The sequence below is a fragment of the Arthrobacter sp. J156 genome (assembly GCF_056172865.1).
Genome location: NZ_CM149650.1, coordinates 223658 through 279631 on the forward strand (window position 1 = coordinate 223658; position 55974 = coordinate 279631).

Sequence of the window (55974 nt, forward strand, 5' to 3'; positions counted from 1 at the left end):
GGACCGGATCGCGGAGTAGGGGTCCGCTCAGGGATGACCCGGGTTCGCCCCGGAGTCATCCCGTGGTGTGAGGAACGCAGCGCCCCGATGCCGCACAATGGATAGGGAGCGCGACGCGGCCCGGGACCCGGGCGCCGCGCACCGCACCGGACGGGGCGGTTCGAGGTCGAGAGGGAGTCCAGCACGGTGGATGTCATCAACGAGGCGATCATCCAGGCGTCCAGCGCGTGGTGGATCCTGCCGGTCGTCTACCTCTTCTGCCTCATCGACGGGTTCTTCCCCGTCCTGCCGAGCGAGACCCTGATCGTCGGGCTCGCGAGCGTCGCCGTGGGGACGGGCACCCCGAACCTGCTCCTGCTCGGCCTCGTCGGCGCCCTCGGGGCCATGACGGGGGACCAGATCGCCTACCGGCTCGGCCGCGGGGTGGGCACCACGCGCTTCCGCTGGATGCGCACGCGGCGTGCCCGCAAGGTCTTCGCGTTCGCGCAGCACGAGCTCATGAAACGCGGGGCGCTGCTGATCTTCACGGCCCGCTACATCCCGATCGGCCGGGTCGCGGTGAACTTCACGGCGGGGGCGACGCGCTACTCGCTCACCCGCTTCACGATCCTCGACGTCTTCGGCTGCCTCGTCTGGGGCGCCTACTCCGTGGCCATCGGCGCCGTCGCGGGGAACTGGATCGAGCACAACAAGCTGCTCGGGATCGGCCTGTCGGTCGTCATCGCCGTCGTCCTCGGCTACGTCCTGGACCGGATCGTCTACGCGATCCTCAAGCGCCTGGGCAAGCCGACGGAGGCCCCCGAGTACGAGCTCGTGCACGCCCGCCACGAGCCGGCCGACGCGCTGCGGGACTAGCCGGTTCCGCGCCGACGGCCCGGCCAGTAGGCTGGAGCCGTGACTGACGAGCTGATCCACACCGCGTACTCTCCCGACTTCGACTTCCGCAGCCTGCCCAAGGTCTCGCTGCACGACCACCTGGACGGCGGGCTGCGGCCCGCCACGATCATCGAGCTGGCCGCCGAGGCCGGCCACGAGCTGCCGAGCACCGATCCCACCGCCCTCGGGGAATGGTTCCGCGAGTCCGCCGATTCCGGGTCCCTCGAGCGCTATCTCGAGACCTTCGACCACACCATCGCCGTCATGCAGACCCGCGAGGGCCTGGCCCGCGTCGCGCGCGAGTTCGTCGAGGACCTGGCCGACGACGGCGTGGTCTACGGCGAGGTGCGCTGGGCCCCCGAGCAGCATCTGCGCAACGGGCTCAGCCTGGACGACGCCGTCGAGGCCGTCCAGGAGGGCCTCGAGGCCGGCATCGAGGCCGTGACGGCGAGCGGCCGGCCGATCCAGGTCGGCCAGCTCATCACCGCCATGCGGCACGCCGACCGCGGCACCGAGATCGCCGAGCTCGCGCTGCGCCACCGCAGCCGCGGGGCCGTCGGCTTCGACATCGCCGGCGCCGAGGACGGCTTCCCGCCGGCGCGCTTCGCCGACGCCTTCGAGCTCCTGGCCCGCAACTTCTTCCCCGCCACCGTGCACGCCGGCGAGGCCGCGGGCCTGGACTCCATCGCCGACGCGCTCGTCAACGGCCGCGCCCAGCGGCTCGGGCACGGCGTGCGCGTCGCCGAGGACATCGAGGTGCAGTTCGGCGGCGTCGACGACGACGGCGAGGAGGTCGGCGAGGACACCGGCCTCGTGACCCTCGGCCCGGTCGCCAACTGGGTCCGCGACCGCGGCATCGCGCTCGAGGTGTGCCCGTCGTCGAACCTGCAGACCGGGGCGACGGCGGCGTTCGGCGAGGGCATCGAGTCCCACCCCATCGACCTGCTGTACCAGACGGGCTTCAAGGTCACGGTCAGCCCGGACAACCGGCTCATGAGCGGGACGAGCCTGTCCGACGAGTTCGAGCTGCTCGTGGAGGCGTTCGACTACGACCTCGACGACCTCCTGGAGCTGACGCTGAACGCGGCCGAGGCAGCCTTCCTGCCGCTCGAGGAGAAGGAGGCCCTCGTGGAGTACATCAACGAGGCCTACGAGGAGCTCGGAGCCGGCGAGGACGAGGACGACGATGAATCGGGCTACGACGACTGAGCGCGTCCCCGACGCCGCCGAGGCCGTCCAGCGCCTCCTGGAGGTCGCCGACGCGTTGCGCCGGCACTGCCGCTGGACGGCCCGGCTGACGCACCGTTCGCTCGTGGAGTTCCTCGTCGAGGAGAGCTACGAGCTCCTCGAGAGCATCGAGGACGGGCACCCCGACGAGGCCCTGCGCGGCGAACTGGCCGACGTCCTGTTCCAGGTGGTCCTGCACGCGCGGATCGCCGAGGAGCGCGGGGCGTTCGGCTTCGCGGACGTCGTGGAGGAGCTGACGGAGAAGATGGTGCGCCGTAACCGGCACGTCTTCGCCCCCGACGGCACCCTGCGCGGCAGCTACCCGGATTCGGTCGAGGAGATCATCCGCGGTTGGGACCTCGCGAAGCGGGCCGAGCGGCCGGCGGACGCGGGACCCTTTGATTCGCTCCCGCGGCACCTCCCGGCCCTGGCGCTGGCGGCCAAAGCCCTGGACCGCGCGGAGCGCTGGGGGGCCGTCGCGGATCCGCGCCCTGGCCCGGACGACTTCGTCGCCACGGACCCGGCCGCCACGACCGCCCGGGGCCCGGCGGACGCGCCGGTCCCGGACCGCCCGCCGGCTCCCGCGTCGACGGCGCACCACGGCGCGCCCCGGAGCGAGGACGAGCTGGGGGAGCTGCTGCTGGACATCGTCCGCGCGGCGCGCCGCGACGGACTGGACGCCGAGCGGGCGCTGCGCACCGCCGTCGTCCGCTTCACCGAGGGGGAGCGGGGCACCGGGCCCCGCCCCGGGTTGGAAAGGTAGGGCCATGGGCGCATGGGGGATCGGGCCGTTGGAGAACGACGGCGGACTGGACTGGGTCCGGGAGCTCGCCGACGGCGGCACGGACGTCGAGTCGTTCCGCTCCGGCTTCGAGGGCGAGCTCGAGGACGGCTACATCGAGGCCCACGGAGACGGCGTGCTGGCCCTGCTGCGCGTCGCCCGGCTGCTGGACCGGGCCGACGGCGCCGACGACGGCCTGGAGGACGACGCCGGCGAGGGCCTCGAGACCGACCCGGAGCTGTTGCGCCCCGTCATGACGGGCGAGCTCCGCCTGTGGCTCGTCGAGGCCGCCCAGAAGGTCATCGCGCCCGAGGGCTCGGAGCTGTACGACGCGTGGGCGGAGACGCCCGAGCTCAACGAATGGCTCGGGACCACGCGCGAGGACATCGACCAGGTGCGCAACACCCTCTGATGCGCCGCGCAACGAACTTCACGCCCCGGCCGCGGCCCGCGCTACTCTAGTGGCTGAGGTCACCCGTCCCGCTGGCGCGGCGGGACCCGCGATGTCCCACCCACCACGAAGGAGCACCTTCCCATGGCCCTGATCGATGCCATCCACGCCCGCGAGATCCTCGATTCCCGCGGCAACCCGACCGTCGAGGTCGAGGTCCTGCTCTCCGACGGCTCCCTGGGCCGCGCGGCCGTCCCCTCCGGCGCCTCCACGGGCGAGTACGAGGCGGTCGAGCTCCGCGACGGCGACAAGGACCGCTACCTCGGCAAGGGCGTCCGCAAGGCCATCGAGGCCGTGCTCGAGACCATCCAGCCCGCGCTCACCGGCCTGGACGCCACGGACCAGCGCGCGATCGACCAGACGATGATCGACCTGGACGGCAACGCCAACAAGGGCACCCTGGGCGCCAACGCCATCCTGGGCGTCTCCCTCGCCGTCGCGAGCGCCGCGGCCGAGTCCTCGAACCTGCCGCTCTACAAGTACCTCGGCGGCCCGAACGCCCACGTGCTGCCCGTCCCGCTCATGAACATCCTCAACGGCGGCTCCCACGCGGACTCCGACGTCGACATCCAGGAGTTCATGATCGCCCCGATCGGTGCCGCGACCTTCTCCGAGGGCCTGCGCTGGGGCGTCGAGGTCTACCACGAGCTCAAGTCCGTGCTCAAGGGCCGCGGGCTCTCCACGGGCCTGGGCGACGAGGGCGGCTTCGCCCCGAACCTGCCGAGCAACCGCGCCGCGCTCGAGCTGATCTCCGAGGCCATCACCAACGCCGGCTACACCCCGGGCGAGGACATCGCGATGGCCCTGGACGTCGCCTCCTCCGAGTTCTACGAGAACGGCGCCTACCAGTTCGAGGGCAAGGCCCTCTCCGCCGCCGAGATGAGCGACTACTACGCGCAGCTCGTCGCCGACTTCCCGCTCGTCTCCATCGAGGACCCGCTCGACGAGAACGACTGGGACGGCTGGAAGACCCTCACCGACGCGATCGGCGACAAGGTCCAGCTCGTCGGCGACGACCTGTTCGTCACCAACCCGGAGCGCCTCCAGGACGGGATCGACCGCGGCACCGCGAACTCCCTGCTCGTCAAGGTCAACCAGATCGGCTCGCTGACCGAGACCCTCGACGCCGTGTCCCTGGCCCAGCGCTCCGGCTACACCACGATCACCTCCCACCGCTCCGGCGAGACCGAGGACACCACGATCGCGGACATCGCCGTGGCCACGAACGCCGGCCAGATCAAGACCGGCGCCCCGGCCCGCTCCGAGCGCGTCGCGAAGTACAACCAGCTGCTACGCATCGAGGAGGAGCTCGGCGACGCCGCGCGCTACGCCGGAAAGGGCGCCTTCCCGCGTTTCACCGCGTAGCCGGCACGCGAACCGCGTATGGTCTTGAGGGGAGCCGTCCGGCAGGACGGTTCCCCTCAGCTTTCGACGCGCGAGACCGGTAGGAGACAGATGGCCACCCGACGCCCGAACATGCCGCGCGCCAACCGCGCCACGGGGGAGCGGCAGGGCACCGGCACGAATGCGGCACCGGGCACGGCGCCGGGCCTGGCGCCGGGGGCGGGCGGACGCGGCACCCGCGGATCCGGAGGCCCGGCCGGAGCCCGGCCGTCCTCGGCCAAGGTCATCCCGCTCGGGGCCGTCCCGTCGAGCGAGCCGGACACCGGGCGCCCGTCCGCGCCCGCGCGGAGCAGCCAGGATCCGGCGTCGGAGCCGTCGCTGGCCACCTCGGCGGCCCGCGGCACCTCGCGCGTTGCGGGGGCCTCCCAGCCGGATCAGCCGCGGAAGGCCTCCGCGGCCCGTCCCGCCCGGACCGCACAGCGCGGACCGGCGTCGTCCGCGTCCCCCCGGGACGGGGCGCCCGCCCGCCCCACGCCGCCGTCGGCGCGGAAGCCGGCGCGGAAGGCCAACGCCCCCCGGTCCGAGCGCCGCCTGCGTGAGCGTGCCGAGCTCTCAGGGGCCATCCGCGCGCCCCGCGCCACGTCGAAGGGGCAGGAACCGCGCCCGGCGGGCCGGGAAGCGAAGGCCCAGCCGGCCGCGTCCCCGGTGCCGGCCCGCAGCTTCTCCGGCCGCCTCCTGGCCCTCGCCGTCGTGCTCGTGGCGATCACCATTCTCCTCCTGCCGAGCGTGGCCACCTACGCGGGCCAGCGGGCCGAGATGGCCCAGCTGCGCGAGACGATCGCCGTGCAGGAGGCCGAGCAGGCCGAGCTCAAGGAGCAGATCGCCCGCTGGGACGACCCGGTCTACATCCGCCAGCAGGCGCGGGAACGCATAAACTTGGTCATGCCCGGCGAGCGGAAGTACATGGTGGTCGGCGCCCCCGCGGAAGAGGAGCTCCCGGAGAACGCGAGCCCCGGCGACGTCCGTACGGACCTGCCCTGGGTGGACGCCCTCTGGGACACGGTCAAGCGCTCGGCCACCGACTAGCCGGGTCTCGGAAGAGCCCGGCCACCCAGCCCGCCGCCGCACGCCGCGGTCAGTCGACGAACAGAAGGAGGCCAGGTGCAGCCACCGGCCGGAACGCCCCGCCACGAAAGCCTCGACGAGCACCAGCGCGTACCCACCGGGGCGGATCTCGAGACGCTCAGCCGACAGCTGGGACGCCCGGTCCGCGACGTCGTCGAGATCGGCGCCCGCTGCGTCTGCGGCAATCCGCTCGTCGCCGTCACCGCGCCGCGGCTCTCCTCCGGGATTCCGTTCCCGACGACCTTCTACCTGACCCACCCCGTCATCACCGCCGCCGTCTCCCGCCTCGAGGCCGCCGGCGAGATGAACGCGATGAACGAGCGCCTGGCCTCCGACGCCGCCCTGGCATCCGCCTACCGTGCCGCCCACGAGGACTACCTCGCCGCGCGCGACGCGATCGGCGAGAGGACCGGCACCGGTCCCGTCCCCGAGATCAGCGGCGTGTCCGCGGGCGGCATGCCGGAGCGCGTCAAGTGCCTGCACGTCCTGGCCGGCCACTCGCTGGCCGCCGGCCCGGGCGTCAATCCGCTCGGCGACGAGACCCTGCAACGAATCGGCGCGTGGTGGACCGCGCAGGCGTGCGCCTGCGCGGGGGCCTGGGACACCGAGGCGCCCGCGCCGTCCCGCGACCGCAGCCGGCACGTGAAGACGCAGGAGCGGCAGGACCCCGAGGCCAAGAAGCGCGAGCGCGCCGAGGCGAGGGCGCGGCGCGAGGCGGGGGAGTCCTGATGCGCGTCGCCGCGATCGACTGCGGGACCAACTCCATCCGCCTCCTCGTCGCCGACGTGTACGAGGAGGACGGCGCCACGCGCCTGCGCGACGTCGTGCGGCTCATGCGCGTCGTCCGGCTCGGCCAGGGCGTCGACGCAACGGGCCGGCTGGCGCCCGAGGCGCTCGAGCGGACCTTTGCGGCGCTGGATGAATACGTCGGCGTCATCCGCGACCACGGCGCCGAACGCGTGCGCTTCGTCGCGACCTCCGCCACGCGCGACGCCTCCAACCGCGACGAGTTCGCCGACGGCGTCCGCGCACGGCTCGGTGCCGGGCCCGAGGTGGTCACGGGAGAGGAAGAGGCCGCTCTGAGCTTCGCCGGCGCGGTGTCCGTCTACCCGCCGGCCGACGGCGAACGCGTCCTCGTCGTCGACCTCGGCGGCGGCTCGACGGAGTTCGTCGTGGGCGGCGCCGGCGGGGTCCTCGCGGGACGAAGCACCAACATGGGCTGCGTGCGCTTCACCGAGCGCTTCCTGCCCTCCGACCCGCCGGGCCGCCAGGAGGTCGCCGCCGCCGAGGCCGAGGTCGAGCGCCTCCTCGACGGCGTCGCCGCCGACGTGCCGCTGGGCACGGTGGACCGCGTCATCGGCGTCGCAGGCTCCATCACGACCGTGACGGCCCATGCCCTCGACCTCGACGCGTACCGCTCCGAGCGGATCGACGGCGCGGAACTGCCGCTGGGCGTGGTCGAGGCGGCCGCGGAGGAGCTCATCGCCCTGCCGCGGGACCACCGGGCCTCCCTGCCCTTTATGCACCCGGGCCGGGTCGACGTCATCGGCGCAGGGGCCCTGATCTGGCGCTGCATCCTGCGCCGCCTCGACGCCGAGACGTCCGGCCGCGTGCGCACCGCCATGGCCAGCGAACACGATATCCTTGACGGCATTGCCCTGGGGCTGGCCGGAAGGATCGGCTGAACCCCGGTGCCCACCGTTCCCGACCACCGAGGAGTCCGTCGATGAGGCCACGCGGTTCCGGCGTCATGGGCGCCCTCGCCGCCGTCGTCCTCGCGGCCGGGCTCGCCCTCGGCGGGGCGCCCGCGGCCCTCGCCGACCCGATCCGCGAGCAGCAGTACTGGCTCGAGGACTACGGGATCGAGGCGGCGTGGAAGGACACGAAGGGCGCCGGCGTGAAGGTCGCGGTCATCGACACCGGCGTCGACACGGAGCACCCGGACCTCGTCGGCAACGTGGCGGGCGGGATCGACGTGTCCGGAAGCGGCGAGCCCGACGGCTCCGGGCCCATCGGGGCGAGGCCCGAGCACGGGACCCTCGTCGCCACGATGCTCGCGGGGCACGGGAACAACAAGCTCGAGATCGCCTGGGCGAAGGCCGAGGCGGAGCAGCAGAGCATCGCCTACGAGCGCGCAGTCGCCGACGCCGAGGAACACGACGAGGACCCGCCCGCCGAACCCGAGCCCATCGAGATCCCGGAGCCGGGCCCCGGCCCCGACGGCGTCATCGGCGTGGCCCCGGAGGCCCAACTGCTCACGGTTTCCCTGTGGCTCGGCAGCACCAACCCCGGCGGCGTCAGTGTCGAGGAGCAGGTCCCGAAGGCGCTGCGGTGGGCCGTGGACCAAGGGGCGAAGGTCGTGAACCTCTCCCTCGGATCCACCACGACCGACTGGCCGCGCAGCTGGGACGACGCGTTCCTCTACGCGGAACAGCAGGACGTCGTGGTCGTCGCCGCGGCCGGCAACCGGGCCGGCGGCATGATCCAGGTCGGCGCCCCCGCGACCATTCCCGGCGTCCTGACCGTGGCCGGCGTGGACCGCGACGGCAAGGCGAGCTGGGATTCCTCCACGCAGGGCATCAGCATCGGCGTCTCGGCCCCGGCCGACCCGCTGGTCGGCGGCATGCCCGGCGGCGGCTACGCCGAGTGGACGGGGACCTCCGGGGCCGCGCCGCTCGTCGCCGGCGTCGCCGCGCTGATCCGCTCCAAGCACCCCGAGCTGTCCGCCGGGCAGGTCGTGAACCGGATCCTCGCCACGGCGAAGGACACGGGCGCGCCCGGGGTGGACAACCTCTACGGCTTCGGGCTGCTCGATGCCGACGCCGCGGTCAACGCCGACGTCGCCGACTCCGGGGCCAATCCGCTCGGGACCATCGCCGAGTGGATCCGGGTGCACCGGCGCGGTGCAGGGGATCCCGGCGAATCCTCGACGCCGACGGCCGTCCCCAGCGTGGACTCCACCGTTCCGCCCGCGGCCGCGCCCAGCCCGCGGGAACCCGCCAGACCCGGGGCCGGGCTGCCCCAGGTCCTCGTCCTCGGCGGTGGTGCGCTGCTCGTGGCGATGCTGGCAGCCGCGGCCGTCCACGCGGGCATCACCCGCCGCGCGCTGCGCCGCCGAAAGGCGGCCGAGGTGACGGTCGCGGCCGGCTCGTGGGGCCCCGCGGAGGACGGCCACGACGCCTTCGACGACGTCCCCGAAGGGCGCTAGTGAAGATTTTCACAAAATAGCCGGGCGCGGCTATCATGGAGGCATGCCAAACTCACTCCAGCTTTCTGACCGCCCGCGCATCCTCGTCGTCGGCGGAGGCTATGTCGGCCTGTACGTCGCGATGAAGCTGCAGAAGAAGGTCAAGGCCCACGGCGGCATCGTGACCGTCGTCGACCCGCTGCCGTACATGACCTACCAGCCGTTCCTGCCCGAGGTGGCCGGTGGCCAGATCGAGGCGCGGCACGCCATCGTCTCCCACCGCACGCACCTGCAGGACGCCGAGCTCATCACCGGCCGCGTCACCGCCGTCGACCACGCGAACCGCAAGGCCGTCGTCGTCCCGGCCTCCGGCGAGCCGTTCGAGCTCGAGTACCGCGACGTCGTGATGGCCGCCGGCGCCGTCACCCGCACCTTCCCGATCCCGGGCCTGGCCGAGGCCGGCATCGGCCTGAAGACCATCGAAGAGGCCGTCGCGCTGCGCAACAAGGTCCTCGAGCGCATCGAGACCGCCTCCGTCATGACCGACGAGTCGGCCCGCGCGCGGGCCCTGACGTTCACCGTGGTCGGCGGCGGCTTCGCCGGCATCGAGGCCATCACCGAGATCGAGGACATGGCGCGCGCCGCGGCCCGCAAGAACGGCCGCATCGCCGACGGCGAGCTGCGCTTCGTCCTCGTCGAGGCCATGGGCCGCATCATGCCCGAGGTCACCGCCGAGCAGGCCGAGTGGGTCGTGGAGCACATGCGCTCCCGCGGCATCGAGGTCCTGCTCAACACCTCCCTGGCCAAGGCCGAGGACGGCGTGCTGGAGCTCATCAACATGGCCGACAAGTCCCCGGCCGGGACCTTCGGCGCCGACACCCTCATCTGGACCGCCGGCGTCATGGCCAACCCGATGGTCCGCTCCACGGACTTCACGATCGAGCCGCGCGGCCGCATCAAGACCGGCCAGGACCTGCGCATCGTCGACGAGGACGGCAACCCGATCGAGGGTGCCTGGGCCGCCGGCGACATCTCCGCCGTTCCGGACGTCACGGGCGGCCTGCCGGACGGGACCTGCGTCCCGAACGCCCAGCACGCCGTGCGCCAGGCCAAGCGCCTCGCCAAGAACCTCTACGCGACCCGCTACGGCGTGGGCACCGTGAAGGTCTACAAGCACAAGAACCTCGGCGCCGTCGCCGGATTCGGCTCCTGGAAGGGCGTCGCCAAGGTCATGGGCGTCAAGCTCCGCGGCGTTCCCGCCTGGCTCGCGCACCGTGGATACCACGGCATGGCCATGCCGACGTTCGAGCGCAAGTTCCGCGTCGTCGGCGGCTGGTTCCTGAGCCTCTTCTGGGGCCGCGACACGACGCAGATCTCCGATCTCGAGACTCCGCGCCGCCAGTTCGTCGAGGCCGCCACCCCGGCCCCGAAGCCCGCCGAGAAGAATGACGGGCAGCCGGCCGAGAAGCCTGCCGACAAGCCGGTCGAGGCGAAGGCGGAGCCGGCCGAGGCCAAGTAGGCCGACGCTCCCGCCCGGAGGGCGGCGGAGGGACAACCCTTCCGCCGCCCTCCGGCGTTTCAGGTCGGAATTCCGTGCCGACCCGTCGCGGCCCGGGAACTCGGCGGCCGGTGTCCGTGGCGACGGCCGTCGCTTCACGTCGTCCAGCCGGCCGGGTCCCGGATTCCAGTACGCTGGAGGGGCGCCCCCATGGCCCAACTGGCAGAGGCAGGAGACTTAAAATCTCTGTGTTGTGGGTTCGAATCCCACTGGGGGTACTGAAAAACCGGGTCTGACGAGGTGTTCCGGAAACCGGGTCCGCGGCCCCGTCAGCGGACGTACTCGAAGTGCCACGCCTCGGCGTAGGGGGAGCCCTGCTCGAGGCGCTTGTGGTGCACCCAGCCCCACTGCTTCGAGTACTTCTTGAGCCACGTGTAGTACGCGCCGCCGAAACCGTAGGGCTTGGTCTCGGGGAAATCGATCGCGAGGCCCCAGCCGTGGCTCGACGTGCCGGGTCGGGCGGCGATCATCGGGCCCAGGTCCGTGTAGAGGTACCGCTGCATGCCGAGCGTGCGGTAGGTCAGGTCGACCTCGAGATCCCGTCCGAACTTCTTCTTGAAGGCCGCGTTCATCCGCGTCAGGTCCGCCAGCGCCGGCCCGGCGATGAGGTTCTTCTGCGGATCCCACGGGATCGCCACGAGCGCCGAGCTGGGCAGCTTCCCATTGGCCGAGCGGCGCAGCTGTGCCGCCGTCGTCTTGCCCTTCCACGCCGTCGCGCGGGGCTGCGTGCGTCGGAGGTCGGCGGTCCGCATCCAGCCGAGGGCTCCGGCGGTGCGGACGTAGGCCCAACCCGCCCGCGGCCCGTAGGCCTTCTCCAGCGCGGCATCGCGCCAGACCGGGGTGCCCGCGTAGAGGTCGGCGACCATGACGGCGCCCCCGGGAAGGTGGTAGAGGCGGACGCCGGAGGACCGCGTGAACCACAGGGCGGAGAGCGGCAGCCCGTTGCGCGTGGTCGTGTACTTCTCCTTCGTCTTCGCATGCGTCAGCACGGTGTGGGAGACGTAGGCGGTGCGCTGCTTCCAGGTCAGCCGGAACCAGCCGTTGGAGGCCCGCCCGGTCACCGCGAGCGTCGTGCCCTTCTTCGCGACTCCCAGGACCTTGTGCGACGTCGAGGCGCCGGAGCGGATGTTGACGTTCGCGAGCGTCGCCAGGCGCAGCTTGATGGGAACGACCGCCGCCTGTGCGGGCGCTGCCTGCAGGCCGGTGGCGCCCGCGACGAGGGTGGCGATCCCCGCGGCGAGGACCGTGCGGCGTGCGGCGGGGCCGGAGGTGGGCGGGAACGGGGTCGGCATGGTCGGGTCCTTTGACAAGTCGGGGCGGCGGGGGCGGGGTTCGTCGGGATACAAGCTAGCACCGCCGGTGCGCCATTGTTCTCCACGGTGAAGTCGGTGCTGCGATATCCGTCGCGGGACACCCTCGTCGCCCACGGAAATCGTGGTCGGCAGTTGATCCGAAGCAAATGTGATGGGAGTTACAAGGATGTAACAAAAAGTCCTTATCTTCGCCCCATTTCTGGGCTACCTTCTTCAGTAATCAGGAACCCCTGAGATGCGCATCACAGGGCCGGACCGGCCCTTGATCGAGGAGATTATTTTATGAATGCATCACGCGATGCCCGTTTTGCCCGCGGCGCCAAGCTGCTGGCCGCCGGTGCGGCCATTGCCCTGATGGCCACCGCCTGTGGCGGGTCCAATGGAGCCGGGACCGGAGGCGGCAACGGCGGAGGGGGCGACGGCGAGGCGCTCAAGCTCGGCAGCCTCCTGCCGACCACCGGCGCGCTCGCCTTCCTCGGCCCGCCGGAGATCGCCGGCGTCGACCTGGCCATCAAGGAAATCAACGAGGCCGGAGGGGTCAACGGCCAGGACGTCCAGATCGTCCACCGCGACTCCGGCGACACCACCACCAACATCGCCACCCAGTCCACCACCGACCTGTTGGGCCAGGGGGTCTCCGCGATCATCGGCGCCGCGTCCTCGGGCGTTTCCAAGACCGTCATCAACCAGATCACCGGCGAGGGAACCATCATGTTCTCCCCGGCGAACACCTCCCCGGACTTCACCGACTGGGACGACGACAACCTCTACTGGCGCACCGCCCCGTCCGACGTCATGCAGGGCCGCATCCTCGGCAACTTCATGGTCAGCCAGGGCGCCGCGAACGTCGGCATGATCGTCCTCAACGACGCCTACGGCACCGGTCTTGCCTCCAACATCAAGACCGCCGTCGAGGAAGCCGGCGGCCAGATCGTCGCCGAGCCGATGTTCAACGAGGGCGACTCCCAGTTCTCCGCCCAGGTCGACGACGTCGTGGCGGCCAACCCGGACGCGATCGCGGTGATCTCCTTCGACCAGTCGAAGCAGATCATCCCGCTGCTGATCCAGAAGGGCATCAGCCCGGAGCAGCTGTACTTCGTCGACGGCAACCTCTCCGACTACTCGGCCGACTTCGACCCGGGCACCCTCGAGGGCGCCTGGGGCACCCAGCCGGGTTCGTTCGCCAAGGACGACTTCAAGGCCCGCCTGGCCGAGGTCGACGACTCCCTCGAGGTCTGGAACTACGCCGGCGAGTCCTACGATGCGACCATCCTGATCGCGCTCGCAGCCGTCGCCGGCGGCGGCACGGATGCCCGCACGATCGCCGACAACCTCGTGGCCGTGTCCCGCGACGGTGAGAAGTGCAACGACTTCGCCTCGTGCAAGGCCCTGCTCGACGAGGGCAAGGACATCGACTTCGACGGCATCTCGGGACCGATCTCCTTCTCCGACAAGGGCGACGTCTCCGAGGGCATCATGGGCATCTACCAGTACGACGGGGACAACGTCCCGCAGCCGATCCAGGAAGAAGAGGGCTCGATCTAGAGCCGCCCATCACATCGCCCGCACTGTCGGGAAGGCCCGCCACGGATTCCGTGGCGGGCCTTCCCGCGTCGAGGGCACGGAGCCACCGCGATTCCCCTCACGCCCCGCCGACCCCGGGACGATCCCGCGGGGACATCCTGCGGCCCCGGCACCCGCAGCAGCCCGCTCCCTGCTCGCCAGAGGCCCTCCCTCATCCCCTCCGGCGGCGTCGGGATAGTTGTCGCTCAGCCGGCCTCTTTCCAGCCTTGACACCGACACCGCCGGGGCCGTGGGGCCGGGGCTGTGCGCGCCGGCCGATTCCCGTCCGCCAGGAGCCCTCCCTCATCCCCTCCCGCGGCGTCGGGGTAGTTGCCGGTCAGCCGGCCTCCTTCCAGCCTTGACGCCGGCACCGCCGGGTGGCGTGGAGCCGGGGCCGTGCGGGAGTCGGCCGCGCTCCCGGGCCCCGGCACGCGGAAAGCCCCGGACCATTGGTCCGGGGCCTTCCGAGGGCGTGCGGCGGGCTACTGGTCCGCTTCCGCCACCTTGTCGGCCAGGTCGCCGAGGTAGAGCTTGATGACCTGGGGGTCCTTCATGAGCTCGCGGCCCGTCCCCGTGTACGCGTCGCGTCCCTGGTCCAGCACGTAGGCGCGGTCGCAGATCTGCAGGCAGCGCCGGGCGTTCTGCTCGACCATGATCACGCTCACGCCGGCGCGGTTGATCTCGTGGACGCGCAGGAACGTCTCGTCCTGCTTCACGGGGGAGAGGCCGGCCGAGGGCTCGTCGAGCAGCAGCACCGCGGGATCCATCATCAGGGCCCGCCCCATGGCGACCATCTGCCGCTCGCCGCCGGAGAGCGAACCCGCCCGCTGCGCGCGCCGCTTGCCGAGCTCCGGGAAGAGCGACGTGACGAAGTCGAAGCGGTGGGAGAAGTCCTTCGGGCGCTGGTACATGCCCATCTGGAGGTTCTCCTCGATCGACAGCGACGGGAAGACGTTGTTCGTCTGCGGGACGAACCCGACGCCGCGGGAGACGAGCTTGTTCGCCTTGAGCCCGGTGAGGTCCTGCCCGCGCACCACGACGGTGCCCGAGTGGACCTTGACGAGCCCGAACATGGCCTTGAGGAGCGTCGACTTGCCGGCGCCATTGGGACCGATGATGCCGATCAGCTCGCCCTTGCGGGCCTCGATGCTGCACCCATTCAGGATGTTGACGCCGGGCAGGTATCCGGCGACGAGGTCGGTGACGGTGACGACCGCCTCCGCCTGTTCCGTCGCGGCTTCGTCCCCGGTGGGATTCGTGGTCGTGTTCATGCCTTGTCCTCCTTGCCCTCGGTGCCGGCGTCGTCGTGGCCCGCGGTTCCCTCCACGCCCTCGCCGAGCTCGATCGAGCCGGCGTCGACGTCGCCGAGGATGCCGGCATCCTCGGTTCCGACGACGGATTCCTCGTCCTGCGCCAGCTGCTCCTCGAGCGCCTCGACGCCCGCGTCGGAACCCAGGTCGACGTCGTGGTGCGCGCCCAGGTAGGCGTCGATCACGGCCTGGTCCTTCATGACGATCCCCGGCGGGCCCTCGGCCACGACCTTGCCCTCCGCCATCACGACGACCCAGTCGGCGATGTGGCGGACCATGTGCATGTCGTGCTCGACGAACAGCACGGTCATGCCCTCGGCCTTCAGGTTCTTGATGTGGTCCAGGAGCGACTGGGTCAGGGCCGGGTTCACGCCCGCCATGGGCTCGTCGAGCATCACGAGCTTCGGGTTGGTCATGAGCGAGCGCGCCATCTCGAGGAGCTTGCGCTGGCCGCCCGAGAGCGATGCGGCGTAGTCCTCGCGTTTGGCGTCGAGCTTGAACTTCTCGAGCAGCACGTCGGCGTTCCGTGTGATCTCGTCCTCGCGGCCGCTCCAGATCCAGCGGAACATGGCCTTGAAGAGGCTCTCGCCCGGCTGCTTGTCCGCCCCGAGCCGCATGTTCTCGATGACCGTCAGCTTGCCCATGACCTTGGTGAGCTGGAAGGTGCGCACCATGCCCATGCGCGCCACGCGGTGCGGGGGCACGCCCGAGATCTTGGTCCCGTCGAACTCCCAGTCGCCCGAGTTGGGGGTGTCGAACCCCGTCAGGAGGTTGAAGAGCGTCGTCTTCCCGGCCCCGTTCGGGCCGATCAGCGCCGTGATCTTGTGCCGCGGGATCTCGAGGTAGTCGACGTCGACGGCGTTGAGCGCTCCGAAACTGCGTGTCACGTTCTTCGCGACGACGATGGGATCCCGCTTCTTGCAGCCGGGGCCGGTCTCCCCGGCGGCGATGGGGCGGGTGTCCGTCATGTAGTGGGACGGGTCGGCGACGGCCTGGGCCGTGCTTCCCGCGTCCGGCGCTGGTGTCTGTGCTGCGTGGCTCATGAGAACGCGAGCTCCTTCTTGTTGCCGAGGATGCCCTGGGGCCTGAAGACCATCAGGAGCATGAGCGCCACGCCGACGAGGATGTAGCGCAGCTGGCCGGCCTGGGCCGGGCTGAGGAACGTGACGATGCCGGCCTGGATGAGCCCGACGAGCAGGCCCTGGGTCAGGGACAGGACCACCCAGAAGATCATCGCGCCGATCACGGAGCCGAACACGGTGGCCATGCCGCCGAGCAGCAGCGCCGTCCACAGGAAGAACGTCAGCTCCGTGCCGTAGTTGGCGGGCTGGACGGCCCCTGTCGGCAAGGTGAAGAGGATGCCGGCGAGCGAACCGAAGATGCCGCCGATGACGAGCGCCTGCATCTTGTAGACGAAGACGTTCTTGCCGAGCGAGCGCACGGCGTCCTCGTCCTCCCGGATGCCCTTGAGGATGCGGCCCCACGGGCTGCGCATGAGCAGCCACACGGCCAGGGCGCACAGCAGCACGACGCTCCAGGCGACGACCGTGACCCACAGCGTCCGGTCGTTGAAGCGCAGCGGGCCGAGGTTGTAGGTGCCGGAGGAGAACGGGTTCAGCGCGTAGAAGCCGCGTTCGAAGTTCGCGAGGCCGTTGGCGGATCCGGTCACCCGCGTCAGCGAGTTCGTCGTGACGACGTAGCGGACGATCTCGGCCGCCGCGATCGTGACGATGGCCAGGTAGTCGGCCCGCAGCCTCAGGGTGGGGATGCCGAGCAGGAGCGCGAAGACGACCGAGCAGACGATGGCCGAGAGGACGGCCAGCGGCAACGGCGCGTTGAACGTCAGCGTCGAGATGGCGAAGCCGTAGGCGCCGACCGCCATGAACCCGGCCTGGCCGAAGTTCAGCAGGCCCGAGTAGCCGAAGTGCACGGCCAGGCCGAGCGCGCCCAGGGCGTAGGCGGCGGTGATGGGGCTGACGATCTCGCCGAGCGCGTTTCCGAGGATGAGTGCGAAGTCCATGGTTTCTCCTAACCCACGCGCTCTTTGCGGCCCAGGATGCCCTGGGGCCGGAAGAGGAGGACGGCGATCATGACGAACAGTGCGCCGACGTACTTCAGGTCGGCTTCGAGCCAGATGGTGGAGATCTCCACCATGAGGCCCACGAGGATCGAGCCGACGAGCGCGCCGAACACGGTGCCGAGCCCGCCGAGGGTGACGCCGGCGAAGATCAGCAGCAGGATCTGCTGGCCCATGTTGAAGGAGGCGCCGGGCCGGTAGTAGGCCCACAGGATCCCGCCGAGCGCGGCGAGCATGCCTCCGGCGACCCACACCATGCGGATCACGGCGTCGACGTCGATGCCGGAGGCAGAGGCGAGGGCGGGGTTGTCGGCGACGGCGCGGGTGGCCTTGCCGAAGCGGGTCTTGAGCAGCAGGATGCCCAGCAGGGTGATGACGACGGCCGAGATGATGAGCGAGGTCAGGTTGTTCCGCGTGATGGCCACGGTGCCGAACTCGATCACGGGGCTCTGCGCCCCGGGCAGCTGGCGGGTGGATCCGCCGAAGAAGAACTGGATGACGTAGCGCATCGCGAGGGCGAGGCCGATCGAGACGATCATCATCGGCACGAGGGCGGATCCGCGGCGGCGCAAGGGGCGCCAGAGGCCCCAGTCCTGCGCGTAGCCGAGGGCGCCGCCCAGGAGGACGGCGATGCCGAGCGCGAGCCAGACGGGCATTCCGGTGGCCGCGAGCCCGAACGCGGCGACGGCGCCGAAGGTGACCATCTCGCCGTGGGCGAAGTTGGTCAGCCCGGTCGTGCCGAAGATCAGGGAGAGTCCGACGGCGGCGAGGGCCAGCAGGAGCCCGAAGCTGAGTCCTGCGAGGGCCCGCTCGGCGAGCGTGTCCAGGAAGGTGGCTCCGCCCCCGGCCGCGACCTCGCCGACCTGGAAGATCACGCCGACGTTGGACGTGTTGCCGAAGGTGACGGTGCGGGGGTTCTGCTGTCCTTCGGCCAGCGGCGCCTCCTCGGGGAGGGTACTGGTGTCCAGCTCGACCGTGTACTGGGCCTTGACGGGGACGATGATCTCCCAGCGGCCGTTCTCGTCGGTGATCGACTCCCCGGTGAAGCCGTCGCCCGTGGCGGTGATTCTCACCCCCTGCAGCGGTTCCTGCGCGTGGCGGATGGTTCCGCGGATCGCTAGTTCCTGGGTGCTGGCCTGCGTGGCGGCCGCCGGCACGGATGCGGCGGCTGGCAGGGCGTTCGCCGCGGGGGCCAGGGCAAGCAGCGATGCCAGCATGGCCAGCATCAGTGCGCCCAGGATCCCCCAACGGGTCAGGCTGTGGGCATGACTCACGGTGTGGACCTCCAGTGTGGGGGCGGTTGCCCCCATGGACGGGAATGAACGGTGCGAGGATCCAGTCAGTGTGAGCTGAATCACTAGTGCCCTTATCGTAGTCCCACGAAGTTTCGCCCTAATCAAATTAATGTTTCCCGGAAGGTCGCAATCCGATAACGACGGCGGGGCGTCGCCGCCCGCGGGGATCGTCCGCGCGCCCCCGCGCGTTGAGACCGGTAGGCTAGTGACAAACACCACCGGAGGAGAACCACATGGCACTCGGGGGAAATCCCGTCTTCAACTCGAAGTCGTTCAAGGAGCAGATGCGTCCGCAGGGCGTTTCGGGAGCGGCCGTGGCGCAGCAGTCCACGCTGTCCGCGCAGCAGCTCGAGGAGCTCTACAACCAGCGTTCCGCCGGCCCCGCCGAGACGGGCCGGATGAGCGTCAACGACGTCGTCACCAAGACCCTGATGTGCTTCGGCGTCCTGCTCATCGGCGCCGTCGTCGGCTGGCAGCTGCCCGGGCTGATGCTCCCGGCGGTCCTGATCGGGCTCGTGCTCGGCTTGGTGAACAGCTTCAAGAAGGAGCCGTCGCCGGCCCTGATCCTCCTCTACGCGGGCGTCGAGGGAGTCTTCCTCGGCGGGCTCTCGGGCGTGCTGGAGACGATGTACCCGGGCATCGCGGTCCAGGCCGTGATCGCCACCCTCAGCGTCTTCGCCGTCACGCTCGTGCTCTACCGGTCGGGGAAGTACCGGGCCACCCCGAAGATGACCCGGATGTTCATGATCGCGATGGGCGCCTACCTGGTGTTCTCCCTCGTGAACCTCGGGCTCGTCCTCTTCGGCGTCACCGAGGGCATGTTCGGCCTGCGTCAGGGCTGGCTCGGACTCGCGATCGGCGCCCTCGCCGTCCTGCTGGCCACCTACGCCCTCGTCCTGGACTTCACCTCCATCGAGGAGGGCGTCCGCAACGGGGCGCCCGAGCGCTATTCCTGGACGGGCGCCTTCGGCCTGACCGTGACCATGGTCTGGCTCTACGTGGAGATCATCCGCATCATCGCGATCCTGCGCGGGAACGACTAGCACCACGCGCGACCACGCCCCGCCCGCTCGACGGGCCGCGGGAGACGGAGGCGGCACCCCGGCACGGGGTGCCGCCTCCGTCACGTATTCCCCGCGCGGCACATCATGGCGTTACCGTAAGTGCATGAACGCGCATGCAACGGATGAAGCCACGGCGTCCCACGTCACCGGCCGCCGGTTCGTCATCCGCAACGGCGGGGCGGAAGCCGAGATCGCGTCGCTCGCCGCGGCGCTGCGCGGCTACCGGCGGCAGGGCGTCGAGCTCGCGGAGCCCTTCGGACCCGACGAGCTGCCGCCGATGGGGTCCGGGATCCTGCTGGCGCCGTGGGGCAACCGCATCGAGGACGGACGCTGGACGCTCGACGGCGCGGTCCAACAGCTCGACATCACCGAGCCCTCCCGCGGGCACGCCTCCCATGGGCTGTTGCGCAACACCGGCTACCACGCGCTCGCCCAGGAACCCGGGCAGCTCCTGCTCGGCGCCGAGATCTTCCCCCAGCACGGCTTCCCGTTCCGGATGACGCACACGGTGCGCTACCGGCTCGACGACGACGGCCACCTGCACGTCGAGCAGGATCTGGTCAACCATTCCCGGGCAGTCGCCCCGGCCGCGCTGGGCGCCCACCCGTACCTGCGCATCGGGGACGTCCCGACGGAGCGGCTGCGGCTGACGGTCCCCGCCACGCGCTACCTCCAGGCCGACGAGCGGCTCATCCCGCGTGCCGTCGCCCCCCTCGACGGGGAGCACGACTTCACCCGGGGGCGCGCCCTCGACGGCATCCTGCTCGACTGCGCCTTCACGGGGCTCGAAGCCGACGCCGACGGGCTCGTCCGGCACCGGCTCGAGGCCCCGGACGGCCGGGCCGCGGCGCTGTGGACCGACGATGCATTCCCCTATGTGCATATCTTCGTCACCAACCAGTACCGAGGACGTCCGCTCGCCGTCGCGATCGAGCCGATGACCGCTCCGGCCAACGCCTTCAATTCCGGGGACGGCCTGCGCTGGCTCGCCCCGGGCGGGCGGCTGACCGCCCGGTGGGGGATCGAATCGTGGCTGTAGTCCCGGAACCGGTCCGCGGCGCGGACCAGGGCGTTCCCTACGGCGTCCGGGTCGCCGCGGCCTGGGCCTGGCGCGTGGCCGTCATCCTCGCCACCACGGGCCTCGTCGTGTGGCTGCTCAGCCACGTCTCCCTCCTGGTCATTCCCCTGATGATCGCCGCCCTGCTCGCCGGCCTACTGCTGCCCGCCGTGAAGTGGATGCGCCGCCTGCACGTCCCCAACGGCGTCGCGACGGGCGTGACCGTCGTCGTCTTCCTCGGCGTCGTCACGGGGTCGCTGACCCTCGTGGGCCGCACGATGGCCCAGGGCTTCGCGAGCCTGTGGCAACAGGCCCTCAAGGGCCTGACGCAGATCGAAGGCTGGCTGGCCACGGGTCCCCTGCAATTGAGCACGGAGGAGCTCCAGGGCTTCGTCAACGACGCCCTCGACCAGATCCAGGCCAACAGCAGCCAGATCGTCACCGGCGCCCTGTCGGCCGGTACCACGATCGGACACATCGCCGCCGGAACGCTCCTGGCGGTCTTCGCGTTGATCTTCTTCCTCCTCGAGGGCGAGAGGATCTGGCGCTTCGTGGTCCGCCTCTTCCCCCGTGCGGCCCGTCCGGCCGCCGACGGCGCCGGGCGCCAGGGCTGGCGCAGCCTCGTGAACTACGTGCGCGTGCAGCTCTTCGTCGCCTTCGTGGACGCCGTCGGCATCGGCGTCGGCGCGGCGATCCTCGGCGTCCCCCTCGCCCTGCCGCTCGCCGTGCTCGTGTTCATCGGCTCGTTCGTGCCCATCCTCGGCGCGCTCTTCACGGGCGCGGTCGCCGTGCTCCTGGCCCTCGTCGCCAACGGCTGGGTCAACGCCCTGATCATGCTCGCCGTCGTCCTGGCCGTCCAGCAGGCCGAGTCCCACATCCTCCAGCCGCTCGTGATGGGCAAGGCCGTGAGCCTGCACCCGCTCGCCGTCGTCCTCGCGGTCGCCGGCGGCTCGATGATCGCCGGCATCGCCGGCGCCCTGTTCGCCGTCCCCGTGATGGCCGTCCTGAATTCCGTCGTCCGCTACATCGCCTCCCGCGGCTGGGAGGGCCCGGCCGACGCGGACACGGGACCCCCGGACGAGCCGGCGCGCGCGGCCTCCGTTCCCCGCGCCCCGGCCCCCGCGGACCTCGACGGCGAAACCGTTCCCGACGCCGCCGACGGCCGTCCCTGACCGCAGACCCCAGGAAGACACCATGACCTTGAAGACCACGCTCCCCGTCACCCTCGCCGACGTCGAATCCGCAGCGGCCCTGCTGGAAGGGGTCGTGGCCCGCACGCCGATCGAGCACTCCCGCGCCCTCGGCCTCGTCACGGGCTCCGAGGTGAACCTCAAGTGCGAGAACCTGCAGCGCGCCGGATCCTTCAAGGTCCGCGGTGCCTACGTGCGGATGGCACGGCTGTCGCCCGAGGAGCGGGCGCGCGGCGTCGTCGCGGCATCGGCCGGCAACCACGCCCAGGGCGTCGCGGTGGCCGCGGACCGGCTGGGCATCAAGGCCCGGATCTACATGCCGCTCGGCGTCGCCCTGCCCAAGCTGACGGCCACCAAGGACCACGGCGCGGAGGTGGTCCTGCACGGGCACAACGTCGACGAGGCCCTCGCCGAGGCGAAGCGCTTCGCCGACGCCACGGGCGCGGTGTTCGTGCACCCCTTCGACAACACCGACATCATCTCCGGCCAGGGGACGATCGGCCTCGAGCTGCTCGAGCAGCTGCCCGGGGTCGACACGGTCGTCATGGGCGTCGGGGGCGGCGGGCTCCTCGCGGGCGTTGCGGTGGCCGTGAAGGCGAAGGCGCGCGAGCTCGGCCGCGAGATCAAGGTCATCGGCGTGCAGGCGGAGAACGCCGCCGCGTACCCGCCCTCCCTCGCGGCCGACGCGCTCGTCCCGCTCGAGAAGGTCTCGACGATCGCCGACGGCATCGCCGTGGGCCGCCCGGGGCAGCTGCCGTTCCAGATCATCCGTGAGCTCGTCGACGACGTCGTCACGGTGAGCGAGGACGCCCTGGCCCGGGCGCTGGTCTTCCTGCTCGAGCGCTCCAAGCTCGTCGTCGAGCCGGCCGGGGCCGTCGGCGTCGCCGCGCTGCTGGAGGGCAAGCTCGCCGAGATCGGGGTCGAGTCGAAGAACACGGCCGTGATCCTCTCCGGGGGCAACATCGACCCGCTGCTGATGCTCAAGGTCATCCAGCGGGGCCTGTCCGTGGCCGGGCGGTACCTCACGGTGCGGATGATGCTCGACGACCGTCCCGGCGAGCTCGCCACGATCTCGCGCGTCATCGCCGAGTCGGACGCCAACGTGACCCGCGTGGACCACACACGCGTCGGGGGTTCGTTGAGCATGGGAGACGTCGCGATCACGATCGACATGGAGACCAAGGGGCACATCCACTCCGAGCAGGTGCTCAACAACCTCCGCGCGGAGGGCTTCCAGCCGCTCGTCGTCCACGCCTAGGATCCGGTCGCGCCCGGCCCCCGGGGACGACGACGGCGCCGCTCCTTCCGTCCGGAAGGCGCGGCGCCGTCGTCGTACCGCTTCTGGTCCCCCTCGGGGGGCGGGGTCAGCCCTGGAAGGGCTTGGCGGCGAGGATCTCGACCGCGATCTCCTTGCCGTTCGGGGCGGTGTAGGAGAGCTTGTCGCCGACCTTCTTGCCGTGCACGGCCGCGCCGATGGGGGAGCGCTCGCTGTAGACCTCGAGGTCGGACTCGCCGGCGACCTCGCGGCTGCCGAAGAGGAACGTCGTCTTGTCGCCCGCGATGAGGGCCTCGACGAGCATGCCCGGCTCCACGACGCCGTCGTCAGCCGGGGACTCCCCGACGTGGGCCTTCTGCAGGAGGTCCTTGAGGTACGTGATGCGCGCCTCGGCCTTGCCCTGCTCTTCCTTGGCGGCGTGGTAGCCGCCGTTCTCCTTCAGGTCACCCTCGGAGCGGGCCTGCTCGATGCGGTCCACGATTTCCGCGCGTCCCGGACCCTGCAGATGCTCGAGTTCGGCGGTCAGGCGGTCGAAGGCCTCCTGGGTGAGCCAGACAACTGCTTCATTGTTGGTGGGCACGTACTTCTCCTTGTAGTGATGGACCGGATGGTGTCCGGCCACGGGACATCCCTGCCGGCGGCGATGACGCCTCCAAGCAAAGACCCCGCCTCCATGGTGTTCAGGACCTGCGGCCGCGTCACCATTCCAAGCGGGGTGGATCGTATTAGAGACATTTTAGCCAGTGAGCGGGACAAACCCCAATCACCCCGGGCCGGAGTGTCATCTCCGGCCGCGCGCGGCCCGCGGCTACGGCGTCCAGCAGGCCCCGACGCCGCCCGAGACGCCCTCGTGCTCCGTCCGCAGCTCGACCGTGCGCCGCAGCACCTCGCGGCCGCCGCCCTCGCCGGCGGGGAAGGAGACGGCGGTCCAGCCGACGACGGCGTAGCTCTCGTCCAGCACGCGCGCCGAGCACTCGACGGCCGTCCCGACCGGCTTGTCGACGTCGAACGTCACGGAGGCCGCCGTGGGCGAGGAGATCGAGAAGGAGATGTCCTTGTGGTTCACCTCGGCGGCGTTGAGCAGCGCGACGGCTCCCGCGGCGCCCACGGAGATCGCCAGCGCGGCGGCGATCGCCAGATTGCGGATCCGCGCCGGGACGGTGCGCTTGGGTGCGCCGTAGCGATTGGCTAGGCTGGTCTCCGGCGCGCCGCCGGATCCGCTGGCGGGTGCTGGCTGGTGGGAAGTCATCCCGTCCAGTCTACTGTCCTTTCCCGGGGCCGCCCGCGGGCCCGGGAACCCCGAGGGAGAGCCGACGCCCGTGCAGCTGAACCACCACGACGCCCCGAGGATCCCGGTCCCGCCCTCGCAGGGACTGCGTCTCCTCGCGGTCCACGCCCACCCCGACGACGAGTCGAGCAAGGGGGCCGCCACGATGGCCGCCTACGTGGCCGCCGGCGCAGAGGTCATGGTCGCCACGTGCACCGGGGGCGAGCGTGGGGACATCCTCAACGCCGCCGTCGGCGAACTCGCGCACGCCCACCGGGACCTCGCCGGCGTGCGCCGGACCGAGATGGCCGAGGCCGCCCGCGCCCTCGGGATCCGGCACCGCTGGATCGGCTTCGTCGACTCCGGCCTGCCCGAGGGCGATCCGCTGCCGCCGCTGCCCGCCGGCTGCTTCGCCCTGCAGCCGCTCGAGCGCGCCGCCGCGCCGCTCGTGCGCCTGATCCGCGAGTTCCGTCCGCACGTCGTCACGACCTACGACGAGAACGGCGGCTACCCGCACCCGGACCACATCATGGCCCACCGCGTGGCCGTCGAGGCCTTCCACGCCGCCGGCGACGCCGACCGCTATCCGGAGCAGGGGGAGCCGTGGGCCCCGTCGAAGCTCTACTACGACCGCGCGTTCAGCCCCGAGCGGTTCCGGACCCTCCACCATGGCATGGAGGAGAGCGGCCTCGAGTCCCCGTACGCCGAGCGGGTCTCGGCGTGGGAGCAGGACCCGGACGCCGAGATGTTCGCGTGGGTCAAGCACCACAACACGACGACGCAGATCCTGTGCGCGGAGCAGTTCGGCCGGCGCGACGAGGCCCTCATCGCCCACCGCACCCAGATCGACCCGGAGGGCTTCTTCTTCGCCGTGCCCACCGAGGTCTACGCGAAGTACTGGCCGTGGGAGGACTACACGCTGGCGTCGTCGACGGTCCAGACGCAGCTGCCGGAGTCCGACCTCTTCGCCGGCGTGCGCTGAGCGGCGCCCGCCCTCCCCGTCACCGATAGGATGGAGGCGCCGGCAAGGAGCCGGCGCACCACTGGAAAGAGCTTTTCGTGAACCTGTTGTCCTCCCTGGCCGCCGCCACCGCCACGATGCCGCCCGCACCGACCGGGGACGCCGCGCGGCAGATCGGGCCGGGTTTCGCGGGCTTCCTGGCCACGGCGCTCATGGTCGTGGCCGTCATCTTCCTGATCCGTGACATGGTGCGCAGGATCCGCCGCGTCCGCTACGCGGCCGACGCCGAGTCGAGGCAGCAGGAGCTGGTCGAGCGCGGCCGCGAACTGCAGCCCGACGACGACGCGCTGCCGCGGGCCAACGACGCGGCAGCGGACGGCGGGCCCGCACCCGATGCGTCCAGTGCGCGCGGCGCTTCCGACGCGCGCGAAGGGACCGCCGGCGACGACACCCGGGGCTGATCCGCCGGCCCCACGAGCCAAGCCGCACACCCGCGGCGGCCGAGGAGGGACCATGGCCGGCCACATCGACGCGGAGGCCTCCGCCTACCTGCGCCAGCACGCCCACCAGCCCGTGGACTGGTGGCCCTACGGGGACGCCGCCTTCGAGGAGGCGGCGCGGCGCGACGTCCCGGTCTTCCTCTCCATCGGCTACGCCGCGTGCCACTGGTGCCACGTGATGGCCCGCGAGTCCTTCGACGATCCCGCGACCGCCGCCTACCTGAACGCGCGCTTCGTCCCGGTGAAGGTGGACCGCGAGGAACGGCCCGAGGTCGACGCCGTCTACCTCGCCGCGACCCAGACCCTCTCCGGGCAGGGAGGATGGCCCATGAGCGTGTTCGCGCTGCCGGACGGCCGGGCGTTCCACGCCGGGACCTACTTCCCGCCCGTTCCCCGCCAGGGCCAGCCCTCCTTCGGGCAGGTCCTCGAGGCCGTTGCCGAGGCCTGGCGAGACCGCCGCGAGGGGATCGAGCGCCAGGCCGGCGCCCTCGCGGAGCACCTCGGCGCCCTGGCCGACGCGCAGCGCGGGCTGCTCGCCCCGCCGTCGGGCACCGCCCGGGAAGACCCGGCGGCTACCGCCCCGCCCCCCGGAACGTCGGGCGCCGGAGCCGGTGCGGCGCCGTCGGGCCCCTTCCCCGGACTCCGGGGCGGCGGGCCGCGGGGCCCGGACCTCGCGTCCCTCGCGCTCGATGCCCTCGAGGCCTTGCGGGATCCCGACGGGGGCTTCTCGCCGGCACCCAAGTTCCCGCCGTCGTCCGCCCTGGACTTCCTCCTGCAGGAGGCCGCGGGCGGAACGCACGCCGGGCGGGCCCTCGACCTCGCCGGCACGGTCCTGGAGCCGATGCTCCTCGGCGCGCTGCAGGACCACGTCGGCGGCGGCTTCTCCCGCTACTGCATCGACGGGCCATGGCTCCTGCCGCACTTCGAGAAGATGCTCTACGACAACGCCCAGCTGCTGCGCCATGCCGCCCGCTGGTCCCGGCTGGCCGGCGACGCGCCGCGGCGGGAGCTGGGCCGCCGGGCCGCGACGGGCGCGGCGGAGTGGATGCTCGCCGAGCTCGAGGCCGGCGGACTCCTGGCCTCCTCCCTGGACGCCGATACCGTGCTGGCCGACGGGTCCCACGTCGAGGGCGGAGCGTATCTCTTCAGCCGGTTACAGCTCCGGGACGCCGCCGGCGAGGACTGGTCCCTGCTGGGTCCGATCCTGCGCGGACGTTCCCCCGAACGCCCCCACGGCCCCGACCCGGACCCGGGGGAGCCGGCGACCATCGCCTTCGTCCGTCTGCCGGACGACGCCGAGTGGGCCGCGTGGGACCGCGTGCGGCCGCGGCTGCTCGCCGCCCGGGCCCGGCGTCCCCAGCCCGCCCGCGACGCCAAGGCCGTCGCGTCGTGGAACGGCCTGGCCGTCCAGGCGCTCGCCGAGGCCGGGCTGCTGCTGGGGCGACGCGACTGGGTCGTGGCGGCGGCCGGGATCGGCGGGGCCCTGTGGCGACGGCAGTGGGACGGACGGCGCGTGATGCGGGTCGGCTACCCCGGGGGCGCGCCGGCGCGGATCGACGGGACGCTCGAGGACCACGCGGGCGTCGCGCTCGGATTCCTCGCGCTCGCCGCGGCGGAAGGCGATGCGGTGTGGCTGGAGCGTGCGCGGACCGTCCTCGACGCCGCGGAGCGGGACCTCGTGCCGGACGGAAGCCCCCGCGACGGCTCGGGAGGGGACGGGAGGCTCCTGGCCGCGCGGGGCGGAAGGGCCGCCGTCGAACCCCTCGACGACGCCGTGCCGAGCGGGACCGCCCTGTTCGCCGCCGCCCAGCTGTCCCTCGGGGCGTACGACGCCGATGCCCGCCGCCTCGAGCTGGCCTCCGCCCTGGCCGCGGCGCCGGACAGGCTCGCGGGGCGGGCGCCGCAGGCCGTGGGCACCGCGCTGGCGGTCCGGGCGCGGCTGGGCGCGGGTCCCGCGACTGTTGTCGCCTCCGGCGGGAGCCCCGCCGAACGCGACGCGTGCCTCGCGGCCGCGGTGCTGGCCGGGGCCGCGGCCTGGGCCGGCGGCGCGCCGGGAGGGGGCGTGCCCGTGCTCGCGCGGGACCGTCCCGCCGGTCCGGACGGAGGGCTCCGGGCCTACGCGTGCTTCGGCAGCGTCTGCGAGGCGCCCGTGGCCGGTCCCGGCGCCGCCGGGGAGCTCGCGCGGCTGCTCGCGGCGCGCGCCGCGCGGTGAGGGTGGATCAGCGGGTCCCCAGGACCGCGAACATGATGGCGATGTAGTGGCACGTGAAGCCGCCGACGGTGAACGCGTGGAAGAGCTCGTGGAAGCCGAACCACTCGAGGTGGATGTTGGGGCGCTTGAGCGCGTAGAAGACGGCGCCGGCGATGTACAGCGCGCCTCCCGCGCAGATGAGGACGGCGGCCGGGACGCTCGCGGCGAAGAAGTCGCCGATGAAGAGCAGCGCCGCGAGGCCCAGGGCGATGTAGACGGGGACGTAGAGCCAGCGCGGCGCGTCCGTCCAGACCACCCGGAAGAGGACGCCGAGGAGCGCGCCGCTCCAGACGAGCCACAAGAGCAGCGTCGACTTCGAGGGCGGCAGGAGGGCCCAGGCCAGCGGCGTGTAGGAACCGGCGATGACCAGCATGATGTTGGTGTGGTCCAGGCGCTTCAGGACGCGCTTGACGTTGGGGGACCAGTTGCCGCGGTGGTAGACGGCGGAGACGGTGAACAGGAGCAGGCCCGTCACCGCGTAGACCGTCGAGGCCAGCCGGCCCGCCGGCGAGGGGGCCAGGGCGATCAGGACGATTCCTGCCGCGAGCGCGAGCGGGATCATCCCGGCGTGGATCCACCCCCTGAGCCGGGGCTTGAACTCGTCCATGAGGGAGCCGTCCGGCTGCTGCGTCTGCATGGATCCATTCTATCCCTACTGGTCGGTAACTTATCCGGCGGGCGCCGGGCGCGGTAGCGTTGGAGCGTCGTCGGCCACCGGGCCGGGGCGCGACGCGGGAACGGACCGCCGGATGGAGGATGCCAGGTGAAGCTGCCGACGTTCCTGTACCGGTTGTACGGGAAGTTCATCACGCGCGAGCTGCCGCCGGAGAAGCTCCCCGGACACATCGGGATGATGGTCGACGGCAACCGGCGCTGGGCCAAGCTGGCCGGAGCCCCCACGGCGCACGGCCATCAGGCCGGCGCGGACAACATCGTCTCCTTCCTCGGCTGGTGCGACGAGCTGAAGATCCGCACCGTCACCCTCTACATGCTCTCCACGGACAACATGAGCCGCTCCGGCGAGGAGCTCGACCAGCTGATGGGCATCATCGCCAACCTCCTGGACCGCCTCGGGGAGAACAAGACGCTGCGCGTGCAGCCCGTCGGCGCCCTCGAGCTCCTGCCCGGCTACCTGGCCGAGAAGCTGCGCCGGCTCGGCGAGGACACCGCGGGGGCCACCGGGCTGCACGTCAACGTCGCGGTCGGCTACGGCGGGCGCCGCGAGATCGTGGACGCGATCAAGGAGCTGCTGCGCGACGCCCACGCCCAGGGGCGCAGCGCCGAGGAGGTCGCGGCGACGCTCGAGGTCGAGGACATCTCCCGCTTCCTCTACACGCGCGGCCAGCCGGACCCGGACCTCGTCATCCGCACGTCCGGCGAGCAGCGCCTCTCCGGATTCCTGACGTGGCAGAGCGCCTACAGCGAGTTCTACTTCTGCGAGGCGCTGTGGCCGGACTTCCGCAAGGTCGACTTCCTGCGCGCCCTGCGCGACTTCGCCAACCGGCAACGGCGCTTCGGCTCCTGAGCGCGGCCCCTGCGGGTGCTGCGGGGCGCCGCGGGATACCGGCATCCGGCGGTCCCGCCCGTTCACACGGAATTAACCGAAACGCCGACGCGTCGTGACCTCGAACACCCCGCCACGGGGTTAGTTTGGGGGCATCGGGCGGCAACCCGGCCGTCCGATCGGAAAGGCCGCCTGTTGAGCTTGTCCTCAATCCCAGGAAGGGCCGGAACCGGCCCGTCGGCCGTTCCGGACCACCCGTTCAGAACGTCCTAGGGCACACGCCCTGGTTGGGAGTCATCGTGGCAGCACAGACCGAGTCCGCAGCCCCGCCGGTTCAGACCGCACCGGGAACCGCGACCGCGCACGGGGCGGGCCCCGCACCGGGAAGCCACGCTAACGCCCACGGGCCCGAGCGGCAGAGCGTCGGCGAGAAGTCCTACGTCCTGGACACCTCCGTGCTGATCTCGGATCCCCGCGCGGTCCTGCGCTTCGCCGAGCACGAGGTGATCGTGCCGATCGTCGTCATCTCCGAGCTCGAGAAGAAGCGCCACGATCCTGAGGTCGGCTACTTCGCGCGCAAGGCCCTGCGCCTGCTCGACGAGCTGCGCATCGAGCACGGCGGGCTGGACAAGCCGCTGCCGCTCGGCGAGGACGGCGGGTCCCTGCGGATCGAGCTCAACCACATCTCGACCGAGGTCCTGCCCGTCGGATTCCGGGGCACGGACAACGACTCGCGGATCCTCGCCGTCGCCAAGAACTTCAGCGACGAGGGCCGTGACGTCACGGTCGTCTCCAAGGACCTGCCGATGCGCGTCAAGGCCTCGGCCATGGGGCTGCAGGCGGACGAGTACCGCAACGAGCTCGTCAAGGACTCGGGCTGGACGGGCACGGCGGAGGTCGACGTCGCGGACGACGACGTCGTGGCCCTGTACAACAACGAGGCCGTCCACATCGGTGCCGCGGCCGAGCTTCCCACGAACACGGGACTGGTCATCCTCTCCAACCGCGGCTCCGCGCTGGGCCGCGTCGGCGGCGACGGGCTCGTGCGGCTCGTCAAGGGGGACCGCGACGTGTTCGGCCTGCACGGCCGCTCCGCCGAGCAGCGGCTCGCGATCGACCTGCTGATGGACCAGGACGTCGGGATCGTCTCCCTCGGGGGCCGGGCCGGCACCGGCAAGTCGGCGCTCGCGCTCTGCGCCGGCCTCGAGGCGGTCATGGAGCGGCGCGAGCACAAGAAGGTCGTGGTCTTCCGGCCCCTCTACGCCGTCGGGGGCCAGGAGCTCGGCTACCTGCCCGGCACGGAGAACGAGAAGATGAACCCGTGGGCGCAGGCGGTGTTCGACACCCTGGGCGCGCTCGTGAGCGAGAACGTCATGGAGGAGGTCGTGGACCGCGGGATGCTCGAGGTCCTGCCGCTGACCCACATCCGCGGCCGCTCGCTGCACGACTCGTTCGTGATCGTCGACGAGGCACAGTCGCTCGAGAAGAACGTCCTGCTGACCGTGATGAGCCGCATCGGGCAGAACTCCAAGATCGTCCTCACCCACGACGTCGCCCAGCGTGACAACCTGCGTGTGGGCCGGCACGACGGCGTCGCGGCCGTCGTCGAGACGCTCAAGGGGCATCCGCTCTTCGGGCACATCACGCTCACTCGCTCCGAGCGCTCGCCGATCGCCGCCCTCGTGACGGACATGCTCGAGGACACGGTCCTCTAGCGTGTAGCCTCTAGCGCTCCGCCGCGGCGTCGCCCGGTCCCAGGCCGAGGAACGCCGCGGCGGCCGCGTGCCCTTCGACCTCGAGGCGCCACGGCGGCCGGACGAGCGTCTCCGGGGTGACGGCCGTGAAGCGGACCTCCTGCACGGTGTCGCCCCACAGCTGCCGGCGCGAGCCGTTGGGCCGGTAGCCGAGCGAGCTGGAGACGCCGAGCGACGCCGAGTTCCATGCGGCGGCGTCGGACTCGGCTGCCCCGGCGCCCAAGTGGTCGAACGAGTAGAGCAGCACGGCCGCGCGCATCTCCCGGCCGTAGCCGCGGCCCTGGGCGGAGCGCGTGAGCCACGAGCCGGTCTGGACGGTGCGCAGGCGGGGGATATCGCGGGCGGTCACGTCCTGGACGCCGATCATCCTGGATCCGCACCACACGCCGAAGGGCAGCGTCCACGCCCCGGGCCCAGTTTCCGCCCGCGTCCTCCAGGCGTGCCGGGCCGTGTTGGCCGGCAGCTCGGCGTCGGGGACCGAGGTCCACGGAAAGGAGAACGGGCTGCGGCTCGCCTCGTGGATCCCCGCGAGCGCTGCCTCCACGAGGTGCGGGACGTCGTCGTCCCGCACGGGCCGCAGTTCGAGGCGTGGCGTAGACAGGCGGAGGCCGAACAGGGGCCAGATCGGATCGTCCATCGGCATGGCCGCCACGCTAGCACGACGTCCAAGGGCAGGCGCCGCCCCCGCGGAGGGCGCCGGCGTCCGTCGCGGCCGCGCTTCCGGCTCAGCGGCGCGCGCGTCCTTCGGGAGGCACGATCCAGGGGATGTGGTCCCTGACGTCGGTCAGGTGCATCGACTGCTCCACGAACAGGTCGTCGAGCATGTACTCGTCGACGCCGTGGATATCGATCCGGTGCCCGGCCCCGGCACCGGGCCCGTCGAGGACCTCCGTGGCCACGCACACGCCCGTGGGCACGTCGATCGCGACGCGCGTCCGCCCTGCGCCGATGAGGGGGTGGCCCGCGCAGGCGGGACGGAACGTGCGGTTGGGGGAGACGACGGCCTCGAGGACCGGCCGCCCGTGGTGGAGGGCGTCGTCGAGCCGGTGGATCTCCACGACGTTGGAGAAGGGGATCTCCGTCGGCACCGGGGCGTTGCCGGCAAGTTCGACGGGATCGAGCATGGCGGCCCAGAACGGGTCGCCGAAGACCGGGTCCCCGTACGCGGCCTCCGGGCGCCGGCGGACCAGCCCGTCGTCGTCGTACACGGGATTGGTCAGGCGCGGCGGCAGGAGCCAGGACGTGCGCGTTGCGGCGACGTAGAAGGAGCCGCGCGAGGCGTTGATCCGCGTCGTCGAGAACAGCAGGGTGCCCTCGGGGTCTTGGACGCGGAGGGCGTCCGGCCGGCGCAGCCAGGCGTCGACGCGTGGGACGGGGACGACGCCGGAGCCCGGCCCTGGCGCGGGTGGGCCGGTCGGTGCCGGGCCGGGGGCCGCTGTCCACTCGACGCTGAACCGCAGGGTCTCCCACCGCCACGGCGACGAACGGCAGAGGCGGCGGAACGCCGCGGCCCGGGCGGGGCCGACGCCGGCGGACGGATCTGCGGGAGCTCCCAGGATGCCCATGTCCACAGTCTAGCGCCGCGGCGCCGCCGGCTGCCGGGCGTGCAGTAGCGTGGTTGCCATGATCGATGCCCTCGTCGAGCTGCGTCAGGAGCAGCAGCTGGCGGCCACCTCGCTGGCCCTCGCGTTGTTCCTCTTCGTGGTCAACGGGGCGAGGCTGGCGTGGATCGACGCCCGGACGCACCTGCTGCCCAACCGCATCGTGCTGCCCTGGTATCCGGCGGCGCTGCTGACGCTCGGTGGCGCCGCGGCGTTCGCGGGCGACTGGGGCGCGCTCCTGCGCCTCGTGGCGGCCGGGACGGCCCTGTTCGCGTTCTACCTGGCGCTGCATCTCGTCAAGCGCAGCGGCATGGGCCTGGGCGATGTCAAGCTCGCCGGCGTCCTGGGCCTGTACCTGGGCTACCTCGGGTGGGAGCACTTGGTGCTGGCGACCCTGCTGACGTTCGTGCTGGGCGGCATCGGCGCGCTCGTGCTCATCGCGGCCCGTCGGGCGACGCGCAGCTCGGCGATCCCGTTCGGCCCCTTTATGGTCATCGGGACGGCGCTCGCGCTGCTTGTGGCAGGCTAGGGGCCATGCCCACGCCCGACTTCATCCTCGAACTGCGCGCCCGCATCGGCACGCACCCCCTTTGGCTGCCCGGCGTCAAGGCCGTCGTCCACCGCGGCGACGGGGCCGTGCTGCTGGTCAAGCGCGTGGACAACGGGCGCTGGACCGTGCCCGCCGGCATCCTCGAACCGGGCGAGGAACCGGCCGGTGCCGCCGTGCGCGAGGTCCAGGAGGAGACCGGGGTCCGCTGCGTCGTCGAACGCCTCGCGGGCGTCGGGACGACGGCGCCCGTGACGTACCCCAACGGGGACCGGGCCCAGTACCTGGACGTCGTCTTCGCCTGCCGCTACGTCGGCGGCGAGGCGCGCGTGAACGACGACGAGAACTCGGAGGTCGCCTGGTTCGCCCCCGGCGAGGTGCCCGAACTGCCGCCGCTGCACCGCCGGGCCATCGACTGGGCCCTGTCCGCGGACCCCGCCGCGCGCTTCGTCGGCTGACGGGTCGGCAGCGCGCGGAACGAGGGGCCGTCCGCGCGGTCCGCGGACGGCCCCTCGCCGGTCCGGCGTCCAGCCCTTGGTTCGGCGTGCCGGGACCGGGGCCGGTCTCAGGCCCCCGAGGGCGAGGTCATGGTCGTCACGTCCAGGGCGCGGTCCAGCTGTTCCCGGGTCAGCTCGCCGCGCTCGACGAACCCGAGCGACAACGTCGCCTCGCGGATCGTCAGCCCCTCCGCGACGGCCTTCTTGGCGATCTTCGCGGCGTTCTCGTAGCCGATGTACTTGTTCAAGGGGGTCACGATCGACGGCGAGGCCTCCGCCAGGAAGCGGGCCCGCTCCACGTTCGCCGTGATGCCGTCCACCATCTTGTCCGCCACGACGCGCGAGGTGTTGGCCAGGAGACGCACGGACTCGAGCAGGTTCGCCGCCATGACGGGGATGCCGACGTTGAGCTCGAACGCGCCGTTGGTCGAGGAGAGCGAGACGGTCGTGTCGTTGCCGATGACCTGGGACGCCGCCATGATCGCCGCCTCGCAGATGACCGGATTCACCTTGCCCGGCATGATCGAGGACCCCGGCTGCAGGTCCGGGATCGCGATCTCGCCGAGCCCCGTGTTCGGGCCGGAACCCATCCAGCGCAGGTCGTTGTTGATCTTGATGAAGGAGTAGGCGATGTTGCGCAGCTGCCCCGAGGCCTCGACGAGCCCGTCCCGGTTGGCCTGCGCCTCGAAGTGGTTCCGCGCCTCCGTCAGCGGCAGCCCGGTGTCCTCGGCCAGGAGCGCGATGACGCGCTGCGGGAAGCCCGCCGGCGTGTTGATGCCGGTGCCGACGGCGGTCCCCCCGAGCGGTACCTCGGCGACGCGGGGGAGCGAGGACTCGATCCGCTCGATTCCATAGCGCACCTGGGCCGCGTAGCCGCCGAACTCCTGGCCGAGCGTCACCGGCGTGGCGTCCATGAGGTGCGTGCGGCCGGACTTCACGACCTCGGCGAACTCCGCCTCCTTGCGCTCGAGCGAGGCGGCCAGGTGGTCCAACGCCGGGACCAGGTCGTTGATCAGGGCGTCCGTCACGGCGACGTGGACGGACGTGGGGAAGACGTCGTTGGACGACTGCGACGCGTTGACGTGGTCGTTCGGGTGGATCCGCGTTGCCGAGCCCGACTCCTCGAGCCGGCGGTTCGCAAGGGCCGCGACGACCTCGTTCGTGTTCATGTTGGAGGACGTCCCGGAGCCCGTCTGGAAGACGTCGATCGGGAAGTGGGCGTCGAACTCGCCCGTCGCGACGGCCTCCGCGGCGACGGCGATCGCCTGGGCGCGCTCGTCGTCGAGCACTCCCAGCTCGGCATTGGCGAGCGCGGCGGCGCGCTTGACGCGGGCGAGGGCTTCGATGTGGCGGCGTTCGAGCGTCTTGCCGGAGATCGGGAAGTTCTCGACCGCGCGCTGCGTCTGGGCGCTGTAGAGGGCGTCGACCGGGACCCGGACCTCGCCCATCGTGTCGTGTTCAATGCGGAAATCCTCTGGGGTAGCCATGGGATCACCCTACGCCCGCCGCGGGCGGCTCCGGGAGGTGATCTCGACCACTGGACGCCTCCGCTACGACTCCTCCGGGAGGCGGCCGGCCGCTGCTACGGCCTCGGCGATCGGCGTCGGGCCGTTGTTGAACGGCACGGTGCGCCGGATGGTTCCGGGGGCGGAGAGCACCTCGGCGGCGACGGCGGCGACGTCCTCGCGGGCCACGGAGTCCTGCTCGATCGCGTCGCCGATGGCGATGCGGCCCGACCCCGGTTCGAGCGTCAGCCGGCCGGGGCCCAGGATGGTCCAGTCCAGCTCCGTGTCGCGCAGGTAGGCGTCCGCGGCGGCCTTGGCCTCCGCATAGGCGAAGAAGGGGTCCCCGGCAGGCACGCCGTGCCGCGTCGACGAACCGAGGTAGGAGACCATGACGTAGCGCCGGGCCCCGGCGGCCGCGGCGGCGTCCATGGAACGGATGGCGGCGTCACGGTCGACCGCGTAGGTGCGGTCCGCATCGCCGCCACCGGCTCCCGCGGACCAGACGACGGCGTCGTGCCCGGCCAGGAGCGCGGCGAGGCCCTCCGCGTCGAGGGCCTCGACGTCGGCGGTCAGCGGCGTCGCGCCCGCCGCCTCGATGTCCGCGGCGTGCGCCGGATTGCGGACGATCGACGTGACCTCGTCGCCCCGCCCGGCGAGGAGCCGGGCCAGGTGCAGGGCGACCTTTCCGTGGCCTCCGATGACGGCGATGCGGGACATGGTTCCTCCTGGGGTCGGCCTGTGGTCGGTCTCTAACGTCCGCTGCCGACGCTATCGCCCAGCGCCGGCCGTGGCCAGCCGCTGTTACAGCGCGCCGAAGCCGGAGACCATCTCGGCCTGGCCCTCGGCAAGCCGGTAGGTCACGCCGATCACCGCGGTGCTGCCCGCGTCGACGGCCGCGGAGATCACCTTGGAGGCATCGACGAGCCGCTGCGTGGTCTGCTGGACGTGCTCGACGACGTTGGAGTTGACGTCGTGGATGCCGTTGCGGTGCGCCGTGATCACGGAGGGCGTGATGCGCTCGACGAGGTCGCGGATGAAGCCGGGGGGCATGACCCCGGAATCGAAGGCCTCCATCGTCGCCGTCACGGCTCCGCAGTTGTCGTGCCCGAGGACCACGATGAGCGGGACCTCGAGCAACGCGACGCTGTACTCGAGGGACCCGAGGACCGCGTCGTCGATGACGTGGCCCGCCGTGCGGACCACGAAGACGTCGCCGAGGCCCACGTCGAAGATGATCTCCGCGGCCAGCCGGGAGTCGGAGCAGCCGAAGATCACGGCGAAGGGGTGCTGCTTCGCCACCAGCGAATGGCGCCGGGGGGCGTCCTGGTTCGGGTGCGCCGTGCTGCCGTCGACGAAGCGGTTGTTGCCGTCGCGCAGGCGGCGCCAGGCCTGGGCCGGGGTGAGGTCCTCGGAGAGGGAGGGGGGAACATGCATGGTACAAGGGTAGCGGCCCGGGCCGTCCCGCCCCTGCCCGCTGCGGCGTGTGACGCGTCAGGGCGCAGGCACGTCGAGGACGGCCGCGGTCCGGTCCGGGAACGCGTCAGGAGCCGGCCGAGAGTCCGCGCTGGACCGCGCGGGCGGCCTCGTCCAGGTCCTCCCACGGGCCGTCGGAGCTCAAGAGGACCGTGGTCCCGTCGAGCTCTCCGACGAGCGTGCGCTCGCCGGACTTGTCGCGCAGCTCCCACGCCGTGCCGTCGACCATCCGTTCGCCCGTCACGGGGGCCTGCCCGGACTTCTCCGCGATCCAGCTCGGGTTGGCGTCGCCGGCCTGCCGGATCCAGACGAAGCCCTCGTCCGTCGTCACATAGCCGATCTCCCAGTAGTCGACGCCGTCGGCCTTGCCCGAGATCCACCGCGCGAAGTTGGGGTACCAGCCCTGGGGGGCGAGCGGGGCCACGGGCGTGAAGTCGGCGGCCTGCGCGGCCTGCCCGGCGACGGCGGCGACGTCGACATCCGGGCGGTAGGTGTTCTCCGTGCTCCCGGGATTCAGCGCGATCACGGGGATCGCGACCAGGACGGTGAGCACGACCGAGATCACCATCCCCTTGAGGGACTGGTTGGCCCGCTTGGCCTGGGCCGCCGTCAGGACGGGCTTGGGGGCCTCGGCCTGCTGGGTCTGCTCGGGGAGGGGGGTGCCGGAAGAATCGCTCACCCTTCCATTGTCACCGATGTCACGCGGGCCCCCGACCCGGGGGAGGGCCGGATATGATCGACGAGGACCGGAATCCGGCCGAAGCAACCGCTCAACGATGAGGACCACCGTGACTGAAGCCACGAATTTCGCCCACTTGTCCCCGCGCTTGTCCGTCGGCGACGCCGAACCCGACCGCAACCTCGCCCTCGAACTCGTCCGCGTCACCGAGGCCGCGGCGATCGCCGCGAGCCCGTGGGTGGGCTTCGGCGACAAGAACGCCGCCGACGGCGCGGCCGTGGACGCGATGCGCTCGCTGCTCTCGACCGTGTCCTTCAACGGCGTCGTCGTCATCGGCGAAGGCGAGAAGGACGAGGCCCCCATGCTCTTCAACGGGGAGCGCGTGGGAGACGGCAGCGGGCCGGAGGTCGACGTGGCCGTCGACCCGATCGACGGCACCCGGCTGACGGCGCTGGGCATCAACAACGCCCTGGCCGTGCTGGCCGTCGCCGAGCGGGGCACGATGTTCGACCCCTCGGCCGTCTTCTACATGGAGAAGCTCGTCACGGGCCCCGAGGCGGCCGAGCTCGTCGACCTCCGGCTGCCCGTCAAGCAGAACCTCCACCTCATCGCGAAGGCCAAGAACAAGCCGATCAGCCAGGTCACGGTCTGCATCCTCGACCGTCCCCGCCACCAGGGGCTCGTCGACGAGATCCGCGCGGCCGGGGCCCGCACCAAGTTCATCATGGACGGCGACGTGGCCGGGGCGATCGCGGCGACGCGCGAGGGCACCGGGGTCGATGTCCTCATGGGCGTCGGCGGCACGCCGGAGGGCATCGTCACGGCCTGCGCCATCAAGAGCCTCGGCGGCGTCATCCAGGGCCGCTTGTGGCCGCAGGACGACGACGAGAAGCAGAAGGCGATCGACGCCGGCCACGACATCGGCACGGTCCTGTCCACCAACGACCTCGTCACGAGCGAGAACTGCTACTTCGCCGCGACCGGGATCACCGACGGCGACCTGCTGCGCGGCGTCCGCTACCGCGACGAGCGGATCTTCACCCAGTCGATCGTGATGCGTTCGAAGTCGGGCACCATCCGCACCGTCGAGGGAGAGCACCAGTCCCGCAAGTGGGAGGCCTACACCCGCTGACGCCCAGGCGCCGCCCCGGCGAACGGAGGGCGCGTCCCCGCCGGCCGAGAGGCCCGGCAGGGGGCGCGCCCTCCGCACGTCCGGCCCCGGGGGAGGCCGGGCGGCCGGACGCGTGGGCCGTCCGGCCTCAGGGCAGCGTGACGGCGAAGGCCTCCGCCGGTCCGGGCCCGTGGTGCTTGACGACGACGGGAGCCTCGCAGGCCGGGACGAACACGGAGCCGCCCCGCTCGAGGACCAGGTCGCCGCGGGGCGAGTCCAGCACCATGGATCCCGCCGTGGCGACGACGAGGACGGGCCCGTTCTGCAGGAGCGGGACGTCGTCGTCCGCCATGGCGTCCACGCCGGGAGCCGCCGCGAAGACGATCCGCTGCAGCACGAACTCGTCGAAGCCGGGGGAATAGACCTCCTGGCCCAGTTCGGTCGTCCCCGCCTCGACGAACGGGACCGGAAGCGCCTCGAAGTCGACCGTGTCGAGCAGCTCGGGGATGTCGACGTGCTTCGCGGTCAGGCCGCCGCGCAGGACGTTGTCCGAGCTCGCCATGACCTCCACCCCGAGCCCGCGCAGATAGGCGTGCACATTGCCCGCCGGCAGGCAGATCGCCTGCCCGGGCTCGAGCTCGACCAGGTTGAGCATCAGCGAGACCAGCACTCCCGGGTCGCCGGGGTAGGCCGCCTCGAGCCGTGGCAGCTCCGCGAGTCCCGCGTCGTGCGGCCCGGCCCCCGCGGACGCCGCCGCCGAGGCGCCGACGAGGGCCACGACGTCGTCCGGGGCCTCGAGCAGCCCCGTGAAGGCCTCCCGCAGGCGCCCGCCGCGCAGGAGTCCGGCCGTGCGCCGGGCGGCCCCCGCTGCCGGCTCCGGGACCCGCCCGGCGAGCAGCTCGAACAGCGCGGCCGACTCGTCGGCCGGGCGGAAGCCGCACAGGGCCGTGAACGGGGTCAGCGCGAAGATCATCTCCGGCTTGTGGTTGTCGTCCTTGTAGTTCCGGTGGGCGGCGGAGCGGTCGACGCCGGCGCCCTCCTCGAGCGCGAAGCCCTCCCGGGCCCGGGCCAGGGTCGGGTGGACCTGGATCGACAAGGGGGCGTCGGCCGCGAGCAGCTTGGCCAGATAGGGCAGCCGGCCGAAGCGCTCCGCGGCGTCGGCTCCGAGTGCCGAGGCCGGGTCGTCCTCGATGAGCCGGTCGAGGGGCACGGGCGCGGCGCCGGGGACCTCGGCGAGGGAGGGGGCGCCGGGGTGGGCCCCGATCCACAGTTCGGCCTCCGGCCCGCCCGGCGCGTCGTGGCCCAGCAGCCCGGCCAGCGCGGTCCGGGACCCCCAGGCGTAGTCGCGGATGGTGTTCCTCAGACGGTACATGGCCCTCCTAGGGCGTGGAGCACTCGTTGTTGTTGGCCGCGATGAGCGAAAGCTGGTCCTCCCGGCCGAGCTCCTCGAGCCGGACCAGGTAGTCCTCCGTGATCGGGGATCCGTCGGGCTGCGTACTGGGCACCGCATCGGCACCCTGTTCGATGGCGTCGGTCGACGACGGAGCCGGGGTCGAGGCGCCGGATCCTGCCTGGCCGCCCCCGGCGGACGGGGAAGCGCCCGATCCGCCGCCGGAAGCCCCGGCACCGCCCTGGCCGTCCGTCGACGCCGAGGCGGGGGCGCTGCTCGCGGGGGCGGCACCCGAGGCCGCGAGCAGGAGCGCATCGACGCGCGTGTGGATCCGGTCGAAGTCGGGGAAGGTCGAGAAGCGCTCCGCGCTCGTGCCGAAATCGGGGGCTCCGAGCGTCAGGCGCTCGAACGGGGACTTGCGGGCCTTGTCGGCGAGATTCAGGAAGCTGCCGAGCTGGTCCTGCGGGATGTTGGTCTCCACGAGCTCCTCGCCCGCCGACATGATGTCCGTGAAGCGCGTCAACACGGTCTGCGGATTGAACTGGTTGATCATCGCCTGCTGCAGGCACTGCTGGCGGCGGATCCGGTGGTAGTCGGTCGTGAAGTAGCGCGAGCGGGCAAACCACAGGGCGTCCTGGCCATCGAGCTTGAGCTCGCCCGGAGCGAACCACCGCGTCCTGACGAAGGTGTCGTCCCGCGGCGCACCGCGATAGGGAACCCAACCGCCCGAGTCCACGGTGACGCCGCCCATCGCGTCGATGAACTGCTCGAAGCCGGCCATGTCCACGAGGACGTAGCCCTGGACCTTCAGGCCCGTGATGCCTTCGGCGGCGTCCATCATGGCCTCCGCCCCGGCATTCGAACCCGCCGGGAAGACATCGGCGTGCTCGTTCTCGACCGTGGGGTAGAGGGCATTGAGGATGCACTCGTCGCCGCAGCTGAACCCCTCGGGGTAGACGTCGTGCAGCGGCGACCCGGCGGGGAAGGGCGCCCTTTGGAAGTTGCGTGGGAAGGAGATCACGGCGGTCTTGCCGGTCGCGGCGTCGATGCTGAAGAGGGACATCGTGTCCGGGCGGAGCCCTACGCGGTTCGCACCGGCGTCGCCGCCGAGCAGCATGATGTTGTACCGGCCGTCGACGGGGTCGAACGCCGGGCCGGAAGCGAAGACGTTCTGGATGGTTCCGCGCCCCGTGTTGAGCACGAACGCGCCGTAGCCGAGGACGCCGCTCGTCGCCAGGACGGCCACGACGCTCGCCCCCGCGACGATCCCGCGCATGCCCGGGGCCAGCAGCCGCGGCCGGATGATGGCGAGCGTATTGATGAAGAGGACGAGCCAGCCCACGGCCAGGAGCCCCAGGACCACGACGAGCACGAGCTGGACCGCCGGCCGGGCGAGGAGCTCGATGAGGATGCTGCGGTTCAGCACCGCGACGGCCGCGACGGCGAGGAGGAGGAACCAGCAGGTAAGCGTCACCCGCAGTGCCCGCCGGCCCAGGCGCTTGCTGCCCGCGACGAGCTGCGCCCCGCCCGGGACCAGCACGGTCAGCAGGAGCAGCACCCAGGCCCTCTTGGTCCTCACGGGCGCGCTGGCGCTCTCGGGGTGGCGGACCGGGTCGGTCAGGCCCGAGGAGTCCGGGGTGCGTTCACTCATGCGTTCCTAACGTTCCGCGGCGAGCCGGCGCAGGGCGGCCCCCTTGTCGGCGGCCTGTTGACGCAGCGCCGACGCGAACTCGACGAGACGTCCGCGCAGTTCCCCGGCGAAGGGTCCATCCCCCGCGGCGAGGATGCGCGCCGCGAGGAGGCCGGCGTTCCGGGCGCCGCCGATCGAGACGGTCGCAACGGGCACGCCGGCCGGCATCTGGACGATGGAGAGGAGGGAGTCCATGCCGTCGAGGGTCTTGAGCGGCACGGGAACGCCGACCACGGGAAGCGGCGTCACGGAGGCGAGCATTCCCGGCAGATGGGCCGCGCCGCCCGCGCCGGCGATGACGACGCGCAAGCCGCGGGCATGGGCCTGCTTGCCGTAGTCGATCATCTCCTCCGGCATGCGGTGGGCGGAGACGACGTCGACCTCGAAGGGGATGCCGAACTCCTCCAGGGCCTCTGCCGCGAGGCGCATCACGGGCCAGTCGGAGTCGGAGCCCATGACGACGCCGACGAGCGGGCTTGCGGTGCTCATGCCAGGGTTCCTCCGGTGGCTGGTACGGGGGAACCGTCGGTTCCCGCCGGGGTGGTGGCCGCGGGACCGGCCGCCGGTTCGCGCCCGTCGCGGATGATCGCCGCGGCGCGTCCGGCCCGAGCCCGGACGGTGCCGGGGTCCTCGCCGGGCAGGCCCACCACGTTGACGTGCCCGATCTTACGTCCGGGACGGACGGATTTGCCGTAGGCATGGATCTTCGCGCGCGGCTCGGCGGCGAGGGCGGCGGGAAAGGCGGAATAGAGGTCCTCGTTCGCCCCGCCGAGGTAGTTCTTCATCACGCTGTAGCCCCCGAGGGCGGCCGTGTCGCCGAGCGGGAGGCCCAGGACGGCCCTCAAATGCTGTTCGAACTGGCTCGTCACGGAGCCGTTCATGGTCCAGTGGCCCGTGTTGTGAGGGCGCATGGCGAGCTCGTTGACGACGAACCCGGCGCCGTGTCCCGGGGTCTCGAAGAGCTCGGCGGCCATGACGCCCGTGACGTCGAACGCGTCGGCGATGCGCAGGGCGGTCTCCTGCGCGGTGCGGGCCACCTCGGTGGCGAGCCCGGGTGCGGGGGCGATGACCTCGTCGCAGACGCCGTCGACCTGGATGGTGTGCACCACGGGCCAGGCGGCCGAACGGCCGTCGGGCGTGCGGGCCACGAGGGCCGACAGCTCCCGCGTGAAGCCGACCTTGGCCTCGGCCAGGAGCGGGCCGTCGCCGAACCAGTCGGCGCAGTCCTCCGCTGCGGCGGGGCCGTCGACGATCCTCACGCCCTTGCCGTCGTAGCCGCCCGTGGGCGTCTTCAGGACCACGGGCCAGCCGATCTCCTCGCCGAACGCGCGCAGCTCGATCACGGAGGACACGGCGGACCACTCGGGGTTGGGCAGCCCGAGCCGCTCGATCGCCGCGCGCATCACGAGCTTGTCCTGGGCGTGGATCAGGGCGGCCGGGCGCGGCTGGACGTTGACGCCCTCCTCGATCAGCACGTGCAGGTGCTCGTTCGGGACGTGCTCGTGGTCGAACGTCAAGACGTCGACGCCCGCGGCGAAGCGGCGCAGGGTGTCCAGGTCGCGGTAGTCGCCCACGGGCGCTGAGCGCACCGCCGCGACGGCGGAGACATCCTCCGCCTCGGCGAGGATTCGCAGTTCGAAGCCGAGGCCGATCGCCTCGGGCGCCATCATTCGGGCCAATTGGCCGCCACCGACCACGCCGATCACAGGAAACGTCACCCCACTAGGTTACCCAAGCGGCGCGCGGACGGGCGCCCGCCGGGGCAGGGCAGGAGGCCCTTCCAAGCGAATCCACAGCAGGGATGCCTACAATAAGGGGTTGACTGGCTCCCGGACCGGACCGGAGCGTCGCGGACCCGTCCGGTCCGCGCCGGGGGACCGCACATCACACGAACACGTGGAGGAACATGCTGAAGGACTTGATGAGCCGGGCCACCGGTCTCGTATCGATGCTGTGGCGCGAGGTCATGAAGTTCGGAGTCGTCGGCGGCATCGCCTTTGTGATCGACACCACGATCTTCCTGTGGGCGATGAACGGTCCGATGCACGGCTCCGAGGTCAAGGCCAAGGTCCTGGCCGGCATCATCGCGACCCTGTTCTCGTGGGTGGCCAACCGCTACTGGACGTTCCGCCACCGGCGCCGCGCGTCGGTCGTGCGCGAGCTCGTCCTGTTCCTCGTGATGAACGGGATCGGCCTGTTCATCGCGGCGGCCTGCGTGTGGGTCACCAAGTACTGGCTGCAGCTCACGGACAAGACGAGCCTCTTCATCGCGGGTTCGGTCGTCGGACTCGTCCTCGGCACGATCTTCCGCTTCTTCGCCTACCGCTTCTGGGTCTTCACGGAGGAGCTGGACGCGGAGCCCCAGTTCCAGAAGGACCACGAACTGCTCCACCCGCATGCCACGGCCGCACGCCACGCCGCCGGCGGGGGGCAGCCGGCGGCCCCGCTCGAGACGCAGGGGGCCGGGGACCGCGAGCCCTAGCCCGCGCCTGGGCGGGACGCCGCGCCGGGGGAGCAGTCCCTCTCCACGCGTTCGCCCGTCAGCAGGCGCTCCGTGGCCGTGACGCCCGCTCCCAGGAGCACGAGGGGCACGCCGGCGCCGAAGAGTCCGACGGCGGTGCGCAGCAAGTGCCCCAGCACGCCGGGGGTGCCGGGATCGGCCCAGAGGGCCGTTCCCCCGGGCAGGCCCGCGCCGCCGAAGAGCTCCGCATAGGAGGTGTCGTCGACCGCTCCGGCGAGGGCCGGGGAGGAGCCGTCGACGGGATCGGCGAGGTAGTGGTCGCCGAAGGCCCGGACCTCGGCGGAGTAGTCCAGCGCACCCGGTGGGAGTCCGTCGTCGTACCGGAGCGAGAGCGCCCCCAGCGCGACGGCGGCCAGGTCCGCGTCCGGCCAGCGCTCCGCGGCCGCGGCGGCCGACGACGCCAGGACGAGGTCCGGGTGTCCGGAGCCGTCGATGACCAGCCGGGCGCCCGTGTGCCAGACGGCGAGGGCGAGGGCCACCGATTTCCAATGGGGCGGTGCCTCGAGCGCGACCGAGGTCCCGGGGCCGCAGTCGAACTCCTCCGCGAGGAGGTTGGCCGACTTGGCGACCCAGTTGTCCACGACCCGACCGCTCAGTTCCACGCGTTCGCCGTCCGGGCCGTGCCAGACGAGCAGCGGCGCGGTCGAGGCGCGCAGCGGCCTCAGCAGCCGTTCCGTAAAATCTAACGAAATGGTCTCGGAGTCCACGGGGGACCGCCTTTCGATGCTGGGAAAACCCTGTGAATCCGCGGAACTTGGGACACGCCCGGAATCCGCGGAATTCGCCGGGCGTGGCGTGGCGCCTTTCGAGGGGGCGGTATCTATAAAATCACCGCTTCCACTTGACGTACACCGAGTTACACCAGTGTAATTAGACAGCGAACCGGCTTGGCCCAAGCGACGGATAAACCGGTCCCCGCGCGGCATGGACCCCACGGTCCACGGCGGCGGGACGGGCCGGTGGAACCCGGAGCCGACCCGGCGGCCGGGAGGCAGTGACAGACGACCAGCGGAAGGGCTCACATCATGGGGACAGCAGAGCGCATTCACGAAGACAACGGGGTCGCCGCGCAGTCCGCGGCGGCCTACGGATCCCGCGGCGTGCCCGCGGACTGGTTCGTCGACCCCGCGGACGAGTCCGCCGCCGAACGCTACCGCGCGGCCACGGGCCAGGACCTCGAGGACCAGGCCACGGCCTTCCTCGCTGCGCACGAATCGGCGGCAGAGGCGCTTCACGAGGAAGCCCCCGTCGCCCCCGTCCGCGAGTTGCACTCCGGGCGCGCTGCCGAGGCCACCCCGTCCACGGCCCTCTGGATCGGCATGCCGCAGTTCCCCGGCGCCGAGGACGAGGGCGAGCTCGGATGGCAGACCGAGGCGCTGTGCGCCCAGACGGACCCGGAGGCCTTCTTCCCCGAGAAGGGCGGATCCACGCGGGACGCCAAGAAGGTCTGCGGCGCATGCAACGTCCGGGCCGAGTGCCTCGAGTACGCCCTGTCCAACGACGAGCGCTTCGGAATCTGGGGCGGCCTGTCGGAGCGCGAGCGGCGCCGGTTGCGGAAGCGAGCAGTCTGATTCACTCGCAAGTCCGCGTCACCGCAGTACTGGTCGCACACAATGGCGCACGCTATCTTCCGGGCACCCTGGAGGCACTGAACGGCCAGAGCCGGCCCGCCGACGTGTGCATCGGCGTCGACGCGGGGTCCTCCGACGCATCGGGTGCGCTCCTGCGCGCGGGCCTGCCCCAGGGCTCGCCGGTCGTCGAGGCCGCGTCGCAGGGCTTCGGCCATTCCGTGGCCACGGGGCTGCAGGGACGACTTCCGGCCGCGGACCCCGAGATCCAGGACTGGATCTGGCTGCTGCACGACGACGCGGCGCCGGACCCCTACGCCCTTGAGTCGCTCCTGCGGTCCGTCGAGACCACCCCGTCCGTGACCATCGCCGGCTGCAAGCAGCTGGACCGGGACGCGCCGCGTCGCCTCCTCGACGCCGGACTGACCGTCAGCCGCTGGGGCGAGCGCCTGACCCTGATCGACGTGGACGAGCTCGACCAGGGCCAGTACGACCGCCGCTCGGACAGCTTCGCCGTGAACTCCGCCGGAATGCTCGTCCGGCGCGACGCCTGGGAGCAGCTCGGCGGCTTCGACCCGGCCCTGCCCGGACACGGCGACGACCTCGACCTCTGCTGGCGGAACCGCCTGGCCGGGCACCGCGTCGTCGTCGTCCCGCAGGCCCGGATGTACCACTCCGCGGACACCATCAAGTCCATGGCCGGACCCGTGGCAGCCCGACGGGCCGAGGTGTACCTGCGGCTCAAGCACGCCCGCGCGTGGCAGTTGCCGTTCGTGGCCCTGGGCGCGGTGCTCGGCGGTGTGCTCCGCTTCTTCGCGAGCCTCGTGGCCAAGGACCCGGGGCACGCCCTCGGCCAGCTCGGGGCGAGCCTCGCCGCCGTCCTGTCCCCGCTGCGGCTGGCCAGGTCCCGGCGCGCCGCCCGGCGCACGCGCAGGGTCTCCCGCTCAATGGTGCGGATCCTCATGGTTCCCCGGCGGGAGGTCTGGGCCCACCGCCGGAACCTGCTCGAGGGCCTCGAGGCCACGCGCGTCGTCGGCGACGGCACCGGCTCGACGTCGGAGGCCTCGAACCCCTCGGGGGACAACAACGACGACTTCGCGGCGCTCGCCGCGCCGGCCCGGACCTCCGACGCCGTGAGCGCGGTCCTCGTCGTGCTCATCGCCGGAACGGCCGCGTTGATCGGCCTGCGCAGCCTCGTCAACGCGCCGGCCCTGACGGGCGGGTCGCTGCTCCCGCTCTCGCCGGGCCTCGGGGACATCTGGCACCACGCGACGGCCTGGTGGCAGGGTGCGGGCGGCGGCCAACCCGGCCCCGGCGACCCGTTCGACCACGTCTTGTGGCTCGTGGGAGCGGCCGGTCTCGGAAACGCCAACGCCGCCTTCGTCGTCCTCTTCCTCGCCGCGATGCCGCTGGCCGCCCTCGGCGCCTGGACGGCGCTCGGCGCCGTCACCGGCAGCCGTGCCGCGCGCCTCGTCGGGGCGCTCCTCTGGGCCCTCGCCCCGGCCCTGCAGTCCGCCCTCGGCGGAGGACGGGCCGGAGCGGTCGCGGTCCACGTTGTGCTCCCGTGGGTCGTGCTCGGGTGCATCCGGGCCGTCGGGGCCGCCCGGGAACGCCGGACGGGCGACGACGCCGGGGCCGGGCCGCCGCGGGCCGGCGTCCGTTCCGTCCCCTCCTGGGCGGCCGCCGCCGGGGCCGGTCTCGGACTCGCCGCCTGCACGGCCGGTTCGCCCGCCCTTCTGCCCTTCGCCGTCGTCGCCACGGTCCTCGTCGCGCTGCCCCTTGGTCGGCGGGCCAAGACCCTGTGGTGGGTTCCCGTGCCGGCGCTCGTTCTCGCGGCGGGCCACCTCGTCGCCGCAGCGGAGCAGCCCCGGATCCTCCTGGCCGACCCCGGCGTCCCCCAGGCCTTCGAGGCCGCGCCGCTGTGGCAGCAGCTCCTCGGCTTCCCCACGGCGTTCGACGCCGCGGCGCCCCTCGCCGGCTTCGGCTGGCTCCCCGCGGAAGTCCCCGGCGCGCTGACCGCCGCGATCGCCATCGGCGCGCCGGTGTTGCTGCTCGCGGCCGTCGGGCTCTTCAGGCCCGGACCGCGGGGCTGGACCGCGCGCACGCTGTGGACCGTCGGCGTCCTGGCCCTCGCCGCCGGCGTCGCGTCCGGACTCGTTCCGACGGCCGTCGACGCCGGAACCCCCGTGTCCGCGTTTACCGGCCCGTTCGTCTCCGTCTTCACGCTCGCCGCGGTCTTCGCCGCCGTCGTCGGACTCGACGGGCTGCGCCGCCTCCACCGCGACGCGCGCGCCAACCACGAGCCCGGGGCGCCCCGCGGCCGCGGGCGCACCGCGGCCTTCGCCGCGGCGATGGCGCTCCTGCTCGCCGCCACGGCGGCCTCCACGGCGCTGTGGCTCGTTCCCGGACTCGCGACGGGAGAAGCGGTCGCCGACGCCGCCGGCGACGGTGCCGCGACGCCCGAGCGCCTCGGCACCGCGCTCGAGGTCGTTCCGGGCGCCGCCCGGACGCTGCCCGCGACAGCCGCCGACCGCGGCACCGGTCCGTTCGAGGACCGCTCGCTCGTGATCGGGCGGGGCGACGACGGCATGATGACGGCATCGCTCATGGACGGCGCGGGCACGAGCCTCGACGGACTCGCCGCCATCGTCGACGTCGGGCGCTTCCACGGCGGCCTCGTCGATGCCGAACCGCGCCAGGACGACGACGTGACGGCGCTCGTGCGCTCCACGGTCGCCTCCATCGTCTCCGGCCAGTCGATCGATCCCCGTCAGGCGCTCCAGGAGCTCGGGGTCTCGTTCGTGGTCCTGCGGCCGGGGGATGCGGCCACTGACGCGCTGGCCGGCCAGCTCGATTCCGTCCCGGGCCTCGGGGCCGTGGGCCGGACCGAATCCGGGTGGCTGTGGCGCGTCGAGCCCGCCGCGGGTCTCGAGGGGACGGACAATCCCGCGGACTTCACGGCCCGGGTCAGGATCGTCGACGCCGGGGGCGCCACGGTCCGGCTCGTGCCGTCCGAACGCGCCCAGGTCTCCGGCCACGACGTTCCGGCAGGCGCCGAGGGCCGGCTCGTCGTCCTGGCCGAGCGCAGCGATCCCGGATGGCGGGCGCGCTTCAACGGCGAGCCCCTCCCGCCGGCCGGCACGGGCTGGGCCCAGGCCTTCGAACTGCCCGCCGGCCCGGGAACGCTCGAGATCCGCTACGACTCCGCCTGGACCGTCCCGGTCCTGGCCGCGCAGGGAACGGTCCTCGGGATGGCCCTGCTCCTGCTGGTCCCCATCCCGCAGCGCCGCCGTTTCGCCGTGCGCCGGCTTGAGCAGTACCGTTCGACGTCGAGCGCGGACAGCATCCGCGAGCTCGACGCCGGGGGGAGCGGGGACCCGACCGCGGACAGCGCCGCGGACGGCGGCGAGGGCTCCGGCCGGGACACTGCGGCCGGTGGCCACGGTGAGGCCGCCGCGGGCGGGCACGCCGCCGAGGCCGGCGCGGCGGACGCGGATGACGCGGCCGCCCCGGAGCCCGCAGGCGGTCCGGAGCCGGAGAACCACCAGGAGGCAGCACGATGACCGCTACCACGCAGAGGCGCAAGCGCGGCCGGATCGCCGCGGCGGCCGCCGGGGCCGCCCTCGTGCTGGGGACCGGGGGCGGCGTCGCCGCGGCCGCGTGGCTCCTGCCGGGCCCCGGAACGGCCGATGGAGCGGTGCCGCGCATCACGCTACCGGCCGGCGACTTCGTGGCGTCGTGCCCCGAGGCGCCCCGCGTTGTGGAGGGCACCACCGCCGAGGGGACGGACCCGGCCTTCGGCTCCGCCTCCTCGACCGAACGGGCGCCGCTGCGCGCCGTCGTCGTCGGCGACGCCGCCGAACGGATCCCCGGGAGCGTGGTCTCGGACGCCGAAGGCGGCGAGGTGCAGCGGCTGGCGCCCGCGGTACCGGACGCCGAGGCCGCCCAGGAGGCGGCGGCCAGCGCGGACGGGTTCTCGGGTCGCTCCGCCGCGGCCCGATCCGGCATCGAGTCCGGGGGGCCGACGGCGCTGACCGTCCAGCCGCTTGGCGGCTTCACCTCCGTCGCCGGCATGGCGCGGGGCTACGAGGCCGAAGACGGAGACCTGGCCGGCCTGGCCAGCTCCCGCTGCCAGAGCCCGTCGCACGAGCAGTGGCTCGTCGGCGCCTCGACCGAGCTGGGGCGGATGGCGCTGCTCGTCGTCACCAACCCCTCGGCCTCCGCCTCGACCGTCGACCTCGAGGTCCACGGGCCCACGGGTCCCATCGACTCCGGCGCCACGCGGGGGATCGTCCTGGCCCCCGGGGAATCCAAGCGGATCGTGCTCGCGGGCCTCGCCGCGGACGAGCCGGCGGTGTCCGTCCACGTCGTGGCGAAGGGTGCCCCCGTGGTCAGCGTGATCCAGCAGAGCGTCCTGCGCGGGCTGGTGCCCGGGGGAGTGGAGTACATCGAACCCTCCGCGGCGCCCGCCGACGGGCAGACGGTCGCCGGCGTCCTGGTCCAGGACCCGGAGGCGACCGCTCACCTCGACGGCGACGAGTACGCTGACGCGTCCACTGCGCTGCAGGTCACCGTCCCCGGAACCGAGGACGCCGTGCTCAACGTCCGCGCCTTCGGCACCGGAGGGGAGGCCGCGCTCCCCGGAGACGGCGTCCACTCCGTCGAGGCCGGACAGACCGTGCTCGTCCCGCTGGACTCGCTCGGCGCCGGTACCTACACCGTCAACGTCCAGGCGGACCAGCCGCTGGTGGCGGCCGTCCGGACCGTGTGGGGCAACGCGGAGTCACCGGAGACGGACCTCGCGTGGATGGCCTCGGCCGAGCGGCTCGGCAGCGAGCACCTCGTCGTCGTGCCGGAGACGGGGACGGCGCGCCTGGCCTTCGGTTCCGTCGGCGGGGAGTCCACGATCACCCTGAGGCCCGTCTCCGCGGATGGAGGGATCGGGGCCGAGACCACGCTCCAGACGTCCGGGGGGACCACTCTCGTCCAGGACATCACCCGGCTCGGCGGGGACACGGTCGCGGTGATCGTCGGGACGAGCGGGGACCCCGTCTACGGCGGGCTCGTGGGCTTCCAGCCCCGGGGAACGGCGACGGGGACGACCCTGCCGCCCGCGACCCCCTCCCAGCGCTCAGTCGTCGTCGACGTCACACCCTAGCCCAGGGTCGCCGGGTCCCGTTCCCGGGGTCGGGGCCGCTAGTGTCCCTGCAAACCGCGGCCGTAGCTGGAATCGACGTCCTCGGGGGCCATCGCGAGCAGTTCGGCCACGAGTTCCACGACGACGTCGTGGACGACGTCCCCCAGGTCGACGGCGTGTCCCGCGAGCTGCTCCACGGGGCGGCGGTAGACGCGGATGACGGCGGAACGGCGGGCCGTCGCGGAGGACGCCGTGCCGAGGGGAACGGGCCCGCCGGAGGACTCGGCGCGGCGCAGCGACTTCTCGGAGGGCACGAGCTCGACCTCGAAGGCCACGGCCGCGATCCGCGGTCCCCACAACTCCTCGAGCCGCTCGGCGGAACCCGCCACGAGGTCCTCGAAGCGCTCGGCCCGGGTCCGCGACCCCGGCAGCTGCTGCAGCATGAGCGCGCCGCGCAGCCCGCGGCCGTGCCGGTTGCGGCGCCGGCGGGCGAACGGCCGCCCGCGGGATCCCGTGGACGGGCCGTGACCTGGATCGAGGGAGTCGGCGTCGGACATGTTCCGAGCTTATCGGCTCGGGACGCGACCGGCGCCGCCGGACGGCGAGGCCCGCTCGGACGGCGGCGCGCGGGAGCGGACCGCGTCGCGGGCGGAACGACGGCGGCCCGCCGGGCGGCGTCAATCCCCGGCCGGGGAGGGCCCGCCGGGTAGGCTGGGTCCTCGTGGGATCCATCAGACTCTGTTCACGCTCGGCCTGCCGCCAGCCGGCCATCGCCACGCTGACCTATGTCTACGCCGACTCGACGGCCGTGCTGGGTCCGCTCGCGACGTTCGCCGAACCCCATTGCTACGACCTCTGCGCGGCCCATGCCGAACGGCTGACCGTCCCGCGCGGATGGGATGTCGTCCGGCTCGAACTGCCCGAGCGCCCGCGCCTGGAATCCGACGATCTCTCGGCGCTCGCGGACGCCGTCCGGGAAGACCCGTCCCGTGTGGCCGCCGGGGACGCGCCCGGCGCCGGTGCGCCCCCGGCGCCGCGGAACGCTCCGGAGCCGCTCGAGCCCCCGGCCGACGCCGAGGCGGGGCGCCCACGGCTCCGCGTCCTGCGCGGCCCCTCCTGAGGCACCGGACGTTCCGGCGATCCGGGCAGCCGGCCCCCGCCCGTCACGGGATGGCAGCGCTCGCGGCGCGAGACCATAAACTGGGGCCATGGCCCATATTCCTCCCCAGCTGCTGGCCGTCCTGCGGTGCCCCGTGACGGGTTCGACCCTGGTCCGGCGCGGCGACGAGCTGGTGTCCACCGTCCCCGGCCCCGGCGGCGAGCCCCTGTGCTACGCCGTCCAGGACGGGATCCCCGTCCTCCTGCCGACCCCCGCCGAAACCACCAGCGACCCCACGGAGCAGCCCTCATGACCTTCGACTACAAGATCGCCGACATCGGCCTCCACGAGGCGGGCCGCCACCAGATCCGCCTCGCCGAGCACGAGATGCCGGGCCTGATGTCCCTGCGCCGGGAGTTCGGGCCGACGCAGCCGCTCAAGGGCGCCCGGATCGCCGGATCGCTGCACATGACCGTCCAGACCGCCGTGCTGATCGAGACGCTCACGGCCCTCGGCGCGGAGGTCCGCTGGGCCTCCTGCAACATCTTCTCCACCCAGGACGAGGCCGCTGCGGCCGTCGTCGTCGGTGACGGGACCCCGGAGGATCCCCGGGGGGTCCCGGTCTTCGCGTGGAAGAACGAGTCGCTGGAGGAGTACTGGTGGACCGCCGAGCAGATCCTCACGTGGCCCGGCGCCGCCGGCGACCCGGAGCTCGGTCCCAACATGATCCTGGACGACGGCGGGGACGCGACCCTGCTGCTGCACAAGGGCGTCGAGTTCGAGGCCGCCGGTGCGGTCCCGTCCGCCGCGGAGGGCGACGCGCACGAGTACACGATCATCCTGGACACGCTCCGCCGCTCGCTCGCCCACGATCCGCGGAAGTGGACGCGGACGGCCGAGCGGATCCTCGGCGTCACCGAGGAGACCACGACGGGCGTCATGCGGCTGTACCAGCTGGCGGAGGCCGGCCAGCTGCTCTTCCCGGCGATCAACGTCAACGACTCGGTGACGAAGTCCAAGTTCGACAACAAGTACGGCATCCGCCACTCGCTGCCCGACGGCATCATGCGGGCGACCGACGTGCTCATCGGCGGCAAGGTCGCCGTCGTCTGCGGCTACGGCGACGTCGGCAAGGGCGCCGCCGAGGCGCTGCGGGGCCAGGGCGCACGCGTCATCGTCACCGAGATCGATCCGATCTGCGCGCTGCAGGCCGCGATGGACGGCTACCAGGTGGCGCGGCTCGATTCCGTGCTGGAGCAGGGAGACCTCTTCATCACGACGACCGGCGGCAAGGACATCATCATGGCCGACGACATGCTGCGCATGAAGGACAAGGCCATCGTCGGCAACGTCGGCCACTTCGATAACGAGATCGACATGGCCGGCCTCGCCCGCGTGCCCGGCGTCCGCAAGGTCGAGATCAAGCCGCAGGTCCACGAGTGGGTCTTCGAGTCCGGCACGGAGGCGGAACGCTCGATCATCGTGCTCTCCGAGGGCCGGCTGCTGAACCTCGGCAACGCCACGGGGCACCCGAGCTTCGTCATGTCCAACTCCTTCGCGAACCAGACGATCGCCCAGATCGAGCTCTTCACGAAGCATGGACAGCTCGACGCCGAGGGGCGCCCCGCCTACGGCAAGCAGGTCTACGTGCTGCCGAAGATCCTCGACGAGAAGGTCGCCCGGCTGCACCTCGACGCCCTCGGGGTCGAGCTGACGGAGCTGAGCAAGGAGCAGGCGGAGTACCTGGACGTGGACGTCGCCGGCCCGTACAAGGCGGACCACTACCGCTACTAGCGCAGCGGGCCGGCCGCCTGGTCCCGGAATCCCCGGGACGGGCGGCCGAGCCGTGCCGGAGCCCGCCGCGGGCGTCCCCTACCGCGTGCCCTGGAACGGCAGCCGGTGCAGCCGCTCGGCGACGGCGCGCTGGCGCTCCTTGGCCGCGCTGAGGCGCTGGAAGTCGCGGTTGCGCCGCTCGGCCATCACCGCGGTCAGGAAGTCCTCGGCCCCCGTGCCGGGCGGGGGGGCGGGGGCGACGAATGCGTGGACCTGGGTGGCCAGCTCGGCGCCGACGCGCTCCCGGGACCGCGGCGTCATCGACGCGGACTGGCGGACGAACCGCACCACCTGGGCCGCCAGCGCGTCCGGCACGCGGCCCAGGTCGGCGAGCTCGGCCCACGGCTGCAGACGCGTCGGGACGGGCGGGAGCTGGGGCGTGAACCGGGCCCGGCGTTCGCGCATCGAGTACGTCCCCGCCAACATGTCGCCGAGCCGTTTGCCCCGCTCGTTGGAGAACGCCACGATCAAGGCGAGCGAGCCGAACAGGGCCAGGACCTCCAGCAGGGCCAGCATGCCGCGGATGAACGCGTGGCGAAAGCGGATCGATCCGCCGTCGTCGCGGACGATCCGCAGCCCCATGACGGCGCGGCCGAGCGACTTGCCGCGCGTGAGCGTCTCCACGGCGACGGGTACGGCGAGAAGCCAGAAGAGGGAGATCCCCAGCCACATCGCCGTCGCGGCGGATTCGTCGAGCAGCGTGGTGGTCTCGCCCAGCAGGACCACGGTGCCGAGGAGCGCCAGGGCGTAGACGAGGTAGTCGATCAGGCAGCCGACGGCGCGGGGGACGAAGCTGGCCTCGCGGAGTTCCAGGACCACGGCCTCGCCCGTGATGACGGTGCTCATGGTCCTCCCGGATCGCGGTGGTGCGGTCCTCCCAATGTAGCCGACGGGCCCGGGATAGGGTGGGAGCGTGGACCTTGATGCCTTCGTCGCCGTGCACCAGCCGGACTGGCAGCGCCTCGATGCGCTGTCTTCCCGGCGTCGGCTGAGCGGCCCCGAGGCGGACGAGTTCCTGGCCCTGTACGAGCGCGTGTCGACGCACTTGTCGATGGTCCGCTCCGTGGAACCGGACACCGTGGTGTCCGCGGACCTCTCGGCCCGCCTGTCCCGGGCGAGGACCCGGTTCACGGGCGCGCGCGGTGACGTCCTGGCGGAGCTGGCCCGCTTCTTCGTCGTCTCCCTGCCGGCGGCGTTCTACCGCATCCGGCACCTGACCGTGGTCATCGGGGTCCTGTTCACGGCGCTCGCCACGGCCTTCGGCTTCTGGGCCGCGGGCACGCCGGGAGTCGTCGAGGCGATGGGCTCCCATGAGGAGCTGCGGGCCTACGCCGAGCACCGTTTCGTGGACTACTACTCGGAGAACCCCGCGGCCTCGTTCGCGGGGGCGGTCTGGAGCAACAACGCCTTCATCGCGGGGATGTGCGTCGCGTTCGGCATCACGGGCCTCTACGTGCCGTTCGTCCTGGTCCAGAATGCGATCGGGATCGGGATGGCCGGCGGCGTCATGGCGGCGTTCGGGGAGCTGGACACCTTCTTCCTCTACATCCTTCCGCACGGCTTCATGGAGCTCACGGCCATCTTCATCGCCGCGGCCGCCGGGCTGCGGATCTTCTGGGCCTGGGTGGCTCCGGGGCCGAGGACGCGGGCCGCTGCGCTGGCCGCGGAGGGGCGCTCCCTCATGACGGTGGCCCTGGGGCTGGTCCTCGTGCTGCTCGTCTCGGGGATCGTCGAGGCGTACGTGACGCCGAGCCCGCTCCCGCATGGGGTGCGGATGGGCCTGGGCCTGGCGGTCCTGGCCGGCTATTGGACCTACACCCTGGTCCTGGGGCGGCGCGCCGTCGCCTCGGGCGCCACGGGAGACATGGATACTTACGACGCCGGGGCCACGGTTCCGACGGCGTAGCACCCCCGTGGTGCCGAGAAAGGAAAAGGCAACGCATGAGCGAGAACAAGACCCCGACGCCCGCGCCTGGAACGGAGCCGGAGCCGTCGCAGGACGCGCGCGACGAGGAGCTCGAGCGCTTCAACGAGGCGCTGCGCGCCCTGGGTGAGGACCCCGAGGACTTCGGCTGCGACGAAGGGCGGTTCGAATCCGCGCCGGTTCATCGGGAGGGAACCGTGGAGCCGGAGCCGGAGCCGGAATCGGAAACTGAACGGGAGCGGGAGTCCGCGCCGGAGCCGGACATGAAGCCGAGCCGGGAGGCGGACCCCGCGGTGGAAGCCTCCTCGGGGGCTGCCGGTGGCCGAGCCGCCCGCGATGCCGCCGGCGCCCGGAAGCCGGCCGTCGACGGGCCCGGGGACGAACCCGGCCGCGGCGTCGAGCCCGGACGCGACGATGACGGGCCGGGAGTAGAAGCGCGCTCCCGGCCGGACCAGTCGGACGACTCGG

The 55974-nt window shown here is 72.3% G+C and carries 54 protein-coding genes and 1 tRNA gene (2 of these 55 only partly in view); 34 read left to right on the forward strand and 21 right to left on the reverse strand.

Features of this window, described 5'->3' with window-relative positions; all coding sequences use genetic code 11:
- The 12 genes from AC0QR5_RS01130 to AC0QR5_RS01185 all read left to right on the forward strand — a co-directional run.
- A protein-coding gene (locus AC0QR5_RS01130; protein ID WP_329859696.1) for a thymidine phosphorylase crosses the window boundary here: on the forward strand, positions 1-19 show its end. 1292 nt of this gene lie to the left of the window's left edge; the window shows 19 of its 1311 coding nt (coding positions 1293-1311); its start codon lies beyond the left edge, outside the window; its stop codon occupies positions 17-19.
- Between the two features lie 167 nt (positions 20-186).
- Positions 187-855 carry a DedA family protein gene (locus AC0QR5_RS01135; RefSeq protein WP_329859698.1) on the forward strand — a complete coding sequence of 223 codons (669 nt, stop codon included), beginning with the start codon at positions 187-189 and terminating at the stop codon, positions 853-855.
- 39 nt (positions 856-894) lie between these two features.
- On the forward strand, positions 895-2085 hold the full coding sequence (locus AC0QR5_RS01140; protein WP_329859700.1) for an adenosine deaminase: 1191 nt from the start codon (positions 895-897) through the stop codon (positions 2083-2085).
- Positions 2063-2866, forward strand: a complete 804-nt coding sequence (locus AC0QR5_RS01145; RefSeq protein ID WP_329859701.1) for a MazG nucleotide pyrophosphohydrolase domain-containing protein — start codon at positions 2063-2065, stop codon at positions 2864-2866. The genes AC0QR5_RS01140 and AC0QR5_RS01145 overlap by 23 nt, the downstream gene beginning before the upstream one ends.
- A 4-nt stretch (positions 2867-2870) precedes the next feature.
- Positions 2871-3296 carry a DUF4259 domain-containing protein gene (locus AC0QR5_RS01150; protein WP_329859702.1) on the forward strand — a complete coding sequence of 142 codons (426 nt, stop codon included), beginning with the start codon at positions 2871-2873 and terminating at the stop codon, positions 3294-3296.
- Positions 3297-3419: 123 nt separating this feature from the next.
- Complete coding sequence (eno, locus tag AC0QR5_RS01155) at positions 3420-4700, forward strand: phosphopyruvate hydratase (protein WP_329859703.1); 1281 nt, start codon at positions 3420-3422, stop codon at positions 4698-4700.
- 90 nt (positions 4701-4790) lie between these two features.
- Positions 4791-5765: a septum formation initiator family protein gene (locus AC0QR5_RS01160; RefSeq protein WP_329859704.1), complete on the forward strand. Its 975-nt coding sequence runs from the start codon at positions 4791-4793 to the stop codon at positions 5763-5765.
- A 75-nt stretch (positions 5766-5840) separates the two neighbouring features.
- A complete protein-coding gene (locus tag AC0QR5_RS01165; protein ID WP_329859706.1) occupies positions 5841-6533 on the forward strand; it encodes a DUF501 domain-containing protein in 693 nt (230 codons plus the stop codon).
- The gene (locus AC0QR5_RS01170) at positions 6530-7489 is read left to right on the forward strand and encodes a Ppx/GppA phosphatase family protein (RefSeq protein WP_329859808.1); all 960 of its coding nucleotides are present in this window, start codon (positions 6530-6532) and stop codon (positions 7487-7489) included. The genes AC0QR5_RS01165 and AC0QR5_RS01170 overlap by 4 nt, the downstream gene beginning before the upstream one ends.
- Before the next feature lie 41 nt (positions 7490-7530).
- Positions 7531-9012, forward strand: a complete 1482-nt coding sequence (locus tag AC0QR5_RS01175; RefSeq protein WP_430970670.1) for a S8 family peptidase — start codon at positions 7531-7533, stop codon at positions 9010-9012.
- A 43-nt stretch (positions 9013-9055) separates the two neighbouring features.
- The gene (locus tag AC0QR5_RS01180) at positions 9056-10510 is read left to right on the forward strand and encodes an NAD(P)/FAD-dependent oxidoreductase (RefSeq protein ID WP_329859707.1); all 1455 of its coding nucleotides are present in this window, start codon (positions 9056-9058) and stop codon (positions 10508-10510) included.
- Positions 10511-10693: 183 nt separating this feature from the next.
- Positions 10694-10767: transfer RNA gene (locus tag AC0QR5_RS01185), tRNA-Leu, on the forward strand.
- A gap of 51 nt (positions 10768-10818) precedes the next feature.
- Here AC0QR5_RS01185 and AC0QR5_RS01190 read toward each other — a convergent pair.
- Positions 10819-11841: an SH3 domain-containing protein gene (locus tag AC0QR5_RS01190; protein WP_329859708.1), complete on the reverse strand. Its 1023-nt coding sequence runs from the start codon at positions 11839-11841 to the stop codon at positions 10819-10821.
- 303 nt (positions 11842-12144) lie between these two features.
- Here AC0QR5_RS01190 and AC0QR5_RS01195 point away from each other — a divergent pair, with 303 nt between their 5' ends.
- Positions 12145-13407 (forward strand): ABC transporter substrate-binding protein, encoded by a 1263-nt coding sequence (locus AC0QR5_RS01195; protein WP_329859710.1) that lies wholly within the window; start codon positions 12145-12147, stop codon positions 13405-13407.
- Positions 13408-13907: 500 nt separating this feature from the next.
- Here the strand turns inward: AC0QR5_RS01195 and AC0QR5_RS01200 are convergent, their stop codons facing one another.
- The 4 genes from AC0QR5_RS01200 to AC0QR5_RS01215 form a co-directional block, all read right to left on the reverse strand.
- Complete coding sequence (locus tag AC0QR5_RS01200) at positions 13908-14696, reverse strand: ABC transporter ATP-binding protein (protein ID WP_329859711.1); 789 nt, start codon at positions 14694-14696, stop codon at positions 13908-13910.
- Entirely contained in the window at positions 14693-15703 is a 1011-nt protein-coding gene (locus AC0QR5_RS01205) for an ABC transporter ATP-binding protein (RefSeq protein ID WP_329859810.1), read from the reverse strand. Before AC0QR5_RS01205 ends, AC0QR5_RS01200 begins: the two co-directional genes overlap by 4 nt.
- Positions 15704-15774: 71 nt before the next feature.
- Complete coding sequence (locus tag AC0QR5_RS01210) at positions 15775-16755, reverse strand: branched-chain amino acid ABC transporter permease (RefSeq protein ID WP_329859713.1); 981 nt, start codon at positions 16753-16755, stop codon at positions 15775-15777.
- An 8-nt stretch (positions 16756-16763) separates the two neighbouring features.
- The gene (locus tag AC0QR5_RS01215) at positions 16764-18038 is read right to left on the reverse strand and encodes a branched-chain amino acid ABC transporter permease (RefSeq protein ID WP_329859811.1); all 1275 of its coding nucleotides are present in this window, start codon (positions 18036-18038) and stop codon (positions 16764-16766) included.
- Positions 18039-18340: 302 nt separating this feature from the next.
- Between AC0QR5_RS01215 and AC0QR5_RS01220 the strand changes: the two genes are divergently transcribed.
- The 4 genes from AC0QR5_RS01220 to ilvA all read left to right on the forward strand — a co-directional run bounded on the left by AC0QR5_RS01220 (position 18341) and on the right by ilvA (position 22676).
- Complete coding sequence (locus AC0QR5_RS01220; protein ID WP_329859714.1) at positions 18341-19150, forward strand: Bax inhibitor-1/YccA family protein; 810 nt, start codon at positions 18341-18343, stop codon at positions 19148-19150.
- A 124-nt stretch (positions 19151-19274) separates the two neighbouring features.
- Entirely contained in the window at positions 19275-20210 is a 936-nt protein-coding gene (locus AC0QR5_RS01225) for an aldose 1-epimerase family protein (RefSeq protein ID WP_329859715.1), read from the forward strand.
- The gene (locus AC0QR5_RS01230; protein WP_329859717.1) at positions 20201-21400 is read left to right on the forward strand and encodes an AI-2E family transporter; all 1200 of its coding nucleotides are present in this window, start codon (positions 20201-20203) and stop codon (positions 21398-21400) included. Before AC0QR5_RS01225 ends, AC0QR5_RS01230 begins: the two co-directional genes overlap by 10 nt.
- Positions 21401-21422: 22 nt before the next feature.
- On the forward strand, positions 21423-22676 hold the full coding sequence (gene ilvA / locus AC0QR5_RS01235; RefSeq protein ID WP_329859718.1) for a threonine ammonia-lyase: 1254 nt from the start codon (positions 21423-21425) through the stop codon (positions 22674-22676).
- Positions 22677-22782: 106 nt separating this feature from the next.
- On the opposite strand, the gene greA is transcribed toward ilvA, so the two are convergent.
- Positions 22783-23274, reverse strand: a complete 492-nt coding sequence (gene greA, locus AC0QR5_RS01240; RefSeq protein ID WP_329859720.1) for a transcription elongation factor GreA — start codon at positions 23272-23274, stop codon at positions 22783-22785.
- Positions 23275-23502: 228 nt separating this feature from the next.
- Complete coding sequence (locus AC0QR5_RS01245) at positions 23503-23943, reverse strand: DUF4307 domain-containing protein (RefSeq protein ID WP_329859721.1); 441 nt, start codon at positions 23941-23943, stop codon at positions 23503-23505.
- A gap of 184 nt (positions 23944-24127) precedes the next feature.
- Here AC0QR5_RS01245 and mca point away from each other — a divergent pair, with 184 nt between their 5' ends.
- The 3 genes from mca to AC0QR5_RS01260 all read left to right on the forward strand — a co-directional run bounded on the left by mca (position 24128) and on the right by AC0QR5_RS01260 (position 27634).
- A complete protein-coding gene (gene mca, locus AC0QR5_RS01250) occupies positions 24128-24943 on the forward strand; it encodes a mycothiol conjugate amidase Mca (protein WP_475372544.1) in 816 nt (271 codons plus the stop codon).
- A 77-nt stretch (positions 24944-25020) separates the two neighbouring features.
- Positions 25021-25383: a hypothetical protein gene (locus AC0QR5_RS01255; RefSeq protein WP_430632641.1), complete on the forward strand. Its 363-nt coding sequence runs from the start codon at positions 25021-25023 to the stop codon at positions 25381-25383.
- A gap of 52 nt (positions 25384-25435) precedes the next feature.
- On the forward strand, positions 25436-27634 hold the full coding sequence (locus tag AC0QR5_RS01260; RefSeq protein WP_329859724.1) for a thioredoxin domain-containing protein: 2199 nt from the start codon (positions 25436-25438) through the stop codon (positions 27632-27634).
- 7 nt (positions 27635-27641) lie between these two features.
- On the opposite strand, the gene trhA is transcribed toward AC0QR5_RS01260, so the two are convergent.
- The gene (gene trhA / locus AC0QR5_RS01265; protein WP_329859725.1) at positions 27642-28310 is read right to left on the reverse strand and encodes a PAQR family membrane homeostasis protein TrhA; all 669 of its coding nucleotides are present in this window, start codon (positions 28308-28310) and stop codon (positions 27642-27644) included.
- A gap of 126 nt (positions 28311-28436) precedes the next feature.
- Here trhA and AC0QR5_RS01270 point away from each other — a divergent pair, with 126 nt between their 5' ends.
- Together AC0QR5_RS01270 and AC0QR5_RS01275 are read left to right on the forward strand one after the other, a co-directional pair.
- A complete protein-coding gene (locus AC0QR5_RS01270; protein WP_329859726.1) occupies positions 28437-29198 on the forward strand; it encodes an isoprenyl transferase in 762 nt (253 codons plus the stop codon).
- A gap of 275 nt (positions 29199-29473) precedes the next feature.
- Positions 29474-30892: a PhoH family protein gene (locus AC0QR5_RS01275; protein ID WP_430632791.1), complete on the forward strand. Its 1419-nt coding sequence runs from the start codon at positions 29474-29476 to the stop codon at positions 30890-30892.
- Positions 30893-30902: 10 nt separating this feature from the next.
- On the opposite strand, the gene AC0QR5_RS01280 is transcribed toward AC0QR5_RS01275, so the two are convergent.
- The gene (locus AC0QR5_RS01280; protein ID WP_329859727.1) at positions 30903-31574 is read right to left on the reverse strand and encodes a GNAT family N-acetyltransferase; all 672 of its coding nucleotides are present in this window, start codon (positions 31572-31574) and stop codon (positions 30903-30905) included.
- An 82-nt stretch (positions 31575-31656) separates the two neighbouring features.
- On the reverse strand, positions 31657-32496 hold the full coding sequence (locus AC0QR5_RS01285) for a hypothetical protein (protein WP_329859729.1): 840 nt from the start codon (positions 32494-32496) through the stop codon (positions 31657-31659).
- Between the two features lie 58 nt (positions 32497-32554).
- Here AC0QR5_RS01285 and AC0QR5_RS01290 point away from each other — a divergent pair, with 58 nt between their 5' ends.
- Both AC0QR5_RS01290 and AC0QR5_RS01295 read left to right on the forward strand, forming a co-directional pair.
- Positions 32555-33061 carry a prepilin peptidase gene (locus tag AC0QR5_RS01290; RefSeq protein ID WP_329859730.1) on the forward strand — a complete coding sequence of 169 codons (507 nt, stop codon included), beginning with the start codon at positions 32555-32557 and terminating at the stop codon, positions 33059-33061.
- Between the two features lie 5 nt (positions 33062-33066).
- Entirely contained in the window at positions 33067-33537 is a 471-nt protein-coding gene (locus AC0QR5_RS01295) for an NUDIX hydrolase (RefSeq protein WP_329859731.1), read from the forward strand.
- Positions 33538-33644: 107 nt separating this feature from the next.
- Here AC0QR5_RS01295 and AC0QR5_RS01300 read toward each other — a convergent pair whose 3' ends face one another.
- From AC0QR5_RS01300 to AC0QR5_RS01315, 4 genes are all read right to left on the reverse strand, one after another.
- Entirely contained in the window at positions 33645-35063 is a 1419-nt protein-coding gene (locus AC0QR5_RS01300) for a class II fumarate hydratase (RefSeq protein ID WP_329859732.1), read from the reverse strand.
- A gap of 63 nt (positions 35064-35126) precedes the next feature.
- Complete coding sequence (locus tag AC0QR5_RS01305) at positions 35127-35798, reverse strand: SDR family oxidoreductase (RefSeq protein WP_329859733.1); 672 nt, start codon at positions 35796-35798, stop codon at positions 35127-35129.
- 84 nt (positions 35799-35882) lie between these two features.
- Positions 35883-36515: a carbonic anhydrase gene (locus AC0QR5_RS01310; protein WP_329859734.1), complete on the reverse strand. Its 633-nt coding sequence runs from the start codon at positions 36513-36515 to the stop codon at positions 35883-35885.
- Positions 36516-36621: 106 nt separating this feature from the next.
- Positions 36622-37233, reverse strand: coding sequence for a DUF4245 domain-containing protein (locus tag AC0QR5_RS01315; protein WP_329859735.1), 612 nt, complete (start codon positions 37231-37233; stop codon positions 36622-36624).
- A 97-nt stretch (positions 37234-37330) separates the two neighbouring features.
- On the opposite strand from AC0QR5_RS01315, the gene glpX reads away from it, so the two are divergent.
- Entirely contained in the window at positions 37331-38365 is a 1035-nt protein-coding gene (gene glpX / locus AC0QR5_RS01320; protein ID WP_329859736.1) for a class II fructose-bisphosphatase, read from the forward strand.
- 127 nt (positions 38366-38492) lie between these two features.
- Here glpX and manA read toward each other — a convergent pair whose 3' ends face one another.
- From manA to AC0QR5_RS01340, 4 genes are read right to left on the reverse strand one after another with little or no spacing between them, the layout of a single operon-like run.
- The gene (gene manA, locus AC0QR5_RS01325; RefSeq protein WP_329859737.1) at positions 38493-39716 is read right to left on the reverse strand and encodes a mannose-6-phosphate isomerase, class I; all 1224 of its coding nucleotides are present in this window, start codon (positions 39714-39716) and stop codon (positions 38493-38495) included.
- A 7-nt stretch (positions 39717-39723) separates the two neighbouring features.
- Positions 39724-41385: an LCP family protein gene (locus tag AC0QR5_RS01330; RefSeq protein WP_329859738.1), complete on the reverse strand. Its 1662-nt coding sequence runs from the start codon at positions 41383-41385 to the stop codon at positions 39724-39726.
- Between the two features lie 6 nt (positions 41386-41391).
- A complete protein-coding gene (purE, locus tag AC0QR5_RS01335; protein ID WP_329859739.1) occupies positions 41392-41913 on the reverse strand; it encodes a 5-(carboxyamino)imidazole ribonucleotide mutase in 522 nt (173 codons plus the stop codon).
- Positions 41910-43142, reverse strand: a complete 1233-nt coding sequence (locus tag AC0QR5_RS01340; RefSeq protein WP_329859740.1) for a 5-(carboxyamino)imidazole ribonucleotide synthase — start codon at positions 43140-43142, stop codon at positions 41910-41912. The genes purE and AC0QR5_RS01340 overlap by 4 nt, the downstream gene beginning before the upstream one ends.
- Before the next feature lie 188 nt (positions 43143-43330).
- Between AC0QR5_RS01340 and AC0QR5_RS01345 the strand changes: the two genes are divergently transcribed.
- On the forward strand, positions 43331-43906 hold the full coding sequence (locus AC0QR5_RS01345; protein WP_329859741.1) for a GtrA family protein: 576 nt from the start codon (positions 43331-43333) through the stop codon (positions 43904-43906).
- Here AC0QR5_RS01345 and AC0QR5_RS01350 read toward each other — a convergent pair.
- On the reverse strand, positions 43903-44652 hold the full coding sequence (locus AC0QR5_RS01350; RefSeq protein WP_329859742.1) for a TIGR03089 family protein: 750 nt from the start codon (positions 44650-44652) through the stop codon (positions 43903-43905). The genes AC0QR5_RS01345 and AC0QR5_RS01350 overlap by 4 nt on opposite strands.
- A 318-nt stretch (positions 44653-44970) precedes the next feature.
- Here AC0QR5_RS01350 and AC0QR5_RS01355 point away from each other — a divergent pair, with 318 nt between their 5' ends.
- From AC0QR5_RS01355 to AC0QR5_RS01365, 3 genes are read left to right on the forward strand one after another with little or no spacing between them, the layout of a single operon-like run.
- Positions 44971-45516, forward strand: coding sequence for a WhiB family transcriptional regulator (locus AC0QR5_RS01355; RefSeq protein ID WP_329859743.1), 546 nt, complete (start codon positions 44971-44973; stop codon positions 45514-45516).
- On the forward strand, positions 45402-49076 hold the full coding sequence (locus tag AC0QR5_RS01360; RefSeq protein WP_329859744.1) for a glycosyltransferase family 2 protein: 3675 nt from the start codon (positions 45402-45404) through the stop codon (positions 49074-49076). Before AC0QR5_RS01355 ends, AC0QR5_RS01360 begins: the two co-directional genes overlap by 115 nt.
- Positions 49073-50671 (forward strand): DUF5719 family protein, encoded by a 1599-nt coding sequence (locus AC0QR5_RS01365; protein ID WP_329859745.1) that lies wholly within the window; start codon positions 49073-49075, stop codon positions 50669-50671. The genes AC0QR5_RS01360 and AC0QR5_RS01365 overlap by 4 nt, the downstream gene beginning before the upstream one ends.
- Before the next feature lie 38 nt (positions 50672-50709).
- Here the strand turns inward: AC0QR5_RS01365 and AC0QR5_RS01370 are convergent, their stop codons facing one another.
- On the reverse strand, positions 50710-51207 hold the full coding sequence (locus AC0QR5_RS01370; protein WP_329859747.1) for a metallopeptidase family protein: 498 nt from the start codon (positions 51205-51207) through the stop codon (positions 50710-50712).
- Positions 51208-51371: 164 nt separating this feature from the next.
- On the opposite strand from AC0QR5_RS01370, the gene AC0QR5_RS01375 reads away from it, so the two are divergent.
- The 3 genes from AC0QR5_RS01375 to ahcY all read left to right on the forward strand — a co-directional run bounded on the left by AC0QR5_RS01375 (position 51372) and on the right by ahcY (position 53543).
- Positions 51372-51770: a DUF3499 domain-containing protein gene (locus AC0QR5_RS01375; RefSeq protein WP_329859748.1), complete on the forward strand. Its 399-nt coding sequence runs from the start codon at positions 51372-51374 to the stop codon at positions 51768-51770.
- 88 nt (positions 51771-51858) lie between these two features.
- Positions 51859-52062: a Trm112 family protein gene (locus AC0QR5_RS01380; protein ID WP_329859749.1), complete on the forward strand. Its 204-nt coding sequence runs from the start codon at positions 51859-51861 to the stop codon at positions 52060-52062.
- Positions 52059-53543, forward strand: coding sequence for an adenosylhomocysteinase (gene ahcY, locus AC0QR5_RS01385; RefSeq protein WP_329859750.1), 1485 nt, complete (start codon positions 52059-52061; stop codon positions 53541-53543). The genes AC0QR5_RS01380 and ahcY overlap by 4 nt, the downstream gene beginning before the upstream one ends.
- Before the next feature lie 78 nt (positions 53544-53621).
- On the opposite strand, the gene AC0QR5_RS01390 is transcribed toward ahcY, so the two are convergent.
- Complete coding sequence (locus AC0QR5_RS01390; protein ID WP_329859752.1) at positions 53622-54428, reverse strand: RDD family protein; 807 nt, start codon at positions 54426-54428, stop codon at positions 53622-53624.
- Positions 54429-54495: 67 nt separating this feature from the next.
- Between AC0QR5_RS01390 and AC0QR5_RS01395 the strand changes: the two genes are divergently transcribed.
- Positions 54496-55488, forward strand: coding sequence for a stage II sporulation protein M (locus AC0QR5_RS01395; RefSeq protein ID WP_329859754.1), 993 nt, complete (start codon positions 54496-54498; stop codon positions 55486-55488).
- Positions 55489-55523: 35 nt separating this feature from the next.
- On the forward strand, positions 55524-55974 hold the beginning of the coding sequence (locus AC0QR5_RS01400; RefSeq protein ID WP_329859755.1) for a DUF1461 domain-containing protein. Its footprint extends 1130 nt past the window's final position; only the first 451 of its 1581 coding nucleotides appear in the window; the start codon lies at positions 55524-55526; its stop codon lies beyond the right edge, outside the window.

Bases quoted from the DNA above. Each gene is read 5' to 3' on its own strand.
- trhA (WP_329859725.1), bottom strand. From the start codon at position 28,310: ATGCAGACGCAGCAGCCGGACGGCTCCCTCATGGACGAGTTCAAGCCC.
- AC0QR5_RS01150 (WP_329859702.1), top strand. From the start codon at position 2,871: ATGGGCGCATGGGGGATCGGGCCGTTGGAGAACGACGGCGGACTGGAC.
- AC0QR5_RS01360 (WP_329859744.1), top strand. From the start codon at position 45,402: ATGCAACGTCCGGGCCGAGTGCCTCGAGTACGCCCTGTCCAACGACGA.
- AC0QR5_RS01280 (WP_329859727.1), bottom strand. From the start codon at position 31,574: ATGCCGATGGACGATCCGATCTGGCCCCTGTTCGGCCTCCGCCTGTCT.
- AC0QR5_RS01145 (WP_329859701.1), top strand. From the start codon at position 2,063: ATGAATCGGGCTACGACGACTGAGCGCGTCCCCGACGCCGCCGAGGCC.
- AC0QR5_RS01355 (WP_329859743.1), top strand. From the start codon at position 44,971: ATGGGGACAGCAGAGCGCATTCACGAAGACAACGGGGTCGCCGCGCAG.
- AC0QR5_RS01300 (WP_329859732.1), bottom strand. From the start codon at position 35,063: ATGGCTACCCCAGAGGATTTCCGCATTGAACACGACACGATGGGCGAG.
- purE (WP_329859739.1), bottom strand. From the start codon at position 41,913: ATGAGCACCGCAAGCCCGCTCGTCGGCGTCGTCATGGGCTCCGACTCC.
- AC0QR5_RS01380 (WP_329859749.1), top strand. From the start codon at position 51,859: ATGGCCCATATTCCTCCCCAGCTGCTGGCCGTCCTGCGGTGCCCCGTG.
- ahcY (WP_329859750.1), top strand. From the start codon at position 52,059: ATGACCTTCGACTACAAGATCGCCGACATCGGCCTCCACGAGGCGGGC.
- eno (WP_329859703.1), top strand. From the start codon at position 3,420: ATGGCCCTGATCGATGCCATCCACGCCCGCGAGATCCTCGATTCCCGC.
- AC0QR5_RS01305 (WP_329859733.1), bottom strand. From the start codon at position 35,798: ATGTCCCGCATCGCCGTCATCGGAGGCCACGGAAAGGTCGCCCTGCAC.
- AC0QR5_RS01260 (WP_329859724.1), top strand. From the start codon at position 25,436: ATGGCCGGCCACATCGACGCGGAGGCCTCCGCCTACCTGCGCCAGCAC.
- AC0QR5_RS01245 (WP_329859721.1), bottom strand. From the start codon at position 23,943: ATGACTTCCCACCAGCCAGCACCCGCCAGCGGATCCGGCGGCGCGCCG.
- AC0QR5_RS01195 (WP_329859710.1), top strand. From the start codon at position 12,145: ATGAATGCATCACGCGATGCCCGTTTTGCCCGCGGCGCCAAGCTGCTG.
- AC0QR5_RS01180 (WP_329859707.1), top strand. From the start codon at position 9,056: ATGCCAAACTCACTCCAGCTTTCTGACCGCCCGCGCATCCTCGTCGTC.
- AC0QR5_RS01225 (WP_329859715.1), top strand. From the start codon at position 19,275: ATGAACGCGCATGCAACGGATGAAGCCACGGCGTCCCACGTCACCGGC.
- AC0QR5_RS01220 (WP_329859714.1), top strand. From the start codon at position 18,341: ATGGCACTCGGGGGAAATCCCGTCTTCAACTCGAAGTCGTTCAAGGAG.
- AC0QR5_RS01205 (WP_329859810.1), bottom strand. From the start codon at position 15,703: ATGACGGACACCCGCCCCATCGCCGCCGGGGAGACCGGCCCCGGCTGC.
- AC0QR5_RS01290 (WP_329859730.1), top strand. From the start codon at position 32,555: ATGATCGATGCCCTCGTCGAGCTGCGTCAGGAGCAGCAGCTGGCGGCC.
- AC0QR5_RS01345 (WP_329859741.1), top strand. From the start codon at position 43,331: ATGCTGAAGGACTTGATGAGCCGGGCCACCGGTCTCGTATCGATGCTG.
- AC0QR5_RS01365 (WP_329859745.1), top strand. From the start codon at position 49,073: ATGACCGCTACCACGCAGAGGCGCAAGCGCGGCCGGATCGCCGCGGCG.
- AC0QR5_RS01295 (WP_329859731.1), top strand. From the start codon at position 33,067: ATGCCCACGCCCGACTTCATCCTCGAACTGCGCGCCCGCATCGGCACG.
- AC0QR5_RS01190 (WP_329859708.1), bottom strand. From the start codon at position 11,841: ATGCCGACCCCGTTCCCGCCCACCTCCGGCCCCGCCGCACGCCGCACG.
- AC0QR5_RS01210 (WP_329859713.1), bottom strand. From the start codon at position 16,755: ATGGACTTCGCACTCATCCTCGGAAACGCGCTCGGCGAGATCGTCAGC.
- AC0QR5_RS01215 (WP_329859811.1), bottom strand. From the start codon at position 18,038: ATGCTGGCCATGCTGGCATCGCTGCTTGCCCTGGCCCCCGCGGCGAAC.
- mca (WP_475372544.1), top strand. From the start codon at position 24,128: ATGGCCGCCTACGTGGCCGCCGGCGCAGAGGTCATGGTCGCCACGTGC.
- AC0QR5_RS01160 (WP_329859704.1), top strand. From the start codon at position 4,791: ATGGCCACCCGACGCCCGAACATGCCGCGCGCCAACCGCGCCACGGGG.
- AC0QR5_RS01310 (WP_329859734.1), bottom strand. From the start codon at position 36,515: ATGCATGTTCCCCCCTCCCTCTCCGAGGACCTCACCCCGGCCCAGGCC.
- AC0QR5_RS01370 (WP_329859747.1), bottom strand. From the start codon at position 51,207: ATGTCCGACGCCGACTCCCTCGATCCAGGTCACGGCCCGTCCACGGGA.
- AC0QR5_RS01175 (WP_430970670.1), top strand. From the start codon at position 7,531: ATGAGGCCACGCGGTTCCGGCGTCATGGGCGCCCTCGCCGCCGTCGTC.
- AC0QR5_RS01390 (WP_329859752.1), bottom strand. From the start codon at position 54,428: ATGAGCACCGTCATCACGGGCGAGGCCGTGGTCCTGGAACTCCGCGAG.
- glpX (WP_329859736.1), top strand. From the start codon at position 37,331: ATGAGGACCACCGTGACTGAAGCCACGAATTTCGCCCACTTGTCCCCG.
- manA (WP_329859737.1), bottom strand. From the start codon at position 39,716: ATGTACCGTCTGAGGAACACCATCCGCGACTACGCCTGGGGGTCCCGG.
- AC0QR5_RS01200 (WP_329859711.1), bottom strand. From the start codon at position 14,696: ATGAACACGACCACGAATCCCACCGGGGACGAAGCCGCGACGGAACAG.
- AC0QR5_RS01285 (WP_329859729.1), bottom strand. From the start codon at position 32,496: ATGGGCATCCTGGGAGCTCCCGCAGATCCGTCCGCCGGCGTCGGCCCC.
- ilvA (WP_329859718.1), top strand. From the start codon at position 21,423: ATGACCTTGAAGACCACGCTCCCCGTCACCCTCGCCGACGTCGAATCC.
- AC0QR5_RS01330 (WP_329859738.1), bottom strand. From the start codon at position 41,385: ATGAGTGAACGCACCCCGGACTCCTCGGGCCTGACCGACCCGGTCCGC.